At 71.2% G+C, this 55,989-nt stretch carries 52 protein-coding genes and 5 pseudogenes (2 of these 57 cut by a window edge); 24 read left to right on the top strand and 33 right to left on the bottom strand.

The features are described from left to right. On the top strand, positions 1-492 hold the 3' portion of the coding sequence (gene aztA, locus DFR74_RS06080; protein WP_067502629.1) for a zinc ABC transporter ATP-binding protein AztA. 264 nt of this gene lie to the left of the window's left edge; the window shows 492 of its 756 coding nt (coding positions 265-756); its start codon lies off the left edge, out of view; the stop codon is at positions 490-492. Positions 493-607: 115 nt separating this feature from the next. Then, positions 608-1,417: an APH(3'') family aminoglycoside O-phosphotransferase gene (locus DFR74_RS06075; protein WP_084537261.1), complete on the top strand. Its 810-nt coding sequence runs from the start codon at positions 608-610 to the stop codon at positions 1,415-1,417. 6 nt (positions 1,418-1,423) lie between these two features. On the opposite strand, the gene DFR74_RS06070 is transcribed toward DFR74_RS06075, so the two are convergent. The 3 genes from DFR74_RS06070 to DFR74_RS06060 are packed head-to-tail and all read right to left on the bottom strand — an operon-like array spanning position 1,424 to position 4,063. Next, positions 1,424-2,425, bottom strand: a complete 1,002-nt coding sequence (locus DFR74_RS06070) for a hypothetical protein (protein WP_147265749.1) — start codon at positions 2,423-2,425, stop codon at positions 1,424-1,426. Then, positions 2,412-3,743, bottom strand: a complete 1,332-nt coding sequence (locus DFR74_RS06065) for a hypothetical protein (RefSeq protein ID WP_113974986.1) — start codon at positions 3,741-3,743, stop codon at positions 2,412-2,414. Before DFR74_RS06065 ends, DFR74_RS06070 begins: the two co-directional genes overlap by 14 nt. Beyond that, a complete protein-coding gene (locus DFR74_RS06060; RefSeq protein WP_067512052.1) occupies positions 3,740-4,063 on the bottom strand; it encodes a type VII secretion target in 324 nt (107 codons plus the stop codon). The genes DFR74_RS06065 and DFR74_RS06060 overlap by 4 nt, the downstream gene beginning before the upstream one ends. Positions 4,064-4,379: 316 nt before the next feature. Here DFR74_RS06060 and DFR74_RS06055 point away from each other — a divergent pair, with 316 nt between their 5' ends. Together DFR74_RS06055 and DFR74_RS06050 are read left to right on the top strand one after the other, a co-directional pair. Continuing rightward, positions 4,380-5,840 carry an MFS transporter gene (locus DFR74_RS06055; RefSeq protein WP_067512054.1) on the top strand — a complete coding sequence of 487 codons (1,461 nt, stop codon included), beginning with the start codon at positions 4,380-4,382 and terminating at the stop codon, positions 5,838-5,840. 16 nt (positions 5,841-5,856) lie between these two features. Further along, the gene (locus DFR74_RS06050; protein WP_067512056.1) at positions 5,857-6,849 is read left to right on the top strand and encodes an LLM class flavin-dependent oxidoreductase; all 993 of its coding nucleotides are present in this window, start codon (positions 5,857-5,859) and stop codon (positions 6,847-6,849) included. Positions 6,850-7,004: 155 nt separating this feature from the next. On the opposite strand, the gene DFR74_RS06045 is transcribed toward DFR74_RS06050, so the two are convergent. Continuing rightward, complete coding sequence (locus tag DFR74_RS06045) at positions 7,005-7,832, bottom strand: NADPH-dependent oxidoreductase (protein ID WP_067512058.1); 828 nt, start codon at positions 7,830-7,832, stop codon at positions 7,005-7,007. Between the two features lie 135 nt (positions 7,833-7,967). Here DFR74_RS06045 and DFR74_RS06040 point away from each other — a divergent pair, with 135 nt between their 5' ends. Further along, on the top strand, positions 7,968-8,723 hold the full coding sequence (locus DFR74_RS06040; RefSeq protein ID WP_067512060.1) for a siderophore-interacting protein: 756 nt from the start codon (positions 7,968-7,970) through the stop codon (positions 8,721-8,723). 19 nt (positions 8,724-8,742) lie between these two features. On the opposite strand, the gene DFR74_RS06035 is transcribed toward DFR74_RS06040, so the two are convergent. The 10 genes and pseudogenes from DFR74_RS06035 to DFR74_RS36980 all read right to left on the bottom strand — a co-directional run. Then, entirely contained in the window at positions 8,743-9,216 is a 474-nt protein-coding gene (locus DFR74_RS06035; RefSeq protein ID WP_113974985.1) for an HD domain-containing protein, read from the bottom strand. Beyond that, complete coding sequence (locus tag DFR74_RS37940; protein ID WP_407675030.1) at positions 9,213-9,593, bottom strand: helix-turn-helix domain-containing protein; 381 nt, start codon at positions 9,591-9,593, stop codon at positions 9,213-9,215. The genes DFR74_RS06035 and DFR74_RS37940 overlap by 4 nt, the downstream gene beginning before the upstream one ends. 192 nt (positions 9,594-9,785) lie before the next feature. Beyond that, positions 9,786-10,403 (bottom strand): TetR/AcrR family transcriptional regulator, encoded by a 618-nt coding sequence (locus DFR74_RS06025; RefSeq protein WP_067512062.1) that lies wholly within the window; start codon positions 10,401-10,403, stop codon positions 9,786-9,788. A 10-nt stretch (positions 10,404-10,413) separates the two neighbouring features. Then, positions 10,414-11,559, bottom strand: a complete 1,146-nt coding sequence (locus tag DFR74_RS06020; RefSeq protein ID WP_067512064.1) for an aromatic ring-hydroxylating oxygenase subunit alpha — start codon at positions 11,557-11,559, stop codon at positions 10,414-10,416. 83 nt (positions 11,560-11,642) lie between these two features. After that, positions 11,643-13,100 (bottom strand): alpha/beta hydrolase, encoded by a 1,458-nt coding sequence (locus tag DFR74_RS06015; RefSeq protein WP_067512066.1) that lies wholly within the window; start codon positions 13,098-13,100, stop codon positions 11,643-11,645. Positions 13,101-13,224: 124 nt separating this feature from the next. Further along, positions 13,225-13,857, bottom strand: coding sequence for a membrane protein YczE (gene yczE / locus DFR74_RS36990; RefSeq protein ID WP_067512150.1), 633 nt, complete (start codon positions 13,855-13,857; stop codon positions 13,225-13,227). A gap of 138 nt (positions 13,858-13,995) precedes the next feature. Next, a pseudogene (narI, locus tag DFR74_RS36985) lies at positions 13,996-14,508 on the bottom strand (respiratory nitrate reductase subunit gamma); the annotation flags it as partial. 52 nt (positions 14,509-14,560) lie between these two features. Continuing rightward, positions 14,561-14,959: pseudogene (gene narJ / locus DFR74_RS37935) on the bottom strand (nitrate reductase molybdenum cofactor assembly chaperone); the annotation flags it as partial. After that, positions 14,956-15,960 (bottom strand): annotated as a pseudogene (locus tag DFR74_RS06000) (4Fe-4S dicluster domain-containing protein); the annotation flags it as partial. The pseudogenes DFR74_RS06000 and narJ, both read right to left, overlap by 4 nt. Further along, positions 15,908-16,207: pseudogene (locus tag DFR74_RS36980) on the bottom strand (hypothetical protein); the annotation flags it as partial. The pseudogenes DFR74_RS06000 and DFR74_RS36980, both read right to left, overlap by 53 nt. On the opposite strand from DFR74_RS36980, the gene DFR74_RS05990 reads away from it, so the two are divergent. Genes DFR74_RS05990 through DFR74_RS05980 form a run of 3 tightly spaced genes read left to right on the top strand, consistent with a single transcriptional unit; the run spans position 16,172 to position 18,261 of the window. Next, complete coding sequence (locus DFR74_RS05990; RefSeq protein ID WP_067512068.1) at positions 16,172-16,351, top strand: hypothetical protein; 180 nt, start codon at positions 16,172-16,174, stop codon at positions 16,349-16,351. The pseudogene DFR74_RS36980 and the gene DFR74_RS05990 sit on opposite strands and share 36 nt — an antisense overlap. Before the next feature lie 10 nt (positions 16,352-16,361). Beyond that, positions 16,362-17,414, top strand: coding sequence for a Gfo/Idh/MocA family oxidoreductase (locus tag DFR74_RS05985; protein ID WP_067512070.1), 1,053 nt, complete (start codon positions 16,362-16,364; stop codon positions 17,412-17,414). A 58-nt stretch (positions 17,415-17,472) separates the two neighbouring features. After that, on the top strand, positions 17,473-18,261 hold the full coding sequence (locus tag DFR74_RS05980) for a M50 family metallopeptidase (protein WP_067512072.1): 789 nt from the start codon (positions 17,473-17,475) through the stop codon (positions 18,259-18,261). Positions 18,262-18,283: 22 nt separating this feature from the next. Here DFR74_RS05980 and DFR74_RS05975 read toward each other — a convergent pair whose 3' ends face one another. Continuing rightward, the gene (locus DFR74_RS05975) at positions 18,284-18,763 is read right to left on the bottom strand and encodes a gluconokinase (RefSeq protein ID WP_067512152.1); all 480 of its coding nucleotides are present in this window, start codon (positions 18,761-18,763) and stop codon (positions 18,284-18,286) included. 124 nt (positions 18,764-18,887) lie between these two features. Here DFR74_RS05975 and DFR74_RS05970 point away from each other — a divergent pair, with 124 nt between their 5' ends. From DFR74_RS05970 to DFR74_RS05960, 3 genes are all read left to right on the top strand, one after another. Beyond that, positions 18,888-19,808: an LLM class F420-dependent oxidoreductase gene (locus DFR74_RS05970; RefSeq protein ID WP_067512154.1), complete on the top strand. Its 921-nt coding sequence runs from the start codon at positions 18,888-18,890 to the stop codon at positions 19,806-19,808. A 19-nt stretch (positions 19,809-19,827) separates the two neighbouring features. Then, a complete protein-coding gene (locus DFR74_RS05965) occupies positions 19,828-21,570 on the top strand; it encodes a serine/threonine-protein kinase (protein ID WP_067512074.1) in 1,743 nt (580 codons plus the stop codon). Between the two features lie 108 nt (positions 21,571-21,678). Further along, complete coding sequence (locus tag DFR74_RS05960) at positions 21,679-22,788, top strand: PQQ-dependent sugar dehydrogenase (protein ID WP_067512156.1); 1,110 nt, start codon at positions 21,679-21,681, stop codon at positions 22,786-22,788. A 5-nt stretch (positions 22,789-22,793) separates the two neighbouring features. Here the strand turns inward: DFR74_RS05960 and DFR74_RS05955 are convergent, their stop codons facing one another. The 3 genes from DFR74_RS05955 to DFR74_RS05945 all read right to left on the bottom strand — a co-directional run bounded on the left by DFR74_RS05955 (position 22,794) and on the right by DFR74_RS05945 (position 25,992). Further along, a complete protein-coding gene (locus tag DFR74_RS05955; protein ID WP_067512076.1) occupies positions 22,794-23,522 on the bottom strand; it encodes a ferritin-like domain-containing protein in 729 nt (242 codons plus the stop codon). Between the two features lie 72 nt (positions 23,523-23,594). Continuing rightward, complete coding sequence (locus tag DFR74_RS05950) at positions 23,595-24,380, bottom strand: SAM-dependent methyltransferase (RefSeq protein ID WP_067512078.1); 786 nt, start codon at positions 24,378-24,380, stop codon at positions 23,595-23,597. 67 nt (positions 24,381-24,447) lie between these two features. Then, positions 24,448-25,992, bottom strand: a complete 1,545-nt coding sequence (locus DFR74_RS05945; protein ID WP_067512080.1) for a phytoene desaturase family protein — start codon at positions 25,990-25,992, stop codon at positions 24,448-24,450. Between the two features lie 265 nt (positions 25,993-26,257). Between DFR74_RS05945 and DFR74_RS05940 the strand changes: the two genes are divergently transcribed. Genes DFR74_RS05940 through DFR74_RS05920 form a run of 5 tightly spaced genes read left to right on the top strand, consistent with a single transcriptional unit; the run spans position 26,258 to position 33,557 of the window. Then, entirely contained in the window at positions 26,258-26,752 is a 495-nt protein-coding gene (locus DFR74_RS05940; protein WP_067512082.1) for a hypothetical protein, read from the top strand. Continuing rightward, the gene (locus tag DFR74_RS05935) at positions 26,752-28,131 is read left to right on the top strand and encodes a hypothetical protein (RefSeq protein ID WP_067512158.1); all 1,380 of its coding nucleotides are present in this window, start codon (positions 26,752-26,754) and stop codon (positions 28,129-28,131) included. The genes DFR74_RS05940 and DFR74_RS05935 overlap by 1 nt, the downstream gene beginning before the upstream one ends. Further along, positions 28,128-29,669, top strand: coding sequence for a VWA domain-containing protein (locus DFR74_RS05930; RefSeq protein WP_067512084.1), 1,542 nt, complete (start codon positions 28,128-28,130; stop codon positions 29,667-29,669). The genes DFR74_RS05935 and DFR74_RS05930 overlap by 4 nt, the downstream gene beginning before the upstream one ends. 13 nt (positions 29,670-29,682) lie before the next feature. After that, the gene (locus tag DFR74_RS05925) at positions 29,683-30,795 is read left to right on the top strand and encodes an ATP-binding protein (RefSeq protein WP_067512086.1); all 1,113 of its coding nucleotides are present in this window, start codon (positions 29,683-29,685) and stop codon (positions 30,793-30,795) included. Further along, on the top strand, positions 30,792-33,557 hold the full coding sequence (locus DFR74_RS05920; protein ID WP_067512088.1) for a DUF5682 family protein: 2,766 nt from the start codon (positions 30,792-30,794) through the stop codon (positions 33,555-33,557). The genes DFR74_RS05925 and DFR74_RS05920 overlap by 4 nt, the downstream gene beginning before the upstream one ends. 325 nt (positions 33,558-33,882) lie before the next feature. Here the strand turns inward: DFR74_RS05920 and DFR74_RS05915 are convergent, their stop codons facing one another. From DFR74_RS05915 to fabG, 3 genes are all read right to left on the bottom strand, one after another. Beyond that, a complete protein-coding gene (locus DFR74_RS05915) occupies positions 33,883-34,308 on the bottom strand; it encodes a hypothetical protein (RefSeq protein ID WP_067512090.1) in 426 nt (141 codons plus the stop codon). A 151-nt stretch (positions 34,309-34,459) separates the two neighbouring features. Then, on the bottom strand, positions 34,460-34,912 hold the full coding sequence (locus DFR74_RS05910; protein ID WP_067512092.1) for a MaoC family dehydratase: 453 nt from the start codon (positions 34,910-34,912) through the stop codon (positions 34,460-34,462). Between the two features lie 13 nt (positions 34,913-34,925). Further along, positions 34,926-35,687 carry a 3-oxoacyl-ACP reductase FabG gene (fabG, locus tag DFR74_RS05905; protein ID WP_067512095.1) on the bottom strand — a complete coding sequence of 254 codons (762 nt, stop codon included), beginning with the start codon at positions 35,685-35,687 and terminating at the stop codon, positions 34,926-34,928. A 145-nt stretch (positions 35,688-35,832) separates the two neighbouring features. Here fabG and DFR74_RS05900 point away from each other — a divergent pair, with 145 nt between their 5' ends. Then, positions 35,833-36,441: a QsdR family transcriptional regulator gene (locus DFR74_RS05900; protein ID WP_067512097.1), complete on the top strand. Its 609-nt coding sequence runs from the start codon at positions 35,833-35,835 to the stop codon at positions 36,439-36,441. A gap of 20 nt (positions 36,442-36,461) precedes the next feature. Here DFR74_RS05900 and DFR74_RS05895 read toward each other — a convergent pair whose 3' ends face one another. Both DFR74_RS05895 and DFR74_RS05890 read right to left on the bottom strand, forming a co-directional pair. Further along, complete coding sequence (locus DFR74_RS05895; protein WP_067512099.1) at positions 36,462-37,421, bottom strand: acyl-ACP desaturase; 960 nt, start codon at positions 37,419-37,421, stop codon at positions 36,462-36,464. Next, positions 37,406-38,152 (bottom strand): sigma 54 modulation/S30EA ribosomal C-terminal domain-containing protein, encoded by a 747-nt coding sequence (locus DFR74_RS05890; protein WP_067512101.1) that lies wholly within the window; start codon positions 38,150-38,152, stop codon positions 37,406-37,408. Before DFR74_RS05890 ends, DFR74_RS05895 begins: the two co-directional genes overlap by 16 nt. A 155-nt stretch (positions 38,153-38,307) precedes the next feature. Between DFR74_RS05890 and DFR74_RS05885 the strand changes: the two genes are divergently transcribed. The 3 genes from DFR74_RS05885 (at position 38,308) to DFR74_RS05875 (ending at position 41,375) form a co-directional block, all read left to right on the top strand. Then, positions 38,308-38,895 carry a GNAT family N-acetyltransferase gene (locus tag DFR74_RS05885; protein ID WP_084537986.1) on the top strand — a complete coding sequence of 196 codons (588 nt, stop codon included), beginning with the start codon at positions 38,308-38,310 and terminating at the stop codon, positions 38,893-38,895. A 114-nt stretch (positions 38,896-39,009) separates the two neighbouring features. Then, entirely contained in the window at positions 39,010-39,651 is a 642-nt protein-coding gene (locus DFR74_RS05880) for a response regulator (protein WP_067512103.1), read from the top strand. Then, positions 39,648-41,375 (top strand): sensor histidine kinase, encoded by a 1,728-nt coding sequence (locus tag DFR74_RS05875; protein WP_067512105.1) that lies wholly within the window; start codon positions 39,648-39,650, stop codon positions 41,373-41,375. The genes DFR74_RS05880 and DFR74_RS05875 overlap by 4 nt, the downstream gene beginning before the upstream one ends. Here the strand turns inward: DFR74_RS05875 and DFR74_RS35845 are convergent. The 6 genes and pseudogenes from DFR74_RS35845 to DFR74_RS05850 all read right to left on the bottom strand — a co-directional run bounded on the left by DFR74_RS35845 (position 41,350) and on the right by DFR74_RS05850 (position 46,954). Beyond that, entirely contained in the window at positions 41,350-41,589 is a 240-nt protein-coding gene (locus DFR74_RS35845; protein ID WP_067512107.1) for a hypothetical protein, read from the bottom strand. The genes DFR74_RS05875 and DFR74_RS35845 overlap by 26 nt on opposite strands. A 59-nt stretch (positions 41,590-41,648) precedes the next feature. Next, positions 41,649-42,050, bottom strand: a complete 402-nt coding sequence (locus DFR74_RS36975; RefSeq protein WP_067512109.1) for a LysR family transcriptional regulator — start codon at positions 42,048-42,050, stop codon at positions 41,649-41,651. Positions 42,051-42,262: 212 nt separating this feature from the next. Further along, positions 42,263-43,249 (bottom strand): isopenicillin N synthase family dioxygenase, encoded by a 987-nt coding sequence (locus DFR74_RS05865; RefSeq protein ID WP_067512111.1) that lies wholly within the window; start codon positions 43,247-43,249, stop codon positions 42,263-42,265. Positions 43,250-43,312: 63 nt separating this feature from the next. Beyond that, positions 43,313-43,670, bottom strand: a pseudogene (locus tag DFR74_RS05860) (DUF488 domain-containing protein). Between the two features lie 16 nt (positions 43,671-43,686). Then, the gene (locus tag DFR74_RS05855) at positions 43,687-44,334 is read right to left on the bottom strand and encodes a LutC/YkgG family protein (protein ID WP_067512113.1); all 648 of its coding nucleotides are present in this window, start codon (positions 44,332-44,334) and stop codon (positions 43,687-43,689) included. Between the two features lie 160 nt (positions 44,335-44,494). Continuing rightward, positions 44,495-46,954 carry an ATP-dependent Clp protease ATP-binding subunit gene (locus tag DFR74_RS05850; protein ID WP_067512162.1) on the bottom strand — a complete coding sequence of 820 codons (2,460 nt, stop codon included), beginning with the start codon at positions 46,952-46,954 and terminating at the stop codon, positions 44,495-44,497. A 348-nt stretch (positions 46,955-47,302) separates the two neighbouring features. On the opposite strand from DFR74_RS05850, the gene DFR74_RS05845 reads away from it, so the two are divergent. Further along, positions 47,303-48,061 carry a uracil-DNA glycosylase gene (locus DFR74_RS05845; RefSeq protein ID WP_067512115.1) on the top strand — a complete coding sequence of 253 codons (759 nt, stop codon included), beginning with the start codon at positions 47,303-47,305 and terminating at the stop codon, positions 48,059-48,061. Between the two features lie 301 nt (positions 48,062-48,362). Here the strand turns inward: DFR74_RS05845 and DFR74_RS05840 are convergent, their stop codons facing one another. Next, on the bottom strand, positions 48,363-49,421 hold the full coding sequence (locus DFR74_RS05840) for a WXG100 family type VII secretion target (protein ID WP_170160708.1): 1,059 nt from the start codon (positions 49,419-49,421) through the stop codon (positions 48,363-48,365). A 722-nt stretch (positions 49,422-50,143) separates the two neighbouring features. Between DFR74_RS05840 and DFR74_RS05835 the strand changes: the two genes are divergently transcribed. Both DFR74_RS05835 and DFR74_RS05830 read left to right on the top strand, forming a co-directional pair. Further along, a complete protein-coding gene (locus tag DFR74_RS05835; RefSeq protein WP_170160707.1) occupies positions 50,144-51,454 on the top strand; it encodes a hypothetical protein in 1,311 nt (436 codons plus the stop codon). Positions 51,455-51,827: 373 nt separating this feature from the next. Then, positions 51,828-52,364, top strand: coding sequence for a class F sortase (locus DFR74_RS05830; RefSeq protein ID WP_170160706.1), 537 nt, complete (start codon positions 51,828-51,830; stop codon positions 52,362-52,364). Here DFR74_RS05830 and DFR74_RS05825 read toward each other — a convergent pair. Beyond that, on the bottom strand, positions 52,330-52,569 hold the full coding sequence (locus tag DFR74_RS05825; protein ID WP_147265745.1) for a hypothetical protein: 240 nt from the start codon (positions 52,567-52,569) through the stop codon (positions 52,330-52,332). The genes DFR74_RS05830 and DFR74_RS05825 overlap by 35 nt on opposite strands. Positions 52,570-52,711: 142 nt before the next feature. Here DFR74_RS05825 and DFR74_RS05820 point away from each other — a divergent pair, with 142 nt between their 5' ends. Next, positions 52,712-53,398: a TetR/AcrR family transcriptional regulator gene (locus DFR74_RS05820; protein ID WP_067512123.1), complete on the top strand. Its 687-nt coding sequence runs from the start codon at positions 52,712-52,714 to the stop codon at positions 53,396-53,398. Between the two features lie 20 nt (positions 53,399-53,418). Here the strand turns inward: DFR74_RS05820 and DFR74_RS05815 are convergent, their stop codons facing one another. Together DFR74_RS05815 and glpK are read right to left on the bottom strand one after the other, a co-directional pair. Beyond that, complete coding sequence (locus DFR74_RS05815; RefSeq protein WP_067512125.1) at positions 53,419-55,173, bottom strand: glycerol-3-phosphate dehydrogenase/oxidase; 1,755 nt, start codon at positions 55,171-55,173, stop codon at positions 53,419-53,421. Between the two features lie 41 nt (positions 55,174-55,214). After that, positions 55,215-55,989: the 3' portion of a glycerol kinase GlpK gene (gene glpK / locus DFR74_RS05810; RefSeq protein WP_067512127.1), read on the bottom strand. It continues 740 nt past the right edge of the window; only the last 775 of its 1,515 coding nucleotides appear in the window; its start codon lies beyond the right edge, outside the window; its stop codon occupies positions 55,215-55,217.

The following is a 55,989-nucleotide window of genomic DNA, read 5'->3' as shown; positions in this document are numbered from 1 at the left end:
CACAGCGCGGTGCCGTCCACGCTCCCGACCACGGTGCGCGAGACGGTGACCATGGGCCGCTGGGCCCACCGGGGCGCGTGGCGGCGATTGCGCCGGTCCGACCGCGAGCGCGTCGACGAATGCCTGGCCCGCATGGACATCACCGGCTTGGCCGACCGCAGGCTCGACACCCTGTCCGGCGGGCAGCGCCAGCGCGCCCTCCTCGCGCAAGCCCTCGCCCAGGAGGCCGAGCTGCTCCTCCTCGACGAGCCGACGACCGGGCTGGATATCGAGTCGCGCCACCGTATTTCGGCGTTGATCCGCGATCTCGACGCCACCGTCGTGCACGCGACACACCAGCGCGACGAGGCGCTGACCAGCGATCACTGCCTGCTGCTGGAGAACGGCGGACTGGTGGCCGAGGGCCCGCCCGCCGACCTGGTCGCCACCACCGCGCCGGTCGGCGCGAGCCCGGTCCCGCTACTTGGCGACACGCCGTCGCGATCAGCGTAGCGGCCTGGCAGGGCACGGCTGCCCCAACAAGACGCTCGCCGTTCCGCTCGAAGGTCTGGAGCGCCGCCTGGCCAGGCACGGCGAGTGCGATTCTTTCCCCTGATAGTGTCGAGGCGTGGTGGAGGCTCCCGAGCGGTACCGGTCGATCCTGCCCACCGACACCGCATGGACGCCGGTGGCGAGCGGCGAATCCGGGGCCGGGGTCTTCCGGTCGGCGGACGGATCACGCTACGCGAAATGCGTTGTGGACCAGGATGTCCCGGCCCTGGATGGTGAGCGGGAACGCCTGGTCTGGGCTGGCGCGCACGACATCCCGTGTGCGCCGGTGCTGGACTGGCACGCCGGCGCCGGAATCGCCTGTCTCGTCACGGGAACCGTCCCCGGGGTGACCGCCGAGACGCTCTCCGCCGACGAGTTGGGCCGGGCGTGGGCGTCGATAGCCGACGCCGTGCGGCGGTTGCACGAAACGCCCACCGCGGACTGCCCTTTCGACCGCGGCGTGGCGCGTATGTTCGCGCTCGCCCAGGATGTCGTCGCCCGCGACGCCGTCCACCCGGAGTTCCTGCCCGAGGAGCAGGTGGGCACCCCGCCCGCCGTGCTGCTCGCCCGGCTGGCCGCGCGGATAGACGCGCGGCTGGCCCAGGAACGCGCGAATGCGGTGGTCTGCCAAGGGGATCTGTGCCTGCCGAACATCGTCGTGGATCCGGCCACGGACACCGTCACCGGATTCCTCGACCTCGGCCGCCTCGGCACCGCCGACCCTTACGCGGATATCGCCCTCCTGCTGGCCAGCTCACGCGAGACCTGGCCCGACGAGCCGTCCGCCGCGAAGGCCGACCGCGACTTCGCCCACCGCTACGGCCTCACCCTCGACTCCGAACGGCTGCGCTTCTACCTGCACCTGGACCCGCTCACCTGGGGTTAGCGAACCTCAGGCCATGGAGATGCCGGTGATCAGGGTGCGGCCGAGTTCGGTTCGGGTGGTGATGATCTGACCGAAGGTGCGGGCTTCCTCGCCCGGATACTGCTGGGTCAGGCGGACCACCCAGTGGGATTGGCCGTCACCCGCGCCGGTGGCGGTGCGGGTGATCTGCACGCAGTAGCGGGTGCCGACCGGGACCTGATCGATGCCGCGCTGGATCTGGTCGGCGGGGGGCACCGCCGCGTCCGGGGCCACGACGGCGCGCGCCGCCGCACCGGAGCGCGCCTCGTAATAGGCGCGTTCGAACGCGAGGATCGCCGACGGGCCGTCCTGGGTGCCGCCCGCGCCGGTGCCCGAGACCACGTCCCCGCCGCGCCGCTCCTGGCAGCCCGGCGTCGCCAGTGGCGACGGCGGATCGGTGGGCGGCTCCGACGTGGGCTGACCGGCGGGTCCGTCGGTCGGCACGGTGAGCGGCGTCGCCTTGCGCGGCGAGGCGTCCGGCAGCACGGCCCACAGGATGGACCCCACCGCGATGAACAGGCCCACCAGGATCAGCACGGCGAGCACCTTGTTGCCACGCTGTTGCTGCGCGCCTTCCGGACGGGGGCGGCGCAACGCGGGACCCGGATTGCCGCCCGTGCGGTCGACGATGCCTGGCACCGACGGCAGCGGGCGCTGCTCGGGCTGATCGTCGGCGACCGGATCGTCCTCCGGGACCCGCCGCCGCTGGGGTGGTGCTTTCGGCGGCTCGGCGGGGCGGGCGGGCGGGTCGAGCCATTCGGCCCATTCGGCGTCGGGCCTGCGCGACGGCCGCTTCAGGGGTTTCGGCACGGCCGGGTCGACCGGGCCCGCCTGTTCCGGGGTCCGCACTCGCGGCGCGGATCGCCCAGACTTGCGCTTGCGGCGCTTCCCGGCGGGCGGGGCGGGCAGCCGGAGCATCGGCAGGCCCGTGTCGAACGGATTCGGCTGACGGTGCCCTGGATTCGCCCCGTCCGGATCAGGGCGCGTCATCGCCGAAGTCGCCGATGACGGCGGCCGGAACGGTGGCCGTCTCGGGGATCAACGCCGACGCGGGAATGGTCACGCCCAGCTGGCCGTCGCGCGGCCTGCGGTCCTGATCGCCGCCGCCGGGCGGCGGCATCGCGACACCGCCGTGCGCGCCACCCGGCTGCCCGGACGGCGCGGGATCGGGCCGGGGCGCGGGCGCGCTCTCCTGCGGGGCCGGCGCGGGCAGCACCGACGTGGCGGGCGGGGAACTCGGCTTCGGCGGCTCCGGGCGCGCACCGCCCGCGTTCTGACCCGGCGTGGTCCCGCCGCCGCCCGGCGCGGCGCCGCCCCCGAAGTCGATGACCCGCGACGGCGACGACTGCTGACCACCGCCGGGCGTGCCCGCGCCGTTGTTCGTCGTGCTGCCGGGATTGATCAGCTCCGGGATCGCCTTGTCGATCACCTTGTCCGCCGACGCCGCGACCGTGTCCATCGCGTGCGTGCCGACCTCCACGATCTTGTCGATCAAGTGGGTGCCGATGTCCACGCCCGCCGAGATCGCCGAGGTGCCCAGCTCCACACCGGCCGAGATCAGCTCCCGCTGCAACTGCAACTGCGCCAGCTGCGCCGGATCCAGCTGCTGCCCCTGACCGTTCGTCCCGGGAATCGTCCCGTACGTGCCGGGCGAGATCGCGTACGACGGGTCGGTGCCGCCGCGCCCGTCGCCGAACGCGCCGGGCCGGGTGACCGTGAGCGGGCCCATCTCGTCCAATCGCCGCGTGTGGCCGTTCATCTCCGTGCGCGCGCCGTCGACCGTGACCAGCGCGTCGCGCAGCGCCATCGCCGCCAGATCGATCACCGCGTCGGTGTCGGGCGCGGTCGTCGCTTCCGCCAGCACCCGGCGGGCGTCGGCGCGGAAGTCGGCGATGATCTGATCCACCCGCCGGGCCGCGCGCGCACTCGTGGCCTGCGCGTCACCGAGCACGGACAGATACGCCGGGCCCCGATCGGAGATCTCCCCGATCTCGGTCTGCGTCGTGCGCAGGGCGGGCACGGCCGCGTCGGCACCGCGCGAGGTCCACGTCGATTCGAGGGCGTGCAACCCCTCGCGGTGCGGCCCCTCGGAATCGGCCGCGTGCGTGGCCGCGGTCGACAGCGCGGCGGTGATCGCGCGATCGGGCAGCGTGGCGCCGGTGCCCAGCGAGGCCCGCAGCTGCAACATCGGCTGCACCAGGGCCGCGATGAGCGGCGGATCGGCCGTGGGATCGTTGCTCACCACCGGCAGCGACTCGGCGGCCTGTTCGGCCGGACGCCGCCTGCGCAACCCGCTCAGCCGCCTCACGACAACTCCTCCTCGGTCCGCGACAGCGCCCGCGCGGTCGACGCGTCGCCGGCCCGCATCCGCTCGTCGTAGTCGCGCAGCACCCGGTCGTACGCCGAGACCAGCTGACTCGCCGTCGACAGCGCCTGGGTGTGTTCCTGCACCGCGCTGGTGAACCGCGCGACGAACTCGGCGCCGATCAGCCCCAGATCGGTGTCCAGCTTCTGCGGATTCACCGCACCCGACGCCGCCGAGGCCGCCGAGGCCAACTGCTCGGCGACCGTCCTGGCCATCGCGGAGTAGGCGGCCATCGCCGCCGGGTCGAGCTTCAGCGTGTCCACTGTTCCCCCTTCACGGAAAACCTAACCTTCGCTGTCGCAACACGGCCGGCGCCGGAGGGTCACCCCTGCCCGGCGGCACCGCTAGGTCGTGGCCAATCCCCCGTGTCCCCGGTGACGCGGCGGGCGTGGTCCACGACCTCCGACCATGGTCGCACGGTTCGGGCTGAAATCGGCACGCAGTCGGCGAATCACCGGGCACGACCCCGTGTGAGCTGAGTTTTCCCGCGCACCGGAATCGATTGCTGCCATTCGGGAATAGTCCGCGCGGCCCGGCGTTCGGTGAAGATGGTTAGAGAGACGAACGAAAGGGGCCCGCGTGGCGACCGAGACCGCCCAGCCGACGGTGGGGTTGCGCTCCGAGCGCGGAGCCGTGCTCGGCGCGCTGATGCTGTCGACCGGACTGGTCGCGCTCGACACCACGATCATCGCCACCGCCGTGCTGTCCATCACCGAGAGTCTCGGCGGCTTCACCCAGTTCCCCTGGCTGTTCTCGCTCTATCTGCTGGCCCAGGCCGTGACCGTGCCCATCTACGGCAAACTCGCCGACACGTTCGGCCGCAAACCGGTCCTGATGTTCGGCATCGCGGTGTTCGCCCTGGGTTCGCTGCTGTGCGGACTCGCCACCAGCATGACCGCCCTGATCGTGTTCCGCGCCGTGCAGGGCATCGGCGCGGGCGCCATCCTGCCGATGACGATGACGGTCGCGGGCGATATCTACACCCTCGCCGAACGGGCCAAGGCGCAGGGCTACCTGGCGAGCGTGTGGGCGATGTCGGCGGTGGCGGGGCCGCTGCTGGGCGGGTTGTTCGCCGACTACGTCGGCTGGCGGTGGATCTTCCTGATCAACCTGCCGCTGGCGGCGGTGGCGGCGTGGATGCTGCTGCGCGGCTTCCAGGAGCGGGCCCAGCGACGCGGTCAGCGCATCGACTATCTCGGCGCGGCGTTGCTCGCCCTCGGCGCGGGTGCGATCGTGCTGGGGTTGCTCGAGGGCGGGCAGGCGTGGGCGTGGGGTTCGCCGGTGAGCATCGCCATCTTCACCGGCGGCGTCCTCACGCTGCTACTGTTCGCGCTCGTGGAGCGGCGCGCCGCGAATCCCATTCTGCCGCTGTGGATCTTCACCCGGCGTGTGGTGGTGGTGAGCAGTACCGTGTCGCTGCTGATCGGCGCGCTGCTGCTCGGATTGACCACCTATGTCCCGACTTTCACCCAGGGCGTGCTCGGCACCGGTGCGCTGGTCGCCGGACTCACCGTCGGCACACTCACCCTGGGCTGGCCGCTGGCGGCATCGCTGGCCGGAAAGGTGTACTTGCGCATCGGCTTTCGCGGCAGCGCGCTGATCGGCAGCGGGCTCGGCGTACTCGGCGCGGTCTCGACGCTGTTCATCGACGAGCAGTCCTCGCCGTGGCGGATCGCCGCGTCCTGTTTCGTGATCGGCGCGGGGATGGGTCTGGTCGCGACGCCGACGCTCATCGCGGCGCAGACCAGCGCGGCGTGGTCCGAGCGCGGCGTGGTGACCTCGGCCAACATGTTCGCCCGCGCACTCGGCAGTGCGCTGGGCGTCGCGGTGTTCGGCGCGCTGGTCAACGCGCGGGTGGGTGCCTCCGACACGCCCGATCCCGGTCTACTGGCCGACGGGGTGCACCTGGTGTTCGTGAGCGTGACGATCGCCGTGGCGGTCATGTTCGCGGTCGCCACCCTGATGCCGGGGCAGCGTGTGGACGGCACCGCGCGCGGCGCGGAAATAGTCCGGGACGCCCCGGCGTTACCTCTCGAGTGATGCCGAGAGGAGCCGCATGATCGACGTCCCCCTGTCCGTGCTCGACCTCGCCCCGGTGCAGACCGGCGCGAGCACGGGCGAGGCACTGGCCGCGACCACCGAATTGGCCAGGCGGACCGAAGCTCTCGGCTATCGGCGATTCTGGGTGGCCGAACACCACAACATGCCGGGCATCGCCAGTTCGGCGCCGAGCGTGGTGATCGCGCACCTGGCCAACGCCACCTCGCGCATCCGCGTCGGCTCCGGCGGGGTGATGCTGCCGAATCACGCGCCGCTGGTGGTGGCCGAGCAGTTCGGCACGCTCGAGGCGCTGCATCCTGGGCGCATCGACCTGGGCATCGGCCGCGCGCCCGGCACCGATCAGGCCACCGCGCTGGCGCTGCGCCGCACCGCCGAAGGGCTGGCCGCCGAATCCTTCCCGACCGAACTCGCCGCGCTGCTGCGCTACTTCCGTGGCACCTCGGCCGACGGCATCAGCGCCACGCCGGGGCGCGGCGAAGAGCCCGAGATCTGGCTGCTCGGGTCGAGCGGCTACAGCGCGCAGGTGGCGGCGGTGCTCGGCGTGCGGTTCGCGTTCGCCCACCACATCAATCCGCTCGGCACCGAGGACGCGCTCGCCCTGTACCGCAACAGCTTCCGACCGACGGCCGATCTGGAAACCCCCTACGCCATGGTGGCCCTGTCGGCGGTCTGCGCCGACACCGACGAGCGCGCCGAAGAACTCTCCGCGCCACGGGATCTCGCGTTCCTCCAGCTGGCCGCCGGGCGGCCCGGCACGCTGCCGTCCACCGAGGAGGCGGCGAAATTCCGCCCCACGGAACGGGAACGGCAGTTCATCGCGCAGCGCAGGCAGGGGCAGGCGACCGGCTCCCCGGACACGGTGCGCGCCCAGCTCACCGATCTCCTGCACCGCACCGGCGCCGACGAACTCATGCTCAACACGCTCGTCTACGACATCGAGGACCGGGCCCGCTCCTTCGAACTCATCGAGAAGATCGCCGCTTCCTGAGGACCTCAGCGCAATTCCTGACGGCCTCGGGCACACCTCCCGACGACCTCAGCGCGGCTCCTGTGACCTCAGCGCGGCTCCTGTGACCTCAGCGCGGCTCCTGTGACCTCAGCGCGGCACATCATCGACCCGGGGTCCGGGTCCTCCTGACAAGCTCAGCGCAGCGGGAAGCCCAGCGTGGCAAGGGATTCCCGCAGCCGGTCGCGGCCGTTGAGGCTGCGGGGCGAGGCGAGGCGGGCGAGCACGCGCTCGGTCCAAGAGTGCGCGAGGTTCTGCTCGGCGTAGAAGTCGGCGATCCTGGTCTCGTAGTCGGCGACGTGTTCGCGCTGGGCGGGCAGGTCGTAGGTCTCGTGGTGCAGCACCGCGGCCTGCGGCAGGCGAGGCTTCACCTTCGCCTCCTCCGCCGGATCGGGATGCCCGACGACGAGGCCGAACACCGCGAAAACACTGGGCGGCAGGCCGATTTCGGCGGCGACCCGCTCCGGGTGGTTGCGCAGCGCCCCGATGTAGACGGTGCCCAGGCCCAGCGATTCGGCGGCGACCACCGCGTTCTGCGCGGCCAGCGCGGCATCGATGAACCCGACGTAGCTCGACTCCAGGTAGTCCGCGCCCTCCAGGGGCGCCTCGCGGTCGGCGGCGAGCTGGCGCAGCCGCGCGAAATCGGCGGTCCAGACCAGCAGCACCGGCGCCTGCTCGATATGCGCCTGGCCGCCCGCCAGCGCCGCCAGCCGGGCCTTGCGCTCGGGATCGCGCACCGCGACCACGCTCCACACCTGCAGGTTCGAGGAGGTCGCGGCCGACTGGGCGGCCGAGACCAGCAGCCGCAGCACGTCGTCGGAGACCGGGTCGGGCAGGTACCGCCGCACCGAGCGGTGGTCGTGCAGCACCTGCAGCACCGGATTCCACAGGGCGGCGTCGACGGGCACCGGGTCGCGGTAGCGTTGCCGCACGGTGTCGGTCGGGGTGGGCGCGATCTGGGTCATGCGGTCATCTTCGCGGGGCGGGGTCGGCGCGTCTGCGGTAACCCTCACCGTGAACGCAACCGCCGTGCCCGCCGGGCGCGAACGCGAGTACCTTGGTAAGGCATGCCTAATTAATTCGAGCGTCCGGAGGTAATCTTGGCCCGCCCACGCACCACCCTCACCGTGCTCCGCACCGAGTGGCTGACGCCGCACCTGATCCGCGTGCATTTCGGCGGCCCCGGATTCGCGGCCTTCCAGCCGATCGAGCACTCCGATTCCTACGTGAAGTTCATCTTCCCGCGCGACGGCATCGAGGTGCTGCGCACTTACACCGTCCGTGCGGTGGACCGGGAGGCGGGCACCCTGGCCGCCGATTTCGTGTTCCACGGCACCGAAGGCATCGCCGGGCCGTGGGCCGCGTCGGTGGAGCCCGGCGAGACCATCGACCTGTACGGACCGGGCGGGGCCTACTCGCCGCGCGCCGACGCCGACTGGCACCTGCTCGCCGGTGACGAATCCGCGCTGCCCGCCATCGCCGCCGCGCTCGAGGCGATGCCCGCCGACGCGGTCGGCGACGCGTTCGTCGAGGTGTCGGGCCCCGACGACGAGCTGAAGCTGGACAAGCCCGCCGGCGTGGAACTCACCTGGCTGCACCGGGGCGCGCGGCCCGCGGGCGAACTGCTCGCCGAGACGGTGCGCGCCGCCCCGTGGCGCGACGGTCAGGTGCAGGTGTTCATCCACGGCGAGGCGAGCGCCGTCATGCACGACCTGCGCCGCTACATCCGCCGCGACCGGCAGGTGCCCGCCGCGTGGGCGTCCTCGATCTCCGGGTACTGGCGGCGCGGCCGCACCGAGGAGGGCTTCCGGGAGTGGAAGGCCGACCTGGCCGCGAAGGAATCCGCGCCCGCCTGAACGAGTTCCGCGCCCGCGCTCAGTCGCCCCACTCGCTGCTCGACAGCGGCATCTCCCAGGTCGGCTGCGGGATCTCGGGGTGGTGCTCGGCCATGATCACCGAGGTCAGCGAACCGGGCGGCGCCTTGCGCGGGTCGGCGAGCGCTTGCGCCGCGATGGCGTCGGCGAGTGCCCGGCTGCCGCCTAGGCGTGGGTAGCGGGCGTGCACCAGGTCGGCGTAGCCCGGCGGCAGATCGCCGGGCGCGCCGCCGACGTCGATGCCGATGCCCTCCACCGCGATCCAGGCGGCCGCGGGACGGCGGCGCCGGTACACCGGTGATTCGAACAGGCCGGTGGTGTGGGCGGCGATCGCGTCCCACACGAGGTCGACGCGCTCGTCGATGATGCCGTGCCGCTCCAGGAACTCCGCCGCGTGGTCGGCGCCGTCTAGTTCGAATCTGTTCGCGCCGTTGGCGATAGCGCCGAGGCCGATGTCGTGGAGCGCGCAGATCACAGACAGCAGTTCGTCGTCGTAGTCGGCGATGTGTTCGGTGACGCGGGTGGCGAGCGAAGTCGCGGGGAGGGCCAGCGAGTCGGCCGGTGACCGATCGGCAGCGCGACCTCGGTCCGCACGCTGAACTGCGATTGCCCGCCGGGCCTGCGCAGGAACACCACGAGGGATTTCGCGAGCGACCGCGCCACCTCCGCGCCGAGATCCTCCTCGACGAGCGCGAGCGCCATATCGATTCCGGCCGTCACGCCCGCCGAGGTCACCACCGGCGCGTCCCGCACGAAGATCGCGTAGCCGGGCACGATCAACGTGTCGATCCGCCCCGCGAAATCCGGGATCGCGCCCCCGACCCCCATCGGCACGCCGACGTCGGTCACCACCGCCGCACCATCCGGGGACGCCAGCCGCACCCGGTAGCCTGCCCAGTGGAACACCTGCGCCGACCGGCCACATCCAGCATCATCACCCCCTCCCCCACCGCGATCACGACCTCGCGCTGCTCGTCCACGATCTCAGTCTTCGCGACGCCGTCGATGTCCTCGAGGACATCGGCCCCTTGGATCAGGACATGGTCACGGGAGCGGCAGCGCTTCGGCGGCAGCCCGGATGTCCGGCAGGCGCCCGGCGTCGGCCAGCAGTCCGGTGAGGGCGAACTCCACGATCTCCGCGGGACTCACCGCGATCTCCGGCAGCGCCAGCGCGTCGAACAGCGCCTGCACCAGCCGCGCCCCCGACACCGGATTCATCGGCCGCACCTCGCCTTCCGCCAATCCCTCCGTCACCCAGTCCACGACCACGCGGTCGAAGCGGTGCAGGAGTTCACGTTCCGCGTCGAACCGGTCCTGCTGGAGTTCCGGCGTGGTCAGGATGGAGATCAGCACGTAGGGCGAATCCCGCAGGTGTTCGAGCGAATCACGCAGCCAGCGGTGCAGTTTCACCATCGCGGGCGCGTCGGTCGCGACCAGCGCGCCGGCCAGCTCGAGCGGGCCTTGCAGACCGAGGCGCACCAGCGCGGCCAGGATGTCGTCCTTGGCGGCGAAGTGCTTGTACAGGGCGGGCTGGCGCACCCCGACGGCCGAGGCGATATCACGGGTCGAGGTCGCCGAGTAGCCGCGCGCGGCGATGAGCTCGGCGGCCGTGCGCAGGATCCGCTCGGCCGCCGGGCTCAGGGGTGCGGTCTCGGCGGTCACGCGCTTCAGGCTATAGCGTGCCCGGCCACGGTCCGTCGTCCAGCAGGGCGTGCGCGAGATCGCGGTAGAACGCGAGCACGCCCGGCCTCTCCTTGGGGCTGAGGTGACCGCGCTCGGCGTACCGGGACCCGGCCCCGCGCTGCACCGCCTCCAGCCCGCTCCGGTCCTCGTCGTTGATCATCGCGGTCACGGCTTGCTGGGTGCGCGCCAGATCCGCTGAGCCCACGGCGAGCTCGGGCAGGGTCAGCACACCGCCGAGGACCCGCACGCTGTCGATGGTCGACGGCAGGAACGTCAGCCACACCACCTGATCGGCCAGCGCGATGAACGCGCTCGCGGGGAACGCCAGCCCCACCATGGCGTGCGCCCGCTGGACGTCGTCGAGGGACAGCATCGCCGAGTCCACGGACATCGCGAGCGGGATGCGCAGGTGCAGCATCCACGGAGACGCCACCTCCACGTGGATGTCGCCACCGCCGGGCATGAAGGGCTGCAACGTCTCCCGGTGCAGTCCGAGCACGTGATAGTTCTCGTGCCCGTTCTCCATCACCAGCTTCCAGTTGGCCCGCCACTCCAGCGACCACGAGTCCACCTGCACCATCCGGTCCAGCCGGTATCCGGCGAAGTGCGGCGCGATCAGATCCAGATGTGCGGCGACGGGCTCGGCGCGCGCGTCCAGATTCAGCCACACGAAACCGTTCCACTCCGCGACCGCGAAACCGGGCAGCCGGCACTCGTCGGCGCGGAACTCCTTGTTTTCGGCCATGTACGGCGCGCCGCGCAGCCGCCCGTCCAATCCGTACTTCCACAGGTGGTACCGACAGGTGAACGCGGCGGTGTTTCCCGCGCCGGGTTCCACCAGGGGCATCAGCCGGTGCCGGCAGACCGGCGAATGCCCGCGCAGCACACCGTCGCCGTCGCGCACGACCACGGCCATCTCGCCCGCCACCGAGACCGCGACGTAGTCGCCCGGCGCGGCGAGCTGATCGGTGTGCGCGACCAGGAACCAGGAGCGATGGAAGATCCGCTCGCACTCCAGCTCCCAGAGTTCCGGGGAGGTGTAGGCGGCGGGCGGCAGGCTCAGCGCGGGGGCGTCGTCGCCCAGGTAGGCGCGCAGATCGGTGAGGATGTCGTCGATTCGGGTGAGCACGGGCATGAGTACCTCCCAAGCGATGGCGGTTATCGTTCGATAACCACTCCCAGGTTATCGAACGATAACCGATCGGTCACACCCCACTTTCAGGGGCACCGCGCGCCCTCGGCGGGTACGACACCCTCCCGCAGGTAGTCCTCGACCACCCGGTCCACACAGGGATCGACCCCTCCGTACGCGCCGTGGCCCGGCCCGTCGTAGGTGAGCAGGGTGGCGGGACGCAGGTGCTCGGCGACCTCGGTGACCCACTCGTAGCGCGCCTGCGGATCCCCCGTCGCACCGACGACGAGCACCGTCGGCGCACCGCCGCCGTCCAAGGCGACCCGTCCCACTCCGTGCACGGGCCACCGCGCGCATTCGGCCAGGCGCAGGCCGGTCAGTTCGCCGAAACGCGGTGATACCCGGGCGAATTCGGGCATCAGGTCGCGAATCTGCGCGACGGTGTAGATATCGGGGTAGTCGGCGCAGTTGATCGCCGTGTTCGCGGCGGCGAAGTTCGAGAACGTCCCGTCGGCGCGCCGGCCCGTGAAAAGTGCCGCGTACCCGGCCAATTCGCTTCCGTCACCCGCGAGCGCCCGCCCGAGCGCGAGTTCCAGGTGCGGCCAGGTCTCGGGCGCGGAGAGCGCGATGCCGAGCGCGGCGGTCGCCGTGGCGCGGTCGAGATCGCTCGACTCCGTATCCAGCGCGGACAGGAAGCGATCCGTGCCGTCCAGGGCGGCGTTCTCGTCGCGGCCCAGCGGGCACTGTCCGTCGTCGAGGCAGAACCTTACGAAGTCGCGCAGCGCCGCCTCCATGCCAGCGGCCTGGTCCAGCAGGGTGCGCCGGAATTCGCGCAGCGGCGTGCCGGGCGCGTCGAGCACCATGCGGCCCACGCGCTCCGGGGCCAGCGTGGCGTAGGCCGCGCCGAGCTGCCCGCCGTAGGAGACGCCGAGGAAGTCGAGCCGGCGCTCCCCGAGAGCGGCACGAATGAGGTCGAGGTCCCGTGCCGAGTCGGCGAGCCCGACGTGCGGCAGCAAGCGGCCCGAGCCGTTCACGCAGGAGTCGGCGAAACGCAGGCTCGCGGCGTCCAGTTCGGCCCATTCGGCGTCCGTGCGCGGCACGCGAGCGGGCAGCTCCGGCTGCTCGCAGGTGATCGGCGCGCTGCGCCCCACCCCGCGCGGATCCCAGGACACCAGGTCGTAGCGGTCCAGCAGACCGGCGAAGCGGGCGGCGACAGCGGGCGCGTGCTCGAAGCCGGAGCCACCCGGTCCGCCGGGGTTGTAGACCAGCGAGCCGAGCCGCCGGGCCGGGTCGGCGGTGCGCGATCGGAGGACGGCGAGGTCGATCGCGGGGCCGTCCGGACGGGCGTGATCCAACGGGACGGGGAGTGTCGCGCACTCCCATACGCGTCCGTCGTCGGGTGCCGCGAGGTCCGCGCACGGCGACCACGCCAGGGCGGCGGGCGCGTCGGTGGCGGCGGGCGCGTCGTCGGTGGCGGAATTCGCGCACCAGACCGCTACCGCACACGTCGCGACCAGTACGGAGATCCGTTGTATCCAGGGCATATGGATACCTTCGCGCGTCGCAACGCCGCGGGAGTCGGCCGTTCGTACTACTGGGCGACCTTCCTTCGGACGATTCGAGCGGCGTCCGAGGGCATCGACATCTCGGCCTCTCGGACCGCCGCCGTCAGTCGGCCACCGGCACGGGCTCGTCGGCGCGCGCCCGCACCGGATGGAATCCGGGCAGGTACCGGTCGACGAACGGAATCATGAGCTGGATCAGCGGCCCGATGCCGAAGGCGTACGCCAGGGTGCCCACGCCGACCGTGCCGCCGAGCAGCCAGCCGGTGGCCAGCACGGCCACTTCGATGCCGGTGCGGACCACGCGCACCGACCACCCGGTGCGCCGGACCAGTCCAGTCATCAGTCCATCACGCGGTCCCGGCCCCATGCCCGCGCCGATGTACAGCACGGTCGCCGCCGCGTTGAGCACCACCGCCGCCGGCATCGCGCCCACCCGCACGGGCATCGATTCCCACTCGGGCAGCAACCACAGGCCCGCGTCCACCGAGACGCCGATCACCACGATGTTGCTGATCGTGCCCAGACCGGGCCGCTGCCGCAACGGAATCCACAGCAGCAGCACCACGGCGCCCGTGACCGCGGTGACCATGCCGAAGCTCAGCGGGACGTGGCCCGCCACGCCCTGGTGGAACACGTCCCACGGGTCGAGCCCGAGACCGGCGCGCACCATGACCGCCATGGAGAAGCCGTACAACCACAGTCCGCTGTAGAGCGCGACCAACCGACGCACAAGCATGCAGACCAGGATGGGCCACCACTGGACTGCGTGAACAGAGCCAGTCACCAAGGTCTGGCCTGATTGTCTACCGTTCCACCGGCTCCCAGCCGGGCGGGGCGCCCGCTCCCCGAGCTGCCGGGGATCGCGCGACCGGTAGACGATGCAGGGCCGGAACAGGTACCCCACGGGCGCGCTGAACATGTGCACCAGCCGGGTGAACGGCACCAGCGCGATCAACACCATCCCGATCACCGCGTGGAGCTGATACGACAGCGGCACCCCCGCCATCAGCGACGGGTCGGAGTTCAGCGTCACGATGCCGCGCGCCCACGGCGCGATGGTCTGCCGGTAGTCGTAGCCCTCGTCGATCCGCGACTGGGAGAGTTTGGCCCACATACCCAGGACGATGGCCGACACCAGCACCAGGTACATCTGCTTGTCGTTGCGGGTGGTGGCGCGGAAGACCGCCGCCCTGGTGCGCCGCCGGTACACCAGCACCGCCAGGCCCACCACCGTGAGCACACCCGCCGCCGTCCCGCCGAACAACGACAGCAGGTGATAGGCGTGCTCGTCGAATCCGACGGCGTCGGTGCGGGATTCGGGCCCGCCTGCGCCAGCGCGCGGGCGGCGTCCCGGTCGCGCGGCGACGGCCTCGGCAGCGCCCCGCACAGCGCCGCCACGACCTGTGCGTACGGACCGTCGTTCCCCCCAGCGCGATCCGCAGCAGCTCTACCCCGGGCCGGTGCTCGAGCAGGACGTCCCGGTCCCCCGTGGCGGCCACGTACTCGTGCACCAGCGGCAGGTAGTCCGGCAGTTCCGCGCCCGCCAGCTCGAGCCCGGCCGCGCGATGCCGATGTTTCAGCGCCACCAGGGATTCCTCGCGCCTGCGGGTGTCGCCGTCCAGCCACCAGGTCAGGTGCAGGCAATGCCGGTTGTGGAAATCGACAGTGCGCACATAGGTTTCGGCGAGCGCGCCCAACGGCACCGACGCCGCGTACCCGAGGAATGGACGCAGCTCCGGCGCGCACGCGGCCGGCAGCTGCAGCCGGGACGCGAACCGCTCGTCCGGATAGTCCAGGCAGTCCGCGACCGCCTGGTAGAACGCGGGCCGAGTGCTCATCCCGCCTCCTCGTCGGCGGTCTGCCTGCGGCGCAAGGCGTGGAAGCTCTCGACGGTGGCCAGCGGTAGGAACTTGCGGCCCGACTCGTCCCCGAACGGGCCGGGCCGCCCATCCCCGGACCACCGTCGAAGTCGAGGCTGCACCCCTGCGGCAGCGCCGACTCCTCCAGCTGCCGCGCGTCACCGGCCGCCGCGGTCGGAATGACGTAGCGCTCTTCGTATTTCGCGACGGCGAGCAGGCGGTGCAGGTCGAAGAGCTGTGCGCCGGTCATGCCGACGGCGGTGGCGATCGACTCGTCGGGGCGGCTCCGCCGGATTGATGTCGCGCAGGTAGGAGCGCATCGCCGCCAGCCGCGCCAGCGCGTCGCGCACCGGCACCGGGTCACCGGCGGTGAACAGTTCGGCGAGGTATTCCAGCGGGATGCGCAGCGAGCCGATGGCGCCGAACAGGTTGTGCGCGTCCTCGCCGTCGAATCCGGTCGCCGTCAACGCGTCCACCACCGGCGACAGCGGCGGGATGTACCAGACCATCGGCAGGGTGGGGAATTCCGGATGCAGCGGCAGCGCCACCCGATACTCGCTGATGAGCGCGCGCACCGGTGAGCGGCGGGCGGCGTCGATCCAGTCCGGCGCGATCCCGGCCCGCTCGGCTTCCTGGCGCACCTCGGCATCCTCGGGGTCGAGGAACACGCCCAATTGCGCTTCATACAAATCCTTTTCGTCGGGAGTCGCAGCGGCCTCGGCGACGCGATCGGCGTCGTAGAGCACCACACCCAGGTAACACAGCCGCCCCATGCAGGTCTCCGAGCAGACGGTCGGCAACCCGACCTCCACGCGCGGATAGCAGAACGTGCACTTCTCCGCTTTCCCGGTGCGGTGGTTGAAATACACCTTCTTGTAAGGACATCCGGTCACGCACATGCGCCAGCCCCGGCAGCTGTCCTGATCCACCAGCACGATCCCGTCCTCGACGCGCTTGCTCGAGCAGCACGCCGCGCACGTACGGATACCGCACACGGGTGGGCGAATACGTGTACCAGGAGAAGGCGGCGCCGCGCGGGCAGCCGCGCGGCCCGTGCTCCGGGCGGTCCGCGCCGACGGAGGGATAGTCGGTGGCCTGGGTCTCCCAGGTGATGATGCCGTCCTCGACGTACACCTTCCACCGGCACGACCCCGTGCAGTTCACGCCGCGCGTCGAGTACACGACTTCGTCGTGGCTCCAGCGGTCGCGGAAGAACGTGTCGACGTCGGCGGATTGCCGTTGCTCGGCAGGCTGCTGCTGGTGGTGGCGGTGGGCGCGTGGCTGTTCACCCTCGCCGCGCTCATCTCCGACCGCACCGCGTTCGCCCCGGATCGGGCGCGCTCACCGCAGCCCCGCGCGGACGGGCGGTAGCGTCGGGGAGATGAGCAGCGTGGACGTGGCGATCGTCGGGTACGGGCTGGCCGGTGCGGTGTTCCACGCACCGCTGATCGCGGCGCAACCGAGAATGCGGGTGGCCGCCGTGGTGACCGGGTCACCGGAGCGGGCCGAGCAGGCGCGCCGCGCGCACCCGGGCGTGCGGGTGTTCCCGGACGTGGACGCGTTGTTCGCCGCGATCGGCGATTTCGGGCTCGTCGTGGTCGCGACGCCCAACCGGACGCACGCGCTGATCGCCCGCCGCGCCGTGGACGCCGGTGTCCCGGCGGTGGTCGACAAACCGTTCGCGGTGACGTCTGCCGAGGCCGAGGACGTCCTGCGGCGTGCCGAACACGCGGGCGTTCCGCTCTCGGTCTTCCAGAATCGCCGGTGGGACGGCGACTTCCGCACCGTGCGCGCGCTCGTCGAGGGCGGGGAACTGGGCGAGGTGCGCCGGTTCGAATCGCGCTTCGAGCGGTGGCGGCCGGTGCCCAAGGGCGGCTGGCGCGAGGTCGGCGGCGTGGCCGACGGCGCGGGCACCCTGCTCGATCTCGGCAGCCACTTGGTCGACCAGGCGTTGACGCTGTTCGGTCCGGCGCGGTCGGTGTACGCGGAGCTGGACAACCGGCGCGCGGGCGTCACCACCGACGACGACGCGTTCCTCGCGCTCACCCACACCTCGGGCGTGCGCTCGCACCTGTCGATGGGCGCGGTGACCCCGCAACTGGGGCCGCGGTTCCGGGTGCTCGGGTCGGAGTCGGGGTACGTCACCTACGGCCTCGACCCGCAGGAGGACGCGCTGCGCGCCGGGGGCGATCCCCGCGAAGAGGGTTGGGGCACGGTCGAACCCGACCGGTGGGGGCTGCTCGGCGCCGACCCCGACCTCACGCCCTACCCCACCCTGCCCGGCGACTACCCCGCCTTCTACACGGCGATGGCGGCGGCGATCCTGGACGGCGCGCACGCCCCGGTCGATCCGCACGACGCGGTCGCGGTGCTGCGCGTGCTGGAGGCGGCGCGGCGGTCGGCGGGCAGCGACGCCGTGGTGCACCTGGCCTGAGCGCCGGATCCGTCGGCGCCCCGGTGCGTTTCGCGCGCGCGGCCGGTAGGGTGCGGCGGTGAACACCGCAGAACTCGTCGATCGCGGCGCCTCCATCGCGGATCGGCTGACCACCACGCAGACCCCGCCGCCCTGGCAACTGGTGGTCGTGACCGCCGTCGCGGCCCTGGTGCTGGTGGGGTACGGACCGCTGTGGCGCGTCACCCGCAACGTGGTCACCATCGCCCACGAGGGCGGCCACGCCTTCGTCGCGCTGCTCACCGGCCGCAGGCTCAACAGCATCACCCTGCACTCCGACACCTCCGGTCTGACGGTCTCGAGCGGCAAACCGTACGGGCTCGGCATGATCCTCACCGCCATGGCGGGCTATCCCGCGCCGCCTCTGCTGGGGTTGGGTTTCGCGGCGCTGCTGGCGACCGAGCGGATCACGCTGATGTTGTGGACCACCCTGTTGTTGCTGGCGGCGGTGCTGATCAAGATCCGCAACTTCTACGGGCTGTTCAGCGTGCTCGTGGTGGGCGGCGCGGTGTTCGCGGTGTCGTGGTTCGGCGACGACACCTGGCAGGCGGCGTTCGCGTTCCTGTCCGCGTGGTTCCTGCTGTTCGCGGGACTGCGGCCGGTCATCGAGATGCAGCGCGGCCGCCGCAGGCGCTGGCGCAACCCCGCCGACGTCGACTCCGACGCCGACCAGCTGGCCCGGCTCACCCACCTCCCCGCCATCCTGTGGGTGCTGTTCTTCGCGGCGATCGCCGTGGGCGCGCTGGTCGTCGGCGGCGGGCTGTTGCTCTCCGACGCCACGGGGGCGTGCATTCCGGTGGTGTCGGGGCCGTGCCCGGCTGCTCCTTAGCGCACCGGGCGCGCCGGCACGTTCAGCGGCTACAACCCAACGCCGTCAGCGCCTCCTGCGCCAGTTCCTCCGCCGGGCGCGTGGCGTCGACGACGATCCCGCGCTCGGCCGCGGTCAGCGGTTGCAGGTCGGCGAGCTGGGAGTCCAGCAGGCTCGCGGGCATGAAGTGGCCCGGCCTGGTCCGCATCCGCCGGGACAGTTCCTCGTACGACGCGGTCAGGTGCAGGAAGAACAGGTCGGGCGCGGCGGCGCGCAGGCGGTCGCGGTAGCTCACCTTCAGCGCCGAGCAGCTCACCACCCCGCCCCGCTCGCCGCGCTCCGCCAGCCAGGCGGCGATGCGGTCCAGCCAGGGCGCGCGGTCGGCGTCGTCGAGCGGGCTGCCCGCCGCCATCTTCGCCAGATTGGCCTCGGGGTGGAAGGCGTCGCCCTCGGCGTACTCCACGCCCAGCGCGGCGGCCACCGCCGCGCCCGCCGTGGACTTGCCCGACCCGGACACCCCCATCGCCACCACCAGCGGCTTCGCGGCCTCGTCTGCGCCCACCGATCCTCCTCGTCTCACCCGTACCGCGTGCGCGGCAACCCGACGGTAACGCCCCCGCGCGCCGGACTCGGGCACGATGGAGACCATGAAACTGCGAATCTTCACCGAACCGCAGCAAGGCGCGGACTACGACACCCTGCTCACCGTCGCGAAAACCGCGGAGGACCTGGGCTACGACGCGTTCTTCCGCTCCGACCACTATCTGGCGATGGGCGACTCCGACGGGCTGCCCGGCCCCACCGACGCGTGGATCACCCTGGCCGGGCTCGCGCGCGAGACCAGCACCATCCGCCTCGGCACCCTGGTGACCGCCGCCACCTTCCGGCTACCCGGCCCGCTGGCGATCCAGGTCGCGCAGGTGGACCGGATGTCGGGCGGGCGCGTCGAGTTGGGCATCGGCAGCGGCTGGTTCGCCGAGGAGCACACCGCGTACGGCATCCCGTTCCCCAAGGACAAGTTCTCGCGGCTCGAGGAACAGCTCGCGATCATCACCGGCCTGTGGTCCACCAAGGTCGGCGACACGTTCAGCTTCGACGGCGCCCACTACACGCTCACCGACTCGCCCGCGCTGCCCAAACCGGCGCAGGATCCGGTGCCGATCCTGATCGGCGGCAACGGTCCCACCCGCACACCGCGCCTGGCGGCGCGCTACGCCACCGAGTTCAACCTGCCCTTCGCCTCCCTCGAGGACACGGCGGCGCAGTTCGAGCGGGTGCGCGCGGCGGTCCGCGAGCACGGCAGGCAGCCCGGCGACCTGGTGTACTCCAACGCGCTGGTCGCCTGCGTCGGCGGCACCGACGCCGAGGTGGCGCGGCGGGCGGCCGCGATCGGCCGAGAGGTGGACGAGCTGAAGACCAACGGCCTGGCCGGTTCCCCCGCCGAGGTGGTCGACAAGATCGGCCGCTACGCCGAGGTGGGCACCGAGCGGATCTACCTCCAGATCCTGGACCTGGCCGATCTGGACCATCTCGCCCTCATCGCCGACCAGGTCCGGCCGCAACTCTGAGCGACGGTAGCCTGTCCGGGTGCGACCGCTCGGCTTGGACGATCCCCGCTGGATCGGGGACTACCGGATCCTCGGCGTCCTCGGCGCGGGCGGAATGGGCAAGGTGTACCTCGGGCGCAACACCGGTGGCCGCACCGTCGCGGTGAAGGTGATCCGCCCGGATCTGGTGGGCGACACCGAATTCCGGGCCCGCTTCCGCCGCGAGGTGGCGGCCGCCCAGCGCGTGGGCGGCCGCTTCACCGCCCCGGTGCTCGACGCCGACGTCGACGCCGACCCGCCGTGGCTGGCGACCGGCTATGTGGCCGGGTTCGCGCTGTCGGAGGCCGTCGAGACCTTCGGGCCGTTCGGCGAGGACACGTTACTCGCGCTGGCGCGCGGGCTGGCGGCGGCCCTGGTCGCGGTGCACGAGGCGGGCGTGGTGCACCGCGACCTCAAACCGTCGAATGTGCTGCTGGCCGTGGACGGGCCGAAGGTGATCGACTTCGGCATCGCGCGCGCCGTGGAGGACACCGCGCTCACCACGACCGGAAAGGTCGTCGGCTCACCGGGTTTCATGTGCCCCGAACAGGTGACCGGCGAGCCGGTCGGGCCGGCGAGCGACGTGTTCGCCCTCGGCGGTGTGCTCACCTTCGCCGCGACCGGGCAGGGACCGTTCGGGACCGGCGAGACCATGCACCTGCTGTGGCGCATCGTCTACGAGGATCCGCGCCTGGACGCGGTGCCGGAGCGATTGCGTCCGATCGTCGCGTCCTGCCTGGCCAAGGATCCGGCCGCCCGGCCGGCACCCGCGCGCCTGCTCGACGACCTGGGGGCGCTCGGCGCGCCCGAGCGCACGGGCTGGTTGCCGCCCGCGGTCCTGGAGGAGGTGAGCGTCCGGGCGGTCCGGCTGCTCGATCTGGATTCCGGGCCGCTCGACCTGCCGACGCACCCGGCGACGGGGGGCACGCCCGCGCGACCGCATACCAACCCCGGGCCGCAAGGTTTTCCGAACGGCACCCAGCAGAACAGCTATTCGTCCGGCTCCCACCACACTCCACCGCCGACGACCTCCGGGTACGCACCGGGGCCCTACGCGGGTGGACCGGGGCCGCAGGCCGGGTATCAGCAGTCGAGTCACTTTGCTCCGCAGCACAACTCCGTAGATCAGCGGGCGAATCACTTTTCCCCGCAGCACAACTCCGTCGACCAGCCGGGGTATGGGCAGCGGCCGCCAGCAAAGTCGAAGCGTGGCCCCCTGCTGGCCGCGCTCGCGGTGGTCGCCGTGCTGGTGGCTGCGGGCGCGTACGTCATCGGAACGCAGTTGCGGGACAACGACTCCGGGCCGTCGGCGGCGGATACCACCACGCAGGTCACCACATCCGCCGAGAGCACGACCACGACGACCACCACCGCCGCCACCGCGACCGCCGCCGCGGCGGCCTCGGCGGTGCCCAGCGCGCTGGTCGGGACGTGGCGGGGCACCGTCGCCGACCCGATCTTCACCTTCGACCTCGAGATCACCATCCGGGAGGGCGCGGTCGGCGACGAGGTCGCCACCTCCGCCAACACCGGCAGGCTCTCCGGCACGCGCTGCGGTCGCGCCGAGCGCCTGACCGCCGCGACGGAGAACTCCATCACCCTGGTCGCGCGGCTCACCGAGAATCCCGGCACCTGCGTCGACGAGGGCTCCACGTCCACGGTGACGCTCCAGCCCGACGGGACCGTCCGCTACACCACCCCGGGCCTGGCGGGCGCGATGGAAGGCACGCTCACCAAGTCCTGATCCGCGCGGCGGGTGTCGCCCGGTCTCGGCACCGGGCATGATCGAAGGGGCCAGACACCGGGCGTGGCGCCGAGCTGCGCGAACGCCGAGCGACAGGGAGCGACGGCCATGGACACCACGCGGAACCGGCGGCGAGCGGCGATCCCGGCGGTGATCCTCGCCGTGGGGCTCATCGGGTGCGGCGCGCCCGACGACACTCCACCACCCGCCGAGACGCCGATCGCCTCGACCACGGCGGCCGGCACGCCCTCGGCGGCACCCGATCTCGGCGCTCCCGAAGTGGTCGCCCAAGGGCTGGACGTGCCGTGGGGGCTGGCGTTCCTGCCCGACGGCGCCGCGCTGGTCGCCGAACGCGACACCAGCCGGATCCTGCGCCTGACGCCGGGCCGCGAGCCCGAACCCGTCTACGAGGTGCCGGGTGTCGTCGCGCGCGGCGAGGGCGGGCTGCTCGGCCTGGCGGTCTCCCCCGGCTACGCGACCGACGGATACGTCTACGCGTACTTCACCGCCGCCGACGACAACCGCATCGTCCGGTTCCGGCTCGACAGCGATCCGGAGGTGGTGTTCGACGGTATCGCCAAGGCGGGCAACCACAATGGCGGACGTATCGCCTTCGGCCCCGACGGCATGCTCTACGCGGGCACCGGTGACGCCGCCGAACCCTCGCTCTCCCAGGATCTTTCGAGTCCCAACGGCAAGATCCTGCGCCTGACTCCCGACGGCGCCCCCGCGCCGGGCAACCCGGTCGCCGATTCGCCGGTCTACAGCTACGGGCACCGCAACGTGCAGGGGCTGGCCTGGGACGCGGCGGGCAGGCTGTTCGCGGCCGAGTTCGGGCAGAACCGGCTCGACGAGGTGAATCTCGTGACGCCGGGCGGCAATTACGGCTGGCCCGAGGTGGAGGGCACCGGCGGCGCGGACCGCGGGTACGTCGATCCGCTGGTCACCTGGTCGACCGACGAGGCGTCACCGTCGGGTATCGCGATCGCGGGCGACACGCTCTACGTGGCGGCGCTGCGGGGGCAGCGGTTGTGGACGGCGCCGGTCACGGACGGCGGACTCGGCACGCCGAGCGCGCTGTTCGACGGCGAGTACGGACGCCTGCGCACCGTGGAGGTCGCCTCCGACGGCGCGCTGTGGGTCACCACGTCCAACACCGACGGGCGCGGCCGGGTGCGCGCCGGCGACGACCGCGTGCTGCGGTTCCCCGCGCGCTGAGAGGTTCAGCTCCGACGGGTCGACAGCGCTGTCGGCGCCACGACCGCGAACAGGACCAGCACACCGCGCACGAATCCGATCCTGGTGTGGCCCAGCGTGCGCAGCGCCGGACCGTGGTCGAGCGCGACGACGACGCTCGCGCCCGAGACGAGCACCCACCACCCCGCGAGCACGGCCAGCCGCACCGGGCGCGGGGTGCGCGCGAATCCGAGCCGCAGTCGCAGGCAGTGGAACGGGATGTGGCGCAACTCGTCGTCGAGGATCAACGCCGCCACCCGAGCGGTCAGCGGATCGCCCACCCCGTCGCGCAGCGCCCGGTAGTACTGCACCGCAACGACTTCCGCGACCATCAGGACCAGCACCTCGAGCCGCAGCCCGAGCGCGCGCCGCAACCACACGAACACCGTGTCGCTCCAGTGCCCCGGCACCGTCGGCGCTCCGGCCGCGCGCAACAGCAGTTCCAGCAGCCGGGCGTGATTGCTCTCCTCGGCGACGAACAACCGCACGGCCCGCGCGTACTCGGGATCACCCGCCCGCTCGGCCTTCCCGATCAACTGCGCACCGTCCCCGCTCTCCCCCACCTGGAATCGCTGGAGGCTGCGCACCACCGCAGGATCGAGCCGCGCCCCCGCACCCCAGTCCGGGTCCCCCGCGACCACCCGCGCCCGCACCTTCGCCTCGAATTCCGTGGTCCACCGCCCGAATTCGCTCACCCCACCGAGTGTCCTCACCATGGCCGCAACCCTAGAAACCCGCTGTGCGGATTCCGGGGCCACCTCGTGGAGATTTCGTGAAGATCGCCGCGGTCAGGGTTTGCGGCCGACGCCGCCCCACGCCGAGGTGGGGGTTTCGCCGGGGTCGCCGAGCCAATGGTTGATCGGGACCACGCCGGGCTCGACGAGTTCGAGACCGTCGAAGACACCGCGGATCTCGTCGGAGGTGCGCGGGTTGTACGGCACGCCACCGGTTCTCGTGTAGTTGCGGCACATGCGGACGTAGGCGGCGTCGTCGGTGGACCCGTCGTAGAGCGCGAGGTAGCTGCCCGGCGGTACGCCGTCCATCATGGTGTCCACGACCCGGCGCACCTCGGCGTAGGTCTGCGCGTGGCCGAGCACGCCGATGAACATGACCGCGATCGGCTGCCGGAAGTTCAGCACGTTGCGGGCGTCGGCGAGAATCCGCTCCGGCTCGTGGAAGTCGGCTTCCAGGTAGGTGGTGACACCCTCGTCGGTGGTGTTCACCAGCAGCGCCCTGGCGTGCGCGAGCACCAGCGGATCGTTGTCCACGTAGACGATCCTGGCGTCCGGCGCGGCGGCCTGGGCCACCTCGTGGGTGTTCTGCATGGTGGGCAGTCCGGTGCCGATGTCGAGGAACTGGCGGATCCCGGCCTCGGCCGCCAGATAGCGCACCGCCCGGATCAGGAACTGCCGCGACTGTTTGGCCATCGCCTCGATCTGCGGATACGCCGCGACGCCCGCCTCCCCCGCCAGCCGGTCCACCTCGTAGAAGTCGCTGCCGCCCAGCCAGTAGTTCCAGATTCTCGCCGAATGCGGGATGTCCGTGCGGATCGGGCTGGGGCGCTTGTCTGCCATGCTGGCTCCTGAAAAAGACGACGCGGTGACTCTACAACCGATCCCGCCCGCGCACCCGGCTCTTGGCTCAGGTTTCCAGCACGGCCCGCGCCGCGTTGTGGCCGGGGATGCCGCTCACGCCGCCGCCGCGCACCGCCCCTGCGCCGCAGAGGAACACGTTGCGCACCGACGTCTCCACACCCCAGCGCGCGGCCGGGGTGGACGCCTCCCCCTCCAGGAACGGGAAGGCCAGATCGCGATGGAAGATGTGCCCGCCGGGCATCCCGATCTCACGCTCCAGATCGAGCGGCGTCTTCACCTCGAGGCACGGTTCGCCGTTCGCGTCCTCGGCCAGGCACGCCGAAACCGGTTCGGCCAGTACCGCATCCAGCTGGTCCAGCGCCGACCGGGTGGCCGCGGCCTTGGCGGCGGCCGGATCGTCTTCGAAAAGCCTTGCCGGGGTGTGCAATCCGAACAGGGTGAGCGTGTGCATGCCGTCGGCGGCCGCCGCCTCGGACAGGATGGAAGGGTCGGTCAGCGTGTGACAGTAGATCTCCGACGGAGTCGCCGAGGGGATGCGGCCCGCCACCGCCTCGCGATACGCGGCCTCCAATTGCGTGTAGGACTCCGCGATGTGGAATGTACCCGCGAACGCGTCGGCGGGATCGACGGCGGCATCCCGCAATCGGGGCAGCCGTCGCAGCACCATGTTCACTTTCAGCTGCGCGCCTTCGGGTTTGGCGGCGGGCTCGCGGCCGAGCAGCCGGTCCAGCACGTAGGGCGCGGCGTTCACCAGCACGTGCCGCGCGCCGACGCGGCCGCCGTCGTAGCGCACCTCGGCGGCGGTGCCGTCGCTGTCGATCGCGGTCACCGCCCGGCCGGTGACCAGTTCCGCGCCGGCCGCGCGGGCGGCCTCGGCCAGCGCGTGTGTGAGCGCGCCCATCCCGCCGATCGGGACGTCCCAGTCGCCGGTGCCGCCGCCGATGACGTGGTAGAGAAAGCACCGGTTCTGGCGCAGCGCGCGATCGTGGGCATGGGTGAGGGTGCCGATGAGCGCGTCGGTGAGGACGACGCCGCGCACGGTGTCGTCGGCGAACGTCGTCTCGATCGTCTCGCCGAGCGGGCGCTCGAACAGGGCGTCCCAGGTGGGCTCGTCGTCCACGCGGCGGCGGAGTTCGGCGCGGGTGGGCAGCGGTTCGGTGAGGGTGGGAAATACGCGCTCGGCGAGGCGCCCTGTGGTGCCGTAGAAGCGCCGCCATGCCTCGTACTCGCGATCCGATCCGGTGAGCCGGACGAAGGACTCCCGCGTCGCGGACTCCGAGCCCGTATCGACGAGGAGTCCGCCCGCGCCGACCGGCGTGTAGGACGAGACGCGCCTGCGGCGTGTACGGAAGAGCAGGCCGAGATCATCGACTATGCGCCGCGGCAGCAGGCTCACCAGATACGAATAGCGGGAGAGCCGAGCCTCGACGCCAGCGAAAGGTTGCTCGGAGACGGCGGCGCCCCCGGTGTGCGCTTGCCGTTCCAGGACCAGGACGGACCGGCCCGCGCGAGCCAGGTACGCCGCGGCGACCAAACCGTTGTGGCCGCCGCCGACCACCACTACGTCATAGGAGGAGTGCCTCGGCGTCATCCGTTCTCGATACCACGTCCGTGCGGGTCCGCCCTCGATCGCCGCGCCGGACCGGGTGGTCGAACGGATGCCGTGGCGTGCTTGCTTCGGTCGGCGCGGAGCCGCCCGGCGGGAGCGTAACAGCGCCGACCGACAGGATCGGCGCAACCGAATCCGACTGCTCCACAGGTGATTTCGTTGTTCACAAGATCATCCGTTGAGCACCGGAACTTGTCGGTGGGGTCGCGTAAGTTATCGGTCATGAGAACGAACGGGAGGGACCGCGATGGACGCGGATGATCGTGAGTGGGAGCGGGCGGCGGTGGTGCGGGTGCTGCCCGTCGTGGCCCCGCGCAAACTGGCCAAGGTGCCCTTCGTCGAGATGGCCGACGGGCGGCTGCAAGGTGTCGTGTCCAGCGGATCGGATATCGCCCGGGTCTACGTGTCGTCGGTATCGGCGACCACGCACGGGCTGAGTTGCAGCACCAATAACAACCGCCCCTGCGGCGGTCTGCGCGGCGCGTATCCGTGCAAGCACATCGGCGCCCTGCTGGACGAGGCGGTCACGCAGTACGGCCTCGCGCGGGTGGCGCGGTATCTGCGCGTCGAGGTGCCCGAGGGGTCCGGGCTGCTCTCCGCGCTGCGCTGCACGCACGAACCCGCGCCCGCCGCGGTCGTGTTCAGCCGCTTCCTGCGTCACCTCGCCTATCTGGAACTGCCCGGCGGCGCGGAGCCGCTGCCCGAGATGCAGTGGTTCCCGGCCACGGGGGTGGCGCGCTGATGCTCGCTGTGCAGATGTCCGCGCTGGCGGATTCGCCCTCCGGTGTGCCGGAGGCGCTCGAGGTGGTATCGGGATTCGACGGCGCGCTGGTGCACGGGCTCGCGCGCGTGACCGACGACCACGCGGCCGCGCTCGCGGCGCTGGCCGCCGCGGTGGCCGGTTCCCCGCTCGGCACGCCGGTCGCCGAGGCCGTGGCGAAGGTGACGGCCGGATCGATCGGCCCGGAAGAACTCGCCGCACTGGCCGCCGCGCGCGCCGCCCTGCTCGGCGCGGTGCACGACGCGCTGCTGGCCCAGTGCGACAACGCCTTCGGCCGCGAACGCGCCGACGCGCCGGACGACGCCGCTCCTCCGTCCGCACCGCACCCGCTCGCGGTGGGCGCGCGGGCGTGGTTGCAGGAGGTCGCGATCAGCGGGTGGCGCGGCGTGGACCACGACTTGGTCGCGGCGGCCGATCAGACCGTGGAGGCGCTGCTCGCCGAACCGGGTCTGCGCCGGCTCGCGGTGCTGCTCGACGGATTCACCGCCGAACTCGGCGCGTCCTGTCCGGTCGCCACGCTGGACCGCGTGCCCGCGCGGCGCTGGGCCGATCTGTGGACAAGGGCGGTGCTGCTGACTTGGCGAAGCGGCGCGACGAGTTCGGCCACCGCGGTGTCCGGCCGCCTGCTGCCGCTGGGGGTCGATCTGCACGAGCACGGCACCGCCGTGCAGGCGCAGGTCCATGCCGTGCTCGAAGCGGCGGGCGCGCCCGCCCGGCGCGTGCGCGTCAGCGTCTCGGCCGCGAAAGTGGACACGATCGTCGGACCGGCCGCCTGGCAGGTCCTCGGCGAGCATCCGCGCCTGCTGAAGGCGCTGGCCGACCATCTCGCGCTGGAGATCGACGGGATGGCGCTCACCGCGAGCGGCGACCTGATCTGGCGCGACGAGCACGCCGAATTCGGCGGGGCGGCCGACCCGTTCGCCACCGCCCGCGTCGCGCTGCCCACCGCCGTCGCGGCCGCGACACCGGCGCTGGACCGCGATCCCGTGCACCTGGCCGAGCCGGTGCTGCTGGAGGGGTACCGGGTGCGCGAGGGCGCGCTCGAACTCGACGGTCAGCGCGTGGCGCTCGATCTGGACCATCTGCCGAGCGCGGGTCCGCTCACCCGCGCGGCTGTCACGGCGTCCACCACCTGCCTCGGCCTGTTGCGCTGGGACTCCGGCGGCTGGTCGCTGCGGCCGCTGGCGGTGCGCAAGAAGGTCAAGGGCGCCGACGTCGACCTGCACGGCGGTGACTGGGCCTGCGGCCCCACCGACCCCAAAGTCGTGAAGGCGCAGGCGAAGACGGGCGACGCCGTCGCGGTGCTGCGCGAGCGGGCGGGACGGTTGCTGCGGAAATGAGCGAGAACCACGAGACCCGCCGCCAGATCCTCTACTGGCGCCTGTTGGCCGGCATCTTCGACGCCGACGCCCAGCCCACCCTCGAGACCGGCAGCCTGGCCGTCATCGAGGACCTGGGCCTGCCCGCCGCCCTGTTGGAGCCCGGCGTCGCCATCGACACCGTCATCCAGCGCTTCCCCGACCTCGAGCACGAATTCGACGCGGTCGGCGCGCGGGCGGGGGTGAACGAGGACGCCGTGCCCGGGGTGAGCGAGGCGCTGCGAGCGCTCGAGGCGGTCGAAGCCCAGAAGGTTCCGGTCGATGATGTAGCGGACGACACCGATTCGACGGCAGGCACTTCGGATACCGGCCTCGCCGCGCCGGGCACCCGAGCACCGGGCGACGACACCGGGGCCGAGTCCGTCGCAGGGCCGGGTGATAGCGCGCGGCGCGGCGTCGGCACCGGCGGGCCGGTCGGTGCCGAAGTGGACGAAACCGATTCCGGCACAGTGGATATCGCGATCTGGGCCGACGAGGTCCGCAACGCCGCGCTGCTGTCCAAGCTCCTGCTCAACGTCTTCGCGACCGGGTCGGGCGCCGTCACGGCCACGCAGCTGGCGTGCTGGCAGCGCGACGCCGGGTGGTTGAAGCGCATGCTCGGCACCGAGGGTGGCGGGTCGATCACCGGGGTGCTGGCCGATCTCGAGGCGGATCTCGTCTCGCGGATGCGGCTGCGCGAGGTGCTGGCCGATCCGGCGCTGGCCGCGCAGCTCACCCCCAGCATGTCGCTGGTGGAGCAGTTGCTGCGCGACAAGTCGAACCTCTCCGGCGTCGCGCTGGCCAACGCGAAGGCGCTCATCCGGCGCTACGTCGAGGAGGTGGCCCAGGTGCTGCGCACGCAGGTGCAGCAGACCAGCGCGGGCACCCTCGACCGGTCGGTGCCGCCCAAGCGGATTCTGCGCAATCTCGATGTGGACCGCACCATCTGGAAGAACCTCACCAACTGGAACCCCGAGGACGAACGGCTCTACGTCGACCGGCTCTTCTACCGCCAGACCGCGAAACGGGTCGTGCCCGCGACGATGATCGTGGTGGTGGACCAGTCCGGCTCGATGGTGGACGCGATGGTCAACTGCACCATCCTCGCCTCCATCTTCGCCGGCCTGCCCAAAGTGGACGTCCACCTCATCGCCTACGACACCCGCGCCATCGACCTCACACCGTGGGTGCACGACCCGTTCGAGGTGCTGCTGCGCACCCAGCTCGGCGGCGGCACGCACGGCCCCGTGGCGATGACCATGGCGCGCCCGAAGATCACCGATCCCGCCAACACCGTGCTGGTGTGGATCTCGGACTTCTACGACGCGCACGAACTGCTCGAGAGCATGCAGGCCGTGCACCGCAGCGGCGTGAAGCTCATTCCCGTCGGCTCGGTGAACAGCTCGGGCCACCAGAGCGTGAATCCCTGGTTCCGCGAACGCTTGAAGGCGATGGGCACGCCGGTCCTGTCCGGCCGCATCCAGAAACTCGTCACCGAACTCAAGACTTTCCTCGATTAGGAGCACCACACCCATGACCGACACCCTGCGCGCCCCCGCCGAGATCAAGTACGCCGAGGAACTCGACTGGCTGGAGTCCATCGACGACGGCCCCAAACCGTTCGCGTGGCGGCTGAGCCCGAAGATGGTGCGGCTGTTCATCCTCGGCTCCGAGCGCGCCGACGGGCTGGACCGCCGGATCGACCAGAAGTGGTTCGGCGACCGCAGTTTCGTGGAACGCAGCATCGTCACACTGGCCTCCGACCGCGGCCTGCTGCTCATCGGCGACCCCGGCACCGGCAAGAGCTGGCTGGCCGAACTGCTCGCCGCCGCCATCAGCCGCAACTCCACGCTGGTGGTGCAGGGCACCGCGGGCACCACCGAGGACCACATCAAGTACTCGTGGAACATCTCGATGGTCATCGCCAAGGGGCAGTCGCGCGAGTCGATGATCCCCTCGCCCATCATGACCGCGATGGAGAACGGCGTCATCGGGCGCTTCGAGGAGCTGACCCGCTCCACGAGCGACGTGCAGGACGCGCTCATCTCGATCCTGTCCGAGAAGTACGTCTCGATCCCCGAACTCGACGACGACAATATCGTGTTCGCCAAGCCCGGCTTCTCCATCATCGCGACGGCCAACAGCCGCGACCGCGGCGTGAACGACCTGTCCTCGGCGCTCAAGCGGCGCTTCAACTTCGTGCGCATCCCGGTCGTGACGAACAAGCGCAGCGAGGCCGAGATCGTGCGCTTCCGCACGGCGGAACTGTTGCGCAGGCACAGCATCGAACTCGACGTGCCGCCCACGCTGCTGGACATCCTGCTCGACAGCTTCGCCGATCTGCGCGCCGCCGCGGCCGCGGCCACCTCCGACGAGGAGAAGCTGGAGTCGGCGCTGTCCACCGCCGAGCAGATCGGCGTGCTCGAGGACGCCATCCTGCACAGCCAGTTCTTCGGTGAGCGCGCCCTGGGCGCCCACACCCTGGCCGGATCGCTGGTCGGGTCGCTGGCCCGACGCACGCCGGAGGATCTGGCGATCCTCAACAAGTTCTGGCACGGCGTGGTGGAGCCGCGCAGCAAGGACCGCGGCGGTGCGTGGACCGAATTCCTCGACGGCGGCAAGGACGCGATCGCGAGGCTCTCGTGACGGCCGCGACCTTCGGCGCGCTGCGCGATCAACTCGCCTCCGCCGCAACCCGTTTCGCCGACCAGCCGGGCGCGGTGGCCGACATCCTGGCCGGCATCGCCGACGACGTGGACCGCGCGATGGCGGCGGAACTGGAGATCTTTCCGGTCTGCCACCATTCGCCGTCCTCCGGGCTGGCGATGGTGCGCAGGCTGCGGGAGAAGCAGCCCAAGGTGGTGTACCTGGAGCTGTGCGAGGATATGCGCCCGATCCTGGACGAGCTGCGCAATTGCCGCTTGCCGGTGGCGGTGCAGGCGTGGGCCGGTGAATTGGACGGTTTCCCCGCCGGGTGGGCGCCGCTCTCCGTAGTCGCGCCGATCACCGAGGCGTCGGCCGAATACCAGGCCATCTCCTACGCATTGGACACCCCGGGCGTGGAGCTGGTGCTGGTGGATCGCTCCACCGATCACGTCTTCCAGTGGGCGCCCAGGGAATCCGAGGCCGCACCGGATACCGAGAAGGAACCCGAGGGCGCGCTGCACGGCGACGCCGTCGGCCTCGAGATCGGCGATCTGCGCCCGCGTTTCGCCGAACTGGAGGAGCACCTGCTCCACCACGGCAGGGTGCGGCACTGGTCGGAGTGGTGGGACCAGTACGTCGAGCAGCCGCTGGCCGGCGCGGACTACGACACCTACCGGCAGGTCATGGTGATGATCGGCAGCCTGTTCCGCAGGCTGCGCCGGGGTGGGGTGGCCGAGGACGAGAACCGCGAGCGGTACATGTGGACGCGCATCCGCGAACACCTGGCCGGCTCCGGCACCGATCCGGGCGACTGCCTCTACGTGTGCGGCGCGTTCCACGCCGTGAGCCATGTCGAACAGTTCGGGCTGGCCGACGCCGAACCGTTCGAGATCACGCCGCCCACGGCCACCACGTGGCAGTACGGGTTGATCCCGTCCAGCCATTCCGCGATCGAGGCGCAGTTCGGGCTGGCGGGCGGGTCGGTCTCGATCGCGGCGGCCACCTGGGCGAAGGAGCTGAAGCGCGGACGCGTGGACCCGTTCCGTCTCGCCGGCCAGAAGTCCGGCCGCAAGACGCGCGCGAAGAAGCTGCCCGCGCCGAGCGCATCCGCCGCCGTCACCGACCGCTTGACCGGATTCCTGTCCACCCCACCGGTATTGGACACGCTCGACGAAGCGGAGCTGCTGGAGTGGTCGGTCGACATCGTGCGGCTGGCCCGGCGCAACGGTTACCTGGCCAGCACCGCCGACGCCATCGCGGTGTTCGAGACCTCGATCCTGTTGGCGGGCATGCGCAACCGCGCGCGGCCCACGCCGTACGACTTCCAGGACGCGGCGGTCACGTGTATCGAGAAGGACCACGTCCCCGGCAAACGGGACGTGCGGCGGCTGTGCGAGATCCTGCTCGGCGGCGACCGCATCGGTCAGGTCGGGTATGAGGCGCTGCCGCCGTTGGCCCGCGACGTGCTCGACCGGTTGGCGCCGCTGCGGCTGGACATGACCAAACGCACCGTGCAGCGGACGCTGCTGGATCTGCGGGCGCAGCCGGAGTTGCGGCCGTGTTCGGACCTGCTGTGGATGCTGCGCAAGCTGCTGCCCGCCGACGCGGCGCGCCCGATCATGGGGCAGCGGGCCCTGGGTGAGAAGTCGGTGCAGGAGAGCTGGGACCTCGCGCTGGGCAAACACCAGCGCGCGCTGGTGGAGCTCGGCTACGAGGGCGTGACCATCGAGCAGGTGCTCGAACAGCGGTTGCGCCGCGCGGTGAGCGCGCCCGACGCCACGGCCGCGGGCGCGCTGGCGGCGGTCGAGGACGCGCTGCTGTTCCTCGGTTCGACGCGGCTGGCCGACGAGCTGGGCACGCGGGCCGTCGAACTGCTCGCGGCGGAACGCTCGGTGGACGACGCCCCCGAGGTGTTGCGGCGGATCAGGTTGCTGCTCAACTACTTCCGCTCCACCGAGGACGGATTGCCCGGGTGGGTGGGCCGGTTCGTCACCGAGGGGTACGCGCACTACTGCACGTTGCTGCCGACGGCGTTCACCGACGAGAACACCGGGGTGCGCCCGGTGGGGGCCATGCTCGGCTTCCTGTTCGGGATGGAGAATCTGGCGCTCTCGCTCGGCTGCGACCACTCGCAGCTGGAACTGGCGGTGCTGCAATCCCATCCGGAGGCTCCGGCGAAGGTGGCGCTGCTGTGGGCGACGCGCCTGCAACTGGGCATGCTCACCCTCGCCGAGCTGCGCGAGCGCTGCGACGCGATGCTGTCCAATCCGCTGGTCGTGCCGTCCTTCCCGCACTACCTCAGCGGTTTCATCCAGGCCATGGACCCGGTGCCGTCGCTGAAACCGTTTGTGGTGGAACTGCTCTCGAAGGCGTTCGGCCGCCTCCCCGACAGCATCCTGCTGCCCTGGCTGCCGAAACTGGTCACCACCCTGCGCGGACAGGCGGCCGAGCTCATCCCGGTCCTCACCCGCGAGGCCGCGCGCACCTTCCCGCCGAACCTCCCCGCCATCGACGCGTGGACCCCACCGTGGGAGGCCTCCGCCCACCCCGCTCCCCCGCCTACGACCACGGCGGCGGGCGGGCCGGTCCCGGATCTCCTGGCCGCCCACCCGTCCACGTGCGACGCCCTGGCCACCCTCTTCGGCCATGAAATCGCCTGGACACCAACGGTATCCACCGCCCCCAACCCGGCGGGTCTGCTGCTCGACCGCCACCCTGAACCGGCGGCAGCCCTGGCAGCCCTACTCGCTACCACCGGCTGACAACCGGTGTACACGGCCGGGCCGGGCTCGCCCACTTCCTGCTCGGGCCCGCCCGCCGGCGGTGCGAGCCCTGTTGCCGGAGGCGGCATCCGGCCGAACGGCTGAATCGTGGAGTGCGAACAAGTGCGTGCAAGCGCGACACGGTGGCCTGCCCCGGCGACGATCGGGCGCGGGCGCCGTCGGTCCGGGTGCGGCGGCGCGTGAGCCGTTGCCCGAGGCGCTCGACGCCCCGCACCGGCAACCACGCCGGACAACCGGTACGCATCGGTGGCAGACCGGGGCGGGGCCGACCGGCGTTCCGCACGGTCGGCTCACTGAGGCTTGCTCAGCCGCCGAACACCAAGCACCCGTGCCCAACGTGGACGCCATTGCCCACGGGGACGGTGACGGAGGCGACTCGGGTGGTGTCGGGCACCTGGACGACGCTGATGGTGTGGTGCCCCGGAGTGGGCGGAACCCACTTCAACAGCGCGACACCACCCGTCGGGCGAACAGTCGCGAGGGGCACGCCGTTGTCGTAGAAGTACACCGGCTGCACGGCGTCGGTGACGAAGGCCTGAATGGTGTAACTACAGCTCGTGCCGTAGTTCGTCGCCATCCCGTACGCCAGATCGGGGAGAACACCGACCCTGGTCGCGCCGGCGGCGGCCTGCGGTGCGCCCGCAAGGCTGACAGTCAGCGCCCCCGCGCACGCGCCGGCGAACACGGCGGCACCCAACCGCCTGCGGCGACTCTGCCCCACAGCGACCATCGTGCACCCCTTCCGGGACGGTGATCCCCCGATGGTAATCCCGCCCGGTCCGAATCCGGGCCGATCCGCGCCGACTCGGAACGAAGTCCCGCCGCGGTGCACCACGCAGCCAGGCGCGGCGGGCGCCCGAACGATGCCCGCCGCGACAGGTTCACTCCACCAGGACCGACAGCGCCTCGGCGACGCAGGCGGGCTTCTCGCCACCTTCGATCTCGATGGTCACCCGGGCCGTGACCCTGGTGCCGGCCGAGCTGGGCGCGAGGGCGACCAGTTCGACCCCGGCCCGCACGCGGCTGCCCACCGGCACGACGGACGGGAAGCGCACCTTGTCGGTGCCGTAGTTGATGCCCATGCGCAGCCCGTCCACCCGGTACACCTCGCCGACCAGCATCGGCAGCAGCGAGAGGGTGAGGTAGCCGTGCGCGATGGGCGCGCCGAAGGGCCCGGCGGCGGCACGCTCCGGATCGACGTGAATCCACTGGTGGTCACCGGTGGCGTCGGCGAAGAGGTTCACCTGTTCCTGGGTGATGGTGTGCCAGTCGCTGTAGCCGAGGTGGGTGCCGAGGGCCGCCTCGAGCTCGGCGATGCCTTGGAAGATCCGCATGCTCGCGCTCCGTTCAGTCGGTCGGGCCGCCGGCCACGTAGATGACCTGGCCGGAGACGAAGCCCGCGCCCTCGCCGACGAAGAACGACACGGTGTTGGCGATGTCCTCGGGCCTGCCGGTGCGCTGCACCGGGATCTGCGCGGCCGCGGCGGCCCGGAACTGCTCGAACGGCACGCCGAGCCGGTCGGCGGTGGCGGCGGTCATGTCGGTCTCGATGAACCCGGGCGCGATCGCGTTGACGGTGACGCCGAACTTGCCGAGCTCGATGGCCAGCGTCTTGGTGAAGCCCTGCAGGCCGGCCTTGGCCGCCGAGTAGTTGGCCTGGCCGCGGTTGCCCAGCGCCGAGGTGCTGGACAGGTTGACGATCCGTCCCCACTTCGCCTCGGTCATGTACTTCTGAGCCGCCCTGCTCATCAGGAAGGAGCCGCGCAGGTGCACGTTCATCACCGCGTCCCAGTCGGCGACGCTCATCTTGAACAGCAGGTTGTCGCGGGTGATGCCCGCGTTGTTCACCAGCACGGTGGGCGCGCCCAGCTCCTCGGCCACCCGGGTGACCGCGGCCTCGACCGACGCCTCGTCGGACACGTCGACGCCGACGGCCATCGCCCGTCCGCCCGCGGCCTCGATCTCGGCGACGACCGGCTTACCGGCCGACTCGTCCAGGTCCAGCACCGCGACCGCGAGTCCGTCGGCGGCGAGCCTGCGGGCGGTCTCCGCGCCGATTCCGCGGGCGGATCCGGTGACGATGGCCGTGCGAGTGGTGGTGGCGCTCATGGTTCTCCTGACTGTCGGGACAAACTCCGGCTGCGAACACCCATAAGTTACATCTTGGCCGCCACGTCTCAAAGGGTCGCGGGCGGACGGCGGCGAAAACCCCAGGTCGTTAGATACACACTCGCACGGCTGTACGATTCTCCCGGTGACCACCGCACCTCGCCCCGCCGCCACCCGTTCCCCAGGACGTCCGGCTTCGGCCACCCGCGAGGAGGTCATCGCCCTCACCCGCCGCGCGTTCCTGGCCGGTGAGCGCGTGGACGTGCAGGCGATCGCCGCGGAACTCGGTCTCAGCCGCGCGTCCATCTACCGCTGGTTCGGCTCCCGCGACGGCCTGCTGGGCGCGATGCTGGTGCAGGAGTACAAGCAGATGATCGCGCGCGCCGACGCCAAGTGCCGCACCCGCGGCGCGCGGCGCATCCTCGAAGTGCTCGACCGGGTGGCGCGCTGGGAGGCGGTGAACGAGCCGTTCCGGCGGTACTTCGAGAACGAACCCATGTCAGGCCTGCGCATCCTCACCGCGAGCGACGGACCGGTGCAGCCGCACGCCGTGGCCGCGGTCGCCGAACTCATCGCGAAGGTGGAGGACGAGGACGGCTACGACCCCGTGCTCGAGCGCGACCTGCTGGCCTACACCCTGGTCCGCCTCGGCGAGGCTTTCCTCTACACCGACACCGCCGCGGGCATCCGCAACGACGTCGACCGGCTGCACGAGGTGCAGCGCGTGCTGCTCGGCCTCCCGTCGAGCGATTAGTCCTTCCCCGGAGACCGCACTCAGGCCCGCGCCCGTTCCCGGGCGAGCGCGCGGTCGCGCTGCTCCTCGAAACGCGGGATGCGCACCCGGGCCAGATCGTCCAGGAACGCGGCCAGCCGCTCCCGCACCACCTCGCCGCGCGGCCCGAAGTCGTTGCGCTCGAACACCTTCCACTGCCGCAGCACCGGTTCGAGCACTTCCTCGAGGTGCTGGCGCAGGTCGTAGACCCCGTGCTTGGCCATCAGCACGCCGTTGCGGCGGAAGTCGGGCATGCCCGCGCCCGGCATCCGGAAGTTCTCCACGATGGTGTCGATCGCCTCGATCGCCTGGTCGGGCACCAGGTCCAGCGCCGCCCCGCACACGGTGCGGTAGAAGATCATGTGCAGGTTCTCGTCGGCGGCGATGCGCTGCAACAAGCGGTCGGCCACCGGGTCCCGGCACACCTTGCCGGTGTTGCGGTGGGTCACCCGGGTCGCGAGTTCCTGGAAGCTGACGTAGGCGACCGAATGCAGGAATCCCGCGCCGCTGTCGACGTCGGCCTGTCCGATGCCGGAGTCGAATCCGGCCGTCATATGCGCCATGCGGGCCTGTTCGAGCGCGACCGGGTCCACGCCCCTGGTCACCACCAGGTAGTCGCGAATCACGGTGCTGTGGCGCATCTCCTCGGCCGTCCAGCGACCCACCCAGGTGCCCCACGCGCCGTCGCGGGAGAAGTTCTCGGAGATCTCGCGGTGGTAGGAGGGCAGGTTGTCCTCGGTGAGCAAGTTGGTGATCATCGCCGCCCGCGCGACATCGCTGAGCGCGGATTGTTCCGGCTCCCAATCGGTTCCGCCGAGCATGGCGAAGTTGCGTCCCTCGTCCCACGGGACGTAGTCGTGCGGATGCCAGTCGCGGGCCATGGCCAGGTGCCGGTTCACGCACGATTCGGCGACCGGTTCCAGTTCGGTGAGGATTTCGCGCTGCGTCAGATCGCGTGCCACTGTTCGCCTTTCGGAGTGTCGGCCGGGGACACGACGGCCAGATCACCGTCGTGGCGCCGGTAGAGGAGCTGCCCGCGGCCGGTGCGCGGGTCGGTGTGGAAGAGGAACGGCAAACCGTAGCGGCAGAGGTGGGCGGCGGCCTCCCGCTCGTCGAATCGACGAGTGTGCCGGGCGTCGACGGTGAGCGCCAACCGCCCGGTGCGGCAGGGCAAACCACCGCAGCACTGCCGCGCCAGCCGGACCCCGAACGGGCCTCCCCGGTAGACGACGGCGTCGCTGCCGGTGGTCGCGTCGGTGAACAGGTGCGCCTCGTAGTCCATGGCGTCGAGCACCGCTACCGCCTCGAGCACGGAACAGACCGCGAGCCGGAACCTCTTGTGCCGCACCACCGGCCGAGGAGCGGTGCCATACCCGATGGGTACGCGGTCGGGATCGGGCCACGGCCGCGTGCCCCGGACCGCGAGCACGGTCAGATGCCGATCCACCCGCCGCACCAGGCGATCCACCACGTCGGCCGGGGCATCGGCGACCTGGACGCGCGCCGGCCGCCCACGGAGTTCGAACCCGGCCTGGGCGACCGCCCCACCGGGCACACGGCGCGTTCGCAGCCGGAATCCCGAGCTGATCCCGTGCGCCCGAAGCACTTCCGACACCGCCGTCGCGGCAGCCTCGGCATGCTCCGGAGCGAATCCGGTCTCGGGCACCCACAGTTCGGAAATCTCGGCGACCACCGCACACACCCCGCTCTCCTCCGTCACGACATCGGCCGTCCCATGCCACCACCGGCCCGGCGCACCGCCACAGGGCCGAAGGTCCCGCCGCGCCGGGACCGACGGCCCCGGAAAACCCCGCGACCCCGCGGCAAGAACGTGACAGAGTGCCGACCATGACGGCACCGCAGTCGCCCGCCGGAGCGGAACCACCCCCGCCGGCCGACGTCACCCCTGAGTCGCGAGCGGCAGCGGGCGCGCCGCCGGGTCCGTTCGGCGCGCTTCCCTCGGCCGCGATCGCGCTCGTGGAACTCACCGAAGCGAACCTTCCCGACCTGCTCGAGGCGGCCGTGGCCGGAGCCGACCCGCTCGAAGTCATGCCCCCGGTCAGCGACCCACCCGGCTGGACCGCCGAACGCCGTGCCGCCTTCCTCGCCTTCCACCGCGGCCGCGCCCTGCACCGGGAGCACCCGGTCGAGCGCACGTTCGTGATCACCGTCGACGGCGTCGCGGTCGGCGCGGCGCGCCTGGAACCGCACGGCGAGGACGTCGAAGCCGGAATGTGGATCGGCCGCGCGCATCGCGGGCTCGGGATCGGCCGGATCGTCGCCGCCCGACTGCGCGAACTCGCCGCCGAGAGCACCGCCCGCCGCCTGACCGCCGTCACCACGACCGACAACATCCCCGCCCGCCGTCTCCTCGAAGCCGGCACGCGCACCCGGATCGACCGCGGCGAGGTCAGCGGGTCGGCCGACCTCACCTAGCCGCGCATGTCAAGGGCCTACAGTCACCAGAGCGAGGCCGAAGTCCGGACGCCGGCGCACCCCGGGATGCCTACGCTCGAAGGTGCCACCGGTGGCACGGAAGAGAGGCGGCGCATGATCACGGTGTTCCTGGTCGACGACCATCAGATCGTGCGGCGCGGCGTCGCCGACCTCATCGGCTGCGAAGACGACCTCGAGGTCGTCGGCGAGGCGGGCTCGGTGTCGGAGGCGCTGGCGCGGGTACCAGCGGCGAACCCCGACGTGGTGGTGCTCGACGTGCGCCTGCCCGACGGCAACGGCATCGAGCTGTGCCGCGAACTGCTCTCCCGCCACCCGGAGTTGCGCTGCCTCATCCTCACCTCGTTCACCGACGAACAGGCCATGCTCGACGCCATCCTGGCGGGCGCGGGCGGCTACGTCGTCAAGGACATCGGCACCACCGAACTGGTGGACGCCCTCCGCGCGATCGGCGCGGGCAGATCGCTGCTCGACAACCGCGCCGCCGCCGCGCTCATGGCGAAGCTGCGCGCCGAGGCCGAGGCCCGCACCGGCCCGCTGGCCGCGCTCACCGAACGCGAGCGCACCCTGCTCGCGCTGCTGGGTGAGGGGCTGACCAACCGGCAGATCGCGGCGCGCATGTTCCTGGCGGAGAAGACGGTGAAGAACTACGTCTCGCGGCTACTCACGAAACTGGGCGTCGAGCGCCGCACCCAAGCGGCGGTGCTGGCCTCCAAACTCGGCGCCACCCGCGAATGAGCGGGCCCTCCGGATCGGGGCAGGTGCTCGACCCGTCCGCCCAGTTGCGCCTGCGCGAACTGCTGGGCCAGGTGCAGGACCGCATCGCCGAGATCGTCGGCGTGCGCGACCGCATGGACCGGCTGATCGAGGCGATGCTCGTCGTCACCGCCGGTCTCGACCTGGACGACACGCTGCGCTCCATCGTGCACACCGCCATCGAATTGGTCGACGCCCGCTACGGCGCGCTCGGCGTGCGCGCGCCCGACCGCGCGGGCAAACAGCTCTCGGAATTCGTCTACGAGGGCATCGACGATCGCACCCGGGTGATGATCGGCGACCTGCCGCACGGGCGCGGCGTGCTCGGCCTGCTCATCGACGAACCGAAACCCATTCGCCTGTCGGATCTTTCGACGCATCCCGCGTCGGTGGGCTTTCCGGAGCACCACCCGCCGATGCGGAGCTTTCTCGGCGTGCCGGTGCAGGTGCGCGAGGAGGTATACGGAAACCTCTATCTCACCGAGAAATCCGGCGGTCAGGAGTTCACCGAGGACGACGAGGTGGTGGTGCGCGCGCTGGCCGCTGCGGCCGGTATCGCCATCGCCAACGCCCGCCTCTACGAACAGTCGCGCCGGCGCCAGCAGTGGCTGGAGGCGACCCGCGACGTCGCGACGGAACTGCTGGCGGGCGGTGCTCCCGACGACGTGCTCGCGCTCGTCGCCGAACGCGCGCTCACCCTCACCGAGTCGACACTCGGATTCCTCGCGCTCCCGGGCGATCCCGACGCACCGCCCGGCGAAGTCGAGGAACTGGTGGTGGTAGCCGCCGCCGGGAAGGAGGCCGACACCGTTGCGGGACAGATCATTCCGGTGCCCGATCCGCCCTTCGGCGCCGCCTTCCGCTCCGGCCTCGCGGGTGAGATCGAACAGTTCGAACAGATCGGCGCACCGCTGCTGCCCGCGGAGCACGGGCCGGTGCTGATCCTGCCGCTGCGCGCCGGCGGCACGGTGACCGGTGTGCTGGTCACCGTGCGCGAGGCGGGCACGCCCCCGCTGGACGAGGCGGGCCGGACCATGATGGCGGCGTTCTCCGATCAGGCCGCGCTCGCCCTGCGACTGGCTCACCAGCAGCGCCGGATGCGCGAACTGGACGTGCTCTCCGAACGCGACCGCATCGCCCGCGATCTGCACGATCACGTCATCCAGCGCCTCTACGCGGTGGGACTCTCCTTGCAGGGCACCGCGAAACGCGCCGAGGGCGACCGGACCCGCGCCCGGCTGGGCGATGCCATCGACGACATCCAGTCCATCGTGCAGGACATCCGCCATTCCATCTTCGACCTGCACAGCAGCCCCGGCGCCGACACCCCCAAGCTGCGCAAACGGCTGCACGAGGTGGCGACCAGCATGACCGCCGACACCGGCTTGCGCACCACGGTACGGCTGACGGGACCGATGTCGGTGCTGCCGCCGCACCTGGTCGAACACGTGGAAGCCGTGCTGCGCGAAGCGCTCAGCAACGTGGTGCGCCACGCGGACGCGAGCAGCGTCGCGGTGACGCTCACCGTCCGCGACGACGTCACGGTCGAGGTCACCGACGACGGCATCGGCATCCCGGCCGAGCTCACCCGCCACTCCGGCCTGGCGAACCTCGCCGCCCGCGCCGGGCAGGAGGGCGGCACGTTCGCCGTCACCGGCGCGCCGGGTCGCGGCTCGACGCTCACCTGGTCGGTCCCGCTGACCTGAGCGCGGTGAGCCCGCAGGTTCCGGCACGGGGGCGGCCCACGAGCCCCGCCGCCACCTGCTCGGCGGAATGCCTGCCCAGCCCGCACTCGGTGGAGAGGCCGAACTCCCCCGGCGCGGCGCGCAGGTCACGCTCGGCCGGCCGCCCCGGCTCGTCGGCGACTTCCGTTGGGCGGCAGACTAATTCGGTGGTCACGTCGATCCCGATGCTCGTCATGCTCCGCTGCTCGTCGGTGAGGCCGCCGTAGGGAGCCGCGCGGCCCGGTGGTCGGCCGATCAAGCGTTGGTGTAGGGGCGTGCAGAAGAGGTGAAGACGGACTCCGCACCGCTCCAGCGCGAGCCCATGCTGCGGACGAGACCGACGAACAGGCCCAGCACGCTCCCGTCAGCCGGGGGCCGCGCCCACCTCGCCGCGCCGCAGCAGCGACGCCGTCGTCCGGATCTGCGCTCACGAGTTCCAGTGCGACCGAAGGGTTCGCGGTGCGGAACCGCACCAGCGGGCCGGGTAGCAGGGTCGCCGCGACGCTCGGCGAACGTCGCCACGCGCAGCACCTCGCCCGACGCGTGCAGCCGGGTGAGTTCCGCCTCGGCGTCCGACACGGCCGAGAGAATGCGCGCGCTGTGCTCGAGCAGCACGGTGCCGGCCTGGGTGGGCTGCACGCCGAACGGCCCGCGCACCAGCAGCGGTTGCCCCAGTTCCCGTTCGAGTGCCGAGATCTGCTGGGACGCCGCCGAAGTCGTTGTAGTTCAGCACCGCCGCCGCGGCGGTCAGCGAACCGCACTGCACCCCCTGACGGAGGACGAGCAGCCTGCGGACGTCGAACATCACCTCACGCTAGGTCGCGCGCGGTCGCGCCCTCCAGCTTTGCGATCAGGGTGAACGAATGCCCTCAGTACGCCGAGGCGGCGCCGGAGGGCGCGATGCCGTGGTGACGCAGCGCGACATCGGGATGCGCGCGGGTGCGCGACTTCCACGCGTTCTCGCCGTAGGTGTCGAAGATCGGGTTGTCCGGGTCGGCTTCGACGCCCCGAGACAGCGCGGCCAGTTCCGGGGGCAGCGTGATCAGCGGAATCCGCGCGTCCAGCGCCGGGTTCAGGAAGTACGGCACCGAGATCCGGTCCGTGCCGGGCGCGGGCGCGAGCACCCGGTGCCGGGTGGCGCGCAGATACCCGCCGGTCGCGACTTCGAGCAGTTCCCCGATATTGACGATGAACGCTCCGGGCAGCGGATCGGCGTCGATCCACTCCCCTGAGCGCGATTCCACTTGCAGCCCGGTCGATCCCGGCTCCACCAGCAGCAGCGTGAGCACGCCGGAGTCCTTGTGCGCGCCCACGCCCTGCGTGGTATCGGCGCTGCCCGGATAGCGCACCACTTTGATCAGCGTGGCGGGCGCCTCGGCGAACGCGGCGTCGAAATGGTCCTCGGCCGCGCCCAGGGACGCCGACCAGTGCCGCAGCAGCCGCAAGCCCACCTGGGAGAGCGTCGCGTCCCACGCCTCGAACGCGGGCCGCAGTTCCGGCAGCGCCGACGGCCACAGATTCGGGCCCTGCAACCGCCAGTAACCCTCGGCGCCGGGAATCACCTCGCGCTCGGGGCCGATGTCGATCTGCTCGCGCCAGTCGACCAACCCGTTGGTCAACTCGCCGCCCAAGCGCGAATAGCCGCGGAACTGCGGGCTCTCCAACTGGCTGATCTCCTGTTTCGCGGCGTCGGGCAGTGCGAAGAAGGCCCGCGCGAGCGCCAGGATCTCGTCCATCCGCGCCCGCTCGACGCCGTGGCCGACGAGGTAGAAGAAGCCGGCGTCGTGCGCCGCCTCGCGCACCGCCGTGCGGAACGCGGCGAGGTCAGGATCGGAGAGATCGAGCACAGGAAGCATGGCTCCACCGTGCCAACGAGCCGCGTCCCGCGCCAGTCGCGGCCGCGGGGTTTCAGTAATCCTTCACGCCTCCCGCACGTGCTCGAGCAGCACCGCGACGTGACTGTGCGCCGGGTCCTTCGACGCGGTGAGCAGCGTGACCGGCGCATCGCCCGCGAGCGCGCGCAAGTGCCGCAGACCCTCGCGCTGCCGCGGCCCGGTCAGTTCGGCCTCGTAGCGGCGGGTGAACTCGGCGAAGTCCGCGGCCGGGTCGTGGTGGAACCAGGTGCGCAGTTCGTCGGACGGCGTGACCTCCTTGTCCCACACGTCGACGCGCGTGCTCTTTGCTCAGGCCGCGCGGCCACAGCCGGTCGACCAGCACGCGGGTGCCGTCGTCGGCGGCGGGCGCCTCGTACACCCGCTTGGCGCGGAATTCACCCATGGCACTGCCCTTTCCGCTATTCCACCAGCAGGACGACCAATCGGCGCGCGGTTTCCTCGCCCGCGCCGGGACCGCCGAACCAGACGATCGGGCGGCGCGGATCGAGCCCGTCCATCACCTCGGGCAACGTGGGACCCACCTGATCGGCGCGCACCACGCACACGTGACACGCGGAGCCGAGCGTCGGCGCGCGGCGGCCTTGACCCGCACCGCCGTCCAGCACGATCGCCCCGGAGTCGGCGGCCGCGGCCACGCACGACGTGACCACCGCGTCGACGTCCTCTACCGTGCTCCGCTCGACGAGCGGGCTGTCGGGCACCACCGTGTGCGCGGCGTCGCCCGACCACACCGAGAGCCACTCCTCCGGCAGCCCGTCGGGCGCCAGCACCGACCGCGCCTCGTATTCGCGCAACGCCGTGTCCACCAGCCACGGGATCTGGGCGACCGCGACGCGGTGCACCGGCACGCCGATGTCCTCCAACCGGTCGGCGAACGCGTCGGCCAGCGCCGCCTGCTCGTGGGCCGCCTTCACCGGCGCGCGCCCGCGCTCCCCGCGCGGCACCCGCACCACCCGTTCGTCGTCGGGCAGGTCGATCAGCGCATCGCGCACGCGGCGCAGCATCTCCTCGCGGGAGTTCACGTCTCCCGCCTGTTCACCCAGCATCCCACTCCCCCGGCGGCCGCCACCGCCTCCCGGCTTCCGTGCACGGCGGTGGGACGCACGCGCCCCACCCCATCTCGCAGGATACCGACTCCCCGCGCGGGCCCCGGCCCGGCGGCGCCCACCCGGGGCCGCCCGCCGGCCGGGCCGCACCCATGCCCGCTCAGACCGTCGCTTCCACGGTCTTGTCGCCGCGATGCTCCACGGCGGCCAGCACCAAACCGTGGTCGTCGGCGTCGGCGCGCACGGTGTCGCCGGGTTCCAGGCCGCCGTCGAGCAGCAGGCGCGACAGCTTGTTGTCCAGTTCCTTCTGCACCGTGCGGCGCAGCGGCCGCGCGCCGTACTCGGGTTGGTAGCCGTGGTCGGCCAGCCAGTCCACCGCCGACTCGGTGATGTCGAGATCGATGTCCTGAGCGTGCAGCAACCTGCGGGTGCCGTCGAGCACCAGCTCCACGATGTCGCGCAGTTCGCGCCGGTCGAGGCGGTGGAAGACGATCGTCTCGTCGATGCGGTTGAGGAACTCGGGGCGGAAGTGCTGCCCGAGGCGCTCCATCAGCTTCGGCGTGATCGAGTCCACGTCGCCGTCGGGGGCGGACAGGATCAGGTCGGAGCCGATATTGCTGGTCATGATGACGATGGTGTTCTTGAAATCGACGGTGCGGCCCTTGCTGTCGGTGACCCGGCCGTCGTCGAGGAGTTGCAACAGCACGTTGAACACGTCGGGGTGCGCCTTCTCCACCTCGTCGAACAGGATCACCGAGTACGGCTGCCTGCGCACCTTGTCGGTGAGCTGGGCCGCGTCGTCGTAGCCGACGTATCCGGGCGGCGCGCCGACCAGCCGCGACACCGTGTGCTTCTCCTGGAACTCGCTCATATCGAAGCGGATGAGCCGGTCCTCATCGCCGAACACGGCCTCCGCCAACGCTTTCGCCAGCTCGGTCTTGCCGACGCCGGTGGGTCCGAGGAACAGGAACGAGCCGATCGGGCGGTTCGGATCCTTGAGACCGGCGCGCGCCCGGCGCACCGCCTCGGCCACCGCCACGATCGCCTCCTCCTGGCCGATGACGCGCTTGTGCAGCACATCCTCGAGCTTCAGCAGGCGTTCGCGCTCCTCGGTGGTGAGGTCGGCGACCGGGATGCCGGTCTGGCGCGACACCACCTCGGCGATATCGGTGACGGTGACCTCCGGCTCGTCCGCGGACTCCGCCGCCGACACCGAGCGCTCGGCCTCGGCGATCGCGGCCTTGAGTTCGTTGGCCTTCTCGTAGTCCTCGGCAGCCACCGCGGCGTCCTTCTCGCGGCGCAGCCGGGCCAGTTCCTCTTCCTTGGACCGCAGGTCCGGGCCGGGCGTCCGGGTGCGCAGGCGGACCCGCGCACCCGCCTGGTCGACCAGGTCGATCGCCTTGTCCGGCATGAACCGGTCGGTCAGGTAGCGATCGGACAGTTCCGCCGCCGCGATCAGCGCCTCGTCCTGATACCGCACCCCGTGGTGCTCCTCGTACACGTCGGCCAGGCCGCGCAGGATCTCGATGGTGTCCTCGACCGAGGGCTCCGACACCATGACCGGCTGGAACCGCCGCTCCAGCGCCGCGTCCTTCTCGATGTGGCGGCGGTACTCGTCGATGGTGGTGGCGCCGATGACGTGCAGATCACCGCGGGCGAGCGCGGGTTTGAGCAGATTGCCCGCGTCCATCGACCCCTCGGAGCCGCCGCCCGCGCCGACGATCGTGTGCAGTTCGTCGATGAACAGGACGAGTTCGTCGCTGTGCGCGCGCACCTCGTCCAGGAGTTTGGTGAGCCGCTCCTCGAACTCGCCCCGGTACTTGCTGCCCGCCACCAGCGCGCCCAGGTCGAGGGCGATGACGCGCCGGTCGGCGAGCGTGCTCGGCACGTCGCCGTTGACGATGCGCTGCGCCAAACCCTCCACGATGGCGGTCTTCCCGACGCCGGGATCACCGATCAGCACGGGGTTGTTCTTGCGGCGGCGCGACAGGATCTCGACGGTCTGCTCGATCTCCTCGGCGCGCCCGACCACCGGGTCCACCTTGCCCGCCCGCGCTTCGGCGGTGAGATCGCGGCCGTATTCGTCCAGGGTCGGGGTCTGGCTCGGTTCCTGTTTGCCGGGGGCGATGTTCTTCGCGCCGGTGAGCAACGTCCGCGCGGCCGGGCCGTCACCGAGTTCGGCGATGCCGAGCAGGATGTGTTCCGGGCCGATGTAGCTGCTGCCCGCCTCGGCGGCGCTCCGCTGCGCCGCGCGCAACGCCGATTTCGCGGCGGGACTGAGGATCAGCGTCTCGTCGGCGGGTTCGGACGGTTCGCCGGTGTCCTCGGCGGTCCGCATCTGCTCGGCAACCTTGTCCGGATCGTGGCCGAGTTCGGCGAGGATGCTGCGGCCGGGTTCGGCCTCGGTGGCCGCGTAGAGCAGATGCTCGGGGGTGACTTCGGTGTTGCCCCAGTCGCGGGCGGCCTCCCGCGCGGAGTTGACGAGCAACTTGGCGTTATCGGTCATCAAGCGCCCCAGATCGATGCGCTGGACCGGTGGTCGCGCAGCCATCCCGGGACCGAAGAATCGCTGGAAGATATCGTCGAAGGAATTCATCGAGTGCGGCCAACCCTCGGTCATGTCCACCTCACTGCGTCGGCGGCGCGTGGGCGCCGGCACGAATCACGGACGGTGCCGGACGCGTCGGCACCGGGACTTGCTCACGGTTCACGCTCGTTCACCTCGCGTCCCCCTGACGCCGGGGCGACCGAGCGGGAGTCGCCTCCCGCTCCCTGGCAACGTACCGCCGCCGCGCGGGGGGTGGCAACCGGTTCGTGCGTGTTCCACGCGGGAGTGGTTAACGGGTGGTTATCGGCAGTGCAGGCCGGTGGGTGAGCGGTGGATCGCCTGAGGGCGGGCGAGCACCGCGCTCGCAGGTAGGCGGACGCGGGCGCGGTTGGTCCTTCTGGATGCGCCTATCCTTCGACCATGGATACGGCTCGCTCGCGAAGCCCGGCTCCGGTGGCGTACCGCACGCTCGACGCTCTCGACGACGCGGTCTCTCACTGCCGCGCCTGCCCGAGGCTGGTGGCGTGGCGCGAGCAGGTGGCCCGCGAGAAGCGCGCCGCCTACCGCGACGAAACCTATTGGGGCCGACCGGTCCCCGGCTTCGGCCCCGCCGACGCCCGCCTCCTCATCGTCGGCCTGGCCCCCGCCGCCCACGGCGGCAACCGCACCGGCCGCATGTTCACCGGCGACCGCAGCGGCGACGTCCTCTACGCCGCCCTGCACGCCGTCGGCCTCGCCAACCAACCCACCTCCGTCCACCCCGGCGACGGACTCCGCCTGCTCGGCACCCGCGTCACCGCCCCCGTCCACTGCGCCCCACCCGACAACAAACCCACCCCCGACGAACGCGACCGCTGCCGCCACTGGCTCACCACCGAACTCGACCTCCTCGCCCCCACCCTCCGCGCCATCGTCGTGTTGGGCGGATTCGGTTGGCAGGCACTACTTCCCGTCCTCTCCGACGCCGGGTGGTCAGTACCCCGCCCCCGCCCCAAGTTCGGCCACGGCGTGCGCATCAACCTCTCCCCCGGCCCCTCCCGCCCCCACCCCCTGGCGTTGTTCGGCTGCTACCACGTGAGCCAGCAGAACACGTTCACCGGGAGATTGACTCCGGAGATGATCGAGAAAGTTCTCGCCGAGGCCGGGGCGGCCGCCGGGCTGAAAGTCAGCGGGCCGTGAATGTCTCCCCACCGCACGGACCCTCGGAGATCATGAGCCGTGCGCCGGCAATGACTGCATGAACGCCTCCGCGACCCGGATTTCGTCAACCCCCTCCAGACCCACGTTGTCGATATTCAGCACCACAGAACTGATCATTCGGCACGCTCGCCTTCATTGAACTCAGCCATCGCATCGATGCATCGCCCGAAGATCACACGCAACCGTTCACCCACGGCCGCTTGGTCCCTGATCGTCCCACTGACCGGCGCGTAAGCCGGCGTCGCCACTATGAGCGGAGGTAGCCCATCCGCGCGCCGATTCACCAGAACCTGTGCTCGGTCGCGCTCGGGAACGCCCCCGTACCTGTCGTGTGCCATGACGCACGATTATCCTGAATGAATCCCAGCTCCCACGGTGTCGCATGTCCATCGAACCGAGGATCGAAATTCCGAGCCGACCGTGCAGCCGACATCCATTCAGAGTCGGACAAACCATCCAGGTTGAAATGAATGGGGGTGCTTCCATCAAGGACGATGTCGCGCACCGTCATCCGCACCGCCGCCACGATGCTGCCGGCCATCGAAATCGCCTGCGACGCCGCCGAAGCCGCCTCCACCGCGGCCGAGAGCGCATCCGCGGTCTCCGCCGCCCGTGTCTTGTACGCGGAGGCCGCGGCGCCCTGCCACTCCTCCGTGTCCGACCCCACGGCACTCTTGTGCGACGCCGCCGTCTCGGCGATCTTCGCCGACACGTTCTCCCAGGTCTTCGCGTAGGCGGTGATCTGATCCGGGTCCCTCGCAACCCAATCCAGAGCGTCCTGCAACGGCTGCACGTGCTCGATCAGGAACCCGACCCCGAAGCCCGCCAGGGTGCCCAGCGGGTCGACAACCATCGCGGCGACCTCGATGCCGGTGGCCACCAGCCCCACCCCGGCCTCGATCCACGACCCCGACGATATCGCCGAATTGAGATCGGCTACGGTCTCGAAAAGCGTGACGCCGGAATACCATTCGGTGGAATCCTCCACCGAGGCGATCAGCGGATTCGACCTGCTCCCCCCCGGCAGATCACTCTGCGCCGATTTCACCTTGTTCGCATTCGACGCGTCGGTGGTGGTGAAACCGTCCGCCACCTGGCGCAGCTTTCCCGCATCGACGCCGACCGCGTCGATCGCGGCCTGGATCGCCGCGATCCCGTCTTCCTGCACCGAATCCACGAACAACGGCGGCAAGGACGCGCACAACTTGCCGAACGCGTCCGAGGGCGCCGATACCGCCCGCGCCGCCTCCAACGCCTGCGCCAACGGCGCCGCCAGCTTCTCCACATTCCCCGCGTGCGTCCGGATACGCTCCGGATCGACGTTCAACGAGTCGCTCAACGACACCACCCCCATGAAAGCCGTCCGGCATCCTCTCGGCCGAGCGCTGAGGAACAGGATGGCGGGGCGGGCGGCCCCGACGGTCCGGACGACTTCGCCCCGTGAGAGTCGCACACCTGGGCAGGGCTTTTCGGGCATTTCGACCCGCGTCGGATGCCTATCGAGCGACCCGTACCGACGGAGAAGTGATCACCTCCGGGCAGGGCCGACGCGAGGGCACGCTGCCGGAAGTCCAGACCGCGAACACAGCGTGCGAAGGCGATCATGACTGACGGGCATCTCGTGCCGGCGCAGGGCCGCTCCACTGTCGCGGCGGCGTCTCACGTCCACGCCAGTCGGCCCTCTCGCGCGCGGAGCACCGTCGGATTGGATGTAACGATCCTTCGACACCCGAATAACAGTCCGAGAACGACAGCCGGAGCGCGGCTCCGGCGGGACCGCTCGCGCAGTCGTTCGAGGCCTGCGGTAGCTCTAGAAATAGGGACAATCCGAGCGAAACGGCATCTGCTCGACCATTCAGCTAATCTGTGGACACTCGAATCTATTCCGGACTGATTCGCAGACCACAGTCCCAGTTCCGGCATGTTCCCTCTCACTTCCGTCTTGCTCGGTCCGGAATTCGGTGAATGATCGACAGCGGCGCCAGCGGAGGTATCCGATTCAGCACACATCTAGCAATGTCGCTTCCTGCGTGCGGGTCATTAGTTTCGGCAGGGAATGACATGATGAACTCTCGTATACGACTGCGGCGGGCGGCGACCCTGGCCACCGCAGCTCTCAGCACGACCGCACTCGTCGCGGTCGCCGCACCCGTGGGCCATGCCGACGGTCTGGAGATCGGCACCGGCTCGGCGGGCCTCAGCTTGGGGTCCTCCGGAATCGACGCCCGATCGACCACGACCGGCAGTGCCGGCATTCCGCTCGCCCTGGAGCCGGGGAGCGCCGGAGGCGCACTCGGCGCGGGGTCCGGGAGTGCGACCGGAATCGAAAGCGGTAGTGCCGGAACAGCACTCGGCCTCGGCACGGAAGCGCTCGGTAGCGGAAGCGGTGTACTCGAAAGCGGTAGTGCCGGAACAGCACTCGCTCTGGGGACCGGGAGCACGGACGCGCTGGGTTCCGGCAGCGCGAGCGCGTCAGGGTCCGGCAGCGCGAGCGCGTTGGGATTGGGCAGCGCCGAAGCGCTCGGCGCAGGGAGCGCGGGTTCCGCACTCGGGCTCGGAGCCAGTGCGCTGGATGCCGGATCGTCGGCGCTCGCCACGGGCAGCGCGGTGGCGGTCGGCCCGTTGCTGACCACATTGCTGGGAGTGGGTGCGGGTAGCGCCGGCTCACTCGGAACAGGAAGCGCCGCAGGGGCTCTGACCACGCTGGGCACCGGCAGCGCCGGACTGCTCGGCACCGGAAGCGCGACAGCGGCACCGCTACTGACCACTCTGCTCGGCGTCGGCACGGGCAGCGCTCTGGGCGGGGCGGCGCTGTTCGGCACCGGAAGCGCGGCAGCGGCTCCGCTACTCGCCGTCCTCGGGACAGGCAGCGCATTCGGCGGGATCGGCACGCTGGGGCTGCTGCTCAGCACCGGAAGCGCGGCCGTGGGTAGCGCAGCCCTCGGCAGCGCGGCGGTGGGTAGTGCGGCGGTGGGCAGCGCGGCGGTGGGCAGCGCGGCGGTCGGCGCCGGCGCCGGGGCGGCCGCGCTCGGCGGGTTGGCGCTCGGCCCGACCTCCCCCGCACCGAAGGGGCAGCAGCCAGGCGCGCCCTCGGGCGGCAATCCCGGCGCGCCCAGTGGGGCAGCTCCGGGCAGCAGCGCCGCGGGCACGTCCGCACCCGATGGCCGAACCTCGACCGCCGGTGGCCCTTCCACCGATTCGGCCGTCACATCCGCTCCCGGGTATCCCATCCCCACGGGGCACCCGGAAACCGGCCTGGGCGGTGCCCTGCACTCCGCGCGCGCTGTGCTGGCCGGCCTCGGGCTGTTGGCGCTGGTGGCGGCGGTCTACCTCATCCGTCGACCGAACAGAATACGCGCGACCGGCCGCTGAACGCCGAACCCCACCGTGGTCTGGACCGGCCCGGTCGATCCGGTCACCGATGTGACCGGATCGCCGGGCGGAACCTCATTCGGATCCACGACGAGAATCTCTCGCCGCGACCACAACCCATCCAGCGGCATAGGCAGTGAACCGAATCGCCGACAACCCCCTGAAATCACACCCGGGACCACGAATGAAAACCCCTCGCCGCGAACACAACCCGCCCCCTGTCGAAGCGAACCAACACACCCGGTCCCCTATCGCATCGGCGCCGGAACCCGCCACTGACCCGAAACACCGCTTCCGCGTACGGGCATCGCTCACGCTCCTCACCATTGCGGCAACCCTGTTCACGGCCTCCGCCCTCACCACCGCACACCAGGTGTCCACGCCGCCCAATGACGGCACGGGCGCTCTCAGCGCCCCGACACCCCCCGCGGGCGCGCTCCCCCGCTCCACCCCCACCGCGCTCTCCATCCCCGCCCTCGACCTCAGCATTCCACTCGACCGGGTCGCCCTACGCCCGGACGGAACTGTCGCCGACCCGGCGCGTTTCGATCGCCCGTCCTGGTACGAATCAGGCGCCACGCCAGGCGAACTCGGCTCGGCGGTGATCCTCGGCCATGTCGACTCCTATCGCGGCCGCGCCGTCTTCTTCCGCCTCGGCGAGCTACGCCCCGGCGACACCGTGCGCGTCGACAGAGCCGACAACACTACTGCCGAATTCCTCGTCACCCGCACTGAAACCGTCCCCAAGAACGCCTTCCCGAACCAGGCCGTCTACGGCTTCCACGGCACCGCCGACCTCCAATTGGTCACCTGCGGAGGAAGTTTCGACCCGGTCCGTCGCGCCTACCGCGACAACGTGATCATCTACACCACGTTCACCGGCACCGAATCCTCCGCCCTGGCCCACTGAACAGTTCGCCGGCCGACTGCCGCGCCACCGCCCGCATCGCCCGGACCTGCGCGGCGACGTACCGCGAGCGCGCGGGCTCGAACGGCAGCGTGCCGAGCAACCGGTCGGCGTCATCCACCAATCGACCGGCGGGCGGCGGTTCCTCGGCGTCCACCTGCCGGTTCCATTCGGGCGGCCCCTGGTAGATGAGCACAGTCCCGCTCACCTGCCGATCGAGCTGCAGGGCCAGCAGCGGTAGTCGCGGATCCACTCCTGTCGCGTCGTCATCGTCGCCTCCACACTTCGACAGTCATCACCGCGAAGCTAGCTGTACGATTTTTCGTACAGCGCACGTTCGAGGAGGAGCTATGCCTCGCACCGTCTGGCTGCGCGATCAGGGTCCGCCGCGCAAACCCCGGCTCTCCCGGGAGCGGATCGTCTCGGCCGCAATGGATCTGCTGGACGCGGAAGGCGTCGACGGATTCTCCATGCGCCGGTTGGCCGCCCGCCTGGACGCGGGCACGATGTCGCTCTACGCCTACGTCGAAACCCGAGAGGACGTGCTGGACCTGGCCCTCCACGCCGCGTTCGCCGAGATCGACCGCACACCGGACGACGCGAACGCCCCGTGGCGGGAACTCCTGACCCGCCAGCTCACGCGCAGCCGGGAGGTGATGCGCCGCCACCCGTGGATCCCGGTCCTCACCGCGACCCGCCCGCTGCTCGGCCCGAACGCCCTCGCCCGTTCCGAACTGTTCTACGCCGCGCTCGCTCGCGCGGGACTGTCCGGTGCGCCCCTGCTCGCGGCGGTCGGCGCGCTGAGCTACTACGTCAGCGGATTCGTCGCGTCGGAGAATGTGTGGCGGGCCACGATGCGCGATTCCGACGACGAGAAGCACCTACGGCGCGACGCCCAGGCCCACATCGATGAGCGCGCCGACCGGTATCCCGCGCTGTCCGCGCACGCCCACCTCGAGTTCTCCGATTTCGACGAGTCGTTCGCGCTCGGCCTGAACATCGTCCTGGACGGCATCGAGGCGCAACTGCCGCGATGAGGACGGGGCGACGCCCCGCGTCAGGACACCGACACGGCGTCGGATTCCGGGGCCGCGCCGCGTGAGTCCGGCGCGGCGAGACGCACGGCGTCCGCCGCCATGTCGTCCACCTGCTCATTGGAGCGGATCTCCGCCTCCACACGCGCCCGGTAGTTCTCGATCTCGCGCGCGACGGCGGACTCGTCCCAACCCAAGTGCGGCGCGACCAGTTTCGCCACCTCGCCCGCCAGAAGGACGCCGCGGTCGACGGTTTCGACCGAGAGCCGCGTGCGGCGGGTGAGGATGTCGTCCAGGTGCAGGGCGCCCTCGTGGGTGACAGCGTAGACGATCTCGGCGCGCAGGTACCGCGAATTTCCCAGCGGGGCGGCCAGTTCCGGGTCGGCGAAGATCAGGTCGCGCAGTTCGGCGACGGCGCTGCCGTAGCGGCCCAGGAGGTGGTCGACGGTGCGGGCGTCGACGCCGAACTCGGCGGCCAGGCGGGAACGCGACAGCGACAGTTCGCGGTAGCCGTGGGCGCCGACCAGCGGAACCTTCGCGGTGCGCGAGGCGCCGACGCGGCCGGGCAGGTCACGGACCGCCAGATCCACGGCGTCGGCGGCCATCACGCGGTAGGTGGTGTACTTGCCGCCCGCCACGATCACCAGGCCGGGCACCGGGTTCACCACCGTGTGCTCGCGCGAGAGCGCGCTCGTCTGCGCCACGTCACCCGCCGCCAGCAGAGGCCGCAACCCCGCGTACACGCCGACGATGTCCTCATGGCCGATGGGCTGCTCGAGCAGACGATTCACCTGCGCGAGAATGTAATCGATGTCGGCGCGGGTGGCGGCGGGGTGGGCGAGATCGTGGTCCCAGTCGGTGTCGGTGGTGCCGATGACCCAGTGATCGTCGCTCCACGGGCACGGGATGACGAACAGCAGGCTCTTCTCGGTCTCGGTGATGAGCCCGACCTCGGAGTCGATCCGGTCGCGCGGCACCACGATGTGCACGCCCTTGGAGGTGCGGATGCCGAATTCCCGGTCGCCGCCCAGCATTTCCTGGATCTCGTCGGTCCACGGCCCGGCCGCGTTGATCACGCGCTTCGCGCGCACGTCGATCCGCCGCCCGGTCTCCAGATCCCGCACCACCGCGCCGACCACCTGGTCGCCCGAGCGCAGGAAGTCCACCACGCGCGCACTCGAGGCGACGTGCGCGCCGTGGCTCGCGGCCGTGCGCGCCAGCATCATGGTGTGGCGCGCGTCGTCGAGCTGCCCCTCGTAGAAGCTGACGCCGCCGTGCACCCCGCCGCGCTTGGCTCCGGGGAAGCGCGCCAACGTCTTCCGCTTCCCGAGGTGCCGATGGTGCGCGGGCACACCGCGCCCCGCGCCGAGCACGTCGTACACGCCGACGCCGGCGCCGACCCAGGCCCGGTCCAGACCGGGCTTCTCGAGCGGGTACACGAACTCCACCGGCTTGGCCAGGTGCGGCGCGAGGGTGTCCAGGATCAGCGACCGTTCCCGCAGCGCCTCGAACACCAGCGCGAAGTTGAGCTGCTTGAGGTAGCGCAGCCCGCCGTGGATCAGCTTGGAGGAACGGCTGGAGGTGCCGGAGGCGTAGTCGCGGGCCTCCACCAGTCCCACGGTGAGCCCGCGTGTCACGGCGTCGAGCGCCGCGCCCGCGCCCACCACGCCCGCACCGACGACGAGCACGTCGAGTTCGGTGTTCGCCATGGTGTCGAGGGCGCGGGCGCGTCGCGCCGGGCTCATCGCGACCGGGGCGGTGAGGGATCGGTCGGCCATTGTCGGTGTCCTTTTCGGTAGTGGTTGCGCGCGTGCGCTGTTCAGTGCGTGGGGACCCAGTCGAGCGTCCGGTCGACGGCCTTGCGCCAGCCCTCGTATCCGGCGGCGCGCTGCGCGGGGGTCCATTCCGGCTGCCAGCGCGCCGATTCGCGCCAGTTGCGGCGCAATTCGTCGGTCCCGCCCCAGAATCCGACGGCCAGTCCGGCCGCGTAGGCCGCGCCGAGGGCGGTGGTCTCGGCGACGACGGGCCTGCTCACCGGCACACCCAGCACGTCGGCCTGGATGCGCATGCACAGGTTGTTCGCGGTGACTCCCCCGTCCACCTTCAGCACCTCCAGCGCCACACCGGAGTCCTTGACCATGGCGTCGGCCACGTCGCGGGTCTGGTAGCAGATCGCCTCCAGGGTGGCGCGGGCGATGTGGGCGTTGGTGGCGTAGCGGGTGAGGCCGACGATCGCGCCGCGGGCGTCGGAACGCCAGTGCGGCGCGTACAGGCCGGAGAACGCGGGCACGAAGTAGACGCCGCCGTTGTCGGCGACCTCGCCCGCCAATGTCTCGCTCTGCGAGGCGCCTTGGATGATGCCGAGCTGATCGCGCAGCCACTGCACGGCCGAGCCGGTCACCGCGATGGACCCTTCCAGCGCGTAGACCGGTGCGGCGGAACCCAATTGGTAGCAGACGGTGGTGAGCAGGCCGTTCGACGAGCGCATCGGTGTGGTTCCGGTATTGAGCAGCAGGAAGTTTCCGGTGCCGTAGGTGTTCTTCGCCTCGCCCGGTGCGAAGCACACCTGCCCGATCATGGCTGCCTGCTGATCG

This window comes from Nocardia puris (genome assembly GCF_003315035.1).
Taxonomy (GTDB): Bacteria; Actinomycetota; Actinomycetes; order Mycobacteriales; family Mycobacteriaceae; genus Nocardia; species Nocardia puris.
Note: the sequence above shows the minus strand (reverse complement) of the source record. Positions and strands in the feature narration are given on the sequence as shown.

What these genes read in the sequence shown, in the direction of transcription:
- DFR74_RS06070 (WP_147265749.1), bottom strand. Translation starts at nt 2,425, where the DNA reads ATGACGCGCCCTGATCCGGACGGGGCGAATCCAGGGCACCGTCAGCCG.
- DFR74_RS06050 (WP_067512056.1), top strand. Translation starts at nt 5,857, where the DNA reads ATGATCGACGTCCCCCTGTCCGTGCTCGACCTCGCCCCGGTGCAGACC.
- DFR74_RS06045 (WP_067512058.1), bottom strand. Translation starts at nt 7,832, where the DNA reads ATGACCCAGATCGCGCCCACCCCGACCGACACCGTGCGGCAACGCTAC.
- DFR74_RS06020 (WP_067512064.1), bottom strand. Translation starts at nt 11,559, where the DNA reads ATGCCCGTGCTCACCCGAATCGACGACATCCTCACCGATCTGCGCGCC.
- DFR74_RS06015 (WP_067512066.1), bottom strand. Translation starts at nt 13,100, where the DNA reads ATGCCCTGGATACAACGGATCTCCGTACTGGTCGCGACGTGTGCGGTA.
- yczE (WP_067512150.1), bottom strand. Translation starts at nt 13,857, where the DNA reads ATGCTTGTGCGTCGGTTGGTCGCGCTCTACAGCGGACTGTGGTTGTAC.
- DFR74_RS05985 (WP_067512070.1), top strand. Translation starts at nt 16,362, where the DNA reads ATGAGCAGCGTGGACGTGGCGATCGTCGGGTACGGGCTGGCCGGTGCG.
- DFR74_RS05975 (WP_067512152.1), bottom strand. Translation starts at nt 18,763, where the DNA reads ATGGGGGTGTCCGGGTCGGGCAAGTCCACGGCGGGCGCGGCGGTGGCC.
- DFR74_RS05970 (WP_067512154.1), top strand. Translation starts at nt 18,888, where the DNA reads ATGAAACTGCGAATCTTCACCGAACCGCAGCAAGGCGCGGACTACGAC.
- DFR74_RS05960 (WP_067512156.1), top strand. Translation starts at nt 21,679, where the DNA reads ATGGACACCACGCGGAACCGGCGGCGAGCGGCGATCCCGGCGGTGATC.
- DFR74_RS05955 (WP_067512076.1), bottom strand. Translation starts at nt 23,522, where the DNA reads ATGGTGAGGACACTCGGTGGGGTGAGCGAATTCGGGCGGTGGACCACG.
- DFR74_RS05950 (WP_067512078.1), bottom strand. Translation starts at nt 24,380, where the DNA reads ATGGCAGACAAGCGCCCCAGCCCGATCCGCACGGACATCCCGCATTCG.
- DFR74_RS05945 (WP_067512080.1), bottom strand. Translation starts at nt 25,992, where the DNA reads ATGACGCCGAGGCACTCCTCCTATGACGTAGTGGTGGTCGGCGGCGGC.
- DFR74_RS05940 (WP_067512082.1), top strand. Translation starts at nt 26,258, where the DNA reads ATGGACGCGGATGATCGTGAGTGGGAGCGGGCGGCGGTGGTGCGGGTG.
- DFR74_RS05935 (WP_067512158.1), top strand. Translation starts at nt 26,752, where the DNA reads ATGCTCGCTGTGCAGATGTCCGCGCTGGCGGATTCGCCCTCCGGTGTG.
- DFR74_RS05930 (WP_067512084.1), top strand. Translation starts at nt 28,128, where the DNA reads ATGAGCGAGAACCACGAGACCCGCCGCCAGATCCTCTACTGGCGCCTG.
- DFR74_RS05925 (WP_067512086.1), top strand. Translation starts at nt 29,683, where the DNA reads ATGACCGACACCCTGCGCGCCCCCGCCGAGATCAAGTACGCCGAGGAA.
- DFR74_RS05915 (WP_067512090.1), bottom strand. Translation starts at nt 34,308, where the DNA reads ATGGTCGCTGTGGGGCAGAGTCGCCGCAGGCGGTTGGGTGCCGCCGTG.
- DFR74_RS05910 (WP_067512092.1), bottom strand. Translation starts at nt 34,912, where the DNA reads ATGCGGATCTTCCAAGGCATCGCCGAGCTCGAGGCGGCCCTCGGCACC.
- fabG (WP_067512095.1), bottom strand. Translation starts at nt 35,687, where the DNA reads ATGAGCGCCACCACCACTCGCACGGCCATCGTCACCGGATCCGCCCGC.
- DFR74_RS05885 (WP_084537986.1), top strand. Translation starts at nt 38,308, where the DNA reads ATGACGGCACCGCAGTCGCCCGCCGGAGCGGAACCACCCCCGCCGGCC.
- DFR74_RS05880 (WP_067512103.1), top strand. Translation starts at nt 39,010, where the DNA reads ATGATCACGGTGTTCCTGGTCGACGACCATCAGATCGTGCGGCGCGGC.
- DFR74_RS05875 (WP_067512105.1), top strand. Translation starts at nt 39,648, where the DNA reads ATGAGCGGGCCCTCCGGATCGGGGCAGGTGCTCGACCCGTCCGCCCAG.
- DFR74_RS35845 (WP_067512107.1), bottom strand. Translation starts at nt 41,589, where the DNA reads ATGACGAGCATCGGGATCGACGTGACCACCGAATTAGTCTGCCGCCCA.
- DFR74_RS05865 (WP_067512111.1), bottom strand. Translation starts at nt 43,249, where the DNA reads ATGCTTCCTGTGCTCGATCTCTCCGATCCTGACCTCGCCGCGTTCCGC.
- DFR74_RS05855 (WP_067512113.1), bottom strand. Translation starts at nt 44,334, where the DNA reads ATGCTGGGTGAACAGGCGGGAGACGTGAACTCCCGCGAGGAGATGCTG.
- DFR74_RS05850 (WP_067512162.1), bottom strand. Translation starts at nt 46,954, where the DNA reads ATGACCGAGGGTTGGCCGCACTCGATGAATTCCTTCGACGATATCTTC.
- DFR74_RS05845 (WP_067512115.1), top strand. Translation starts at nt 47,303, where the DNA reads ATGGATACGGCTCGCTCGCGAAGCCCGGCTCCGGTGGCGTACCGCACG.
- DFR74_RS05835 (WP_170160707.1), top strand. Translation starts at nt 50,144, where the DNA reads ATGATGAACTCTCGTATACGACTGCGGCGGGCGGCGACCCTGGCCACC.
- DFR74_RS05820 (WP_067512123.1), top strand. Translation starts at nt 52,712, where the DNA reads ATGCCTCGCACCGTCTGGCTGCGCGATCAGGGTCCGCCGCGCAAACCC.
- DFR74_RS05815 (WP_067512125.1), bottom strand. Translation starts at nt 55,173, where the DNA reads ATGGCCGACCGATCCCTCACCGCCCCGGTCGCGATGAGCCCGGCGCGA.